The organism is Paenarthrobacter sp. NPDC056912 (genome assembly GCF_042786555.1).
Taxonomy (GTDB): Bacteria; Actinomycetota; Actinomycetes; order Actinomycetales; family Micrococcaceae; genus Arthrobacter.
Genome location: NZ_JBHUCD010000009.1, coordinates 115,344 through 173,014 on the forward strand (window position 1 = coordinate 115,344; position 57,671 = coordinate 173,014).

General features: G+C 63.9%; 48 protein-coding genes (2 of these 48 cut by a window edge). 30 read left to right on the top strand and 18 right to left on the bottom strand.

All coding sequences use genetic code 11. The features are described 5' to 3' along the window. The 4 genes from ACFRJ9_RS11840 to ACFRJ9_RS11855 form a co-directional block, all read right to left on the bottom strand. Positions 1-364, bottom strand: partial view of a carbohydrate ABC transporter permease gene (locus ACFRJ9_RS11840; RefSeq protein WP_377668064.1) — the beginning only. It extends 476 nt beyond the left edge of the window; the window shows 364 of its 840 coding nt (coding positions 1-364); it begins with the start codon at positions 362-364; the stop codon falls past the left edge of the window. Between the two features lie 23 nt (positions 365-387). Further along, positions 388-1,335, bottom strand: coding sequence for a carbohydrate ABC transporter permease (locus tag ACFRJ9_RS11845; protein ID WP_377667872.1), 948 nt, complete (start codon positions 1,333-1,335; stop codon positions 388-390). 2 nt (positions 1,336-1,337) lie between these two features. Then, complete coding sequence (locus tag ACFRJ9_RS11850; RefSeq protein ID WP_377667874.1) at positions 1,338-2,612, bottom strand: sugar ABC transporter substrate-binding protein; 1,275 nt, start codon at positions 2,610-2,612, stop codon at positions 1,338-1,340. Positions 2,613-2,840: 228 nt separating this feature from the next. Then, positions 2,841-3,932: a LacI family DNA-binding transcriptional regulator gene (locus tag ACFRJ9_RS11855; protein WP_377667876.1), complete on the bottom strand. Its 1,092-nt coding sequence runs from the start codon at positions 3,930-3,932 to the stop codon at positions 2,841-2,843. A gap of 154 nt (positions 3,933-4,086) precedes the next feature. On the opposite strand from ACFRJ9_RS11855, the gene menD reads away from it, so the two are divergent. Then, positions 4,087-5,796, top strand: coding sequence for a 2-succinyl-5-enolpyruvyl-6-hydroxy-3-cyclohexene-1-carboxylic-acid synthase (gene menD, locus ACFRJ9_RS11860; RefSeq protein ID WP_377667878.1), 1,710 nt, complete (start codon positions 4,087-4,089; stop codon positions 5,794-5,796). Between the two features lie 121 nt (positions 5,797-5,917). On the opposite strand, the gene ACFRJ9_RS11865 is transcribed toward menD, so the two are convergent. From ACFRJ9_RS11865 to ACFRJ9_RS11880, 4 genes are all read right to left on the bottom strand, one after another. Beyond that, on the bottom strand, positions 5,918-6,706 hold the full coding sequence (locus tag ACFRJ9_RS11865; protein ID WP_377667880.1) for an amino acid ABC transporter ATP-binding protein: 789 nt from the start codon (positions 6,704-6,706) through the stop codon (positions 5,918-5,920). Positions 6,707-6,717: 11 nt separating this feature from the next. Beyond that, positions 6,718-7,509, bottom strand: a complete 792-nt coding sequence (locus ACFRJ9_RS11870) for an amino acid ABC transporter permease (protein WP_377667882.1) — start codon at positions 7,507-7,509, stop codon at positions 6,718-6,720. A 108-nt stretch (positions 7,510-7,617) separates the two neighbouring features. Continuing rightward, positions 7,618-8,412, bottom strand: coding sequence for an ABC transporter substrate-binding protein (locus ACFRJ9_RS11875; protein ID WP_377667885.1), 795 nt, complete (start codon positions 8,410-8,412; stop codon positions 7,618-7,620). Between the two features lie 158 nt (positions 8,413-8,570). After that, positions 8,571-9,926 carry an isochorismate synthase MenF gene (locus tag ACFRJ9_RS11880; RefSeq protein WP_377667887.1) on the bottom strand — a complete coding sequence of 452 codons (1,356 nt, stop codon included), beginning with the start codon at positions 9,924-9,926 and terminating at the stop codon, positions 8,571-8,573. Between the two features lie 91 nt (positions 9,927-10,017). Between ACFRJ9_RS11880 and ACFRJ9_RS11885 the strand changes: the two genes are divergently transcribed. The 4 genes from ACFRJ9_RS11885 to ACFRJ9_RS11900 all read left to right on the top strand — a co-directional run bounded on the left by ACFRJ9_RS11885 (position 10,018) and on the right by ACFRJ9_RS11900 (position 14,694). Next, entirely contained in the window at positions 10,018-10,779 is a 762-nt protein-coding gene (locus tag ACFRJ9_RS11885) for a demethylmenaquinone methyltransferase (RefSeq protein WP_377667890.1), read from the top strand. Between the two features lie 28 nt (positions 10,780-10,807). Beyond that, positions 10,808-12,151, top strand: a complete 1,344-nt coding sequence (locus ACFRJ9_RS11890; RefSeq protein WP_377667892.1) for a geranylgeranyl reductase family protein — start codon at positions 10,808-10,810, stop codon at positions 12,149-12,151. Positions 12,152-12,160: 9 nt separating this feature from the next. Beyond that, complete coding sequence (locus tag ACFRJ9_RS11895; protein WP_377667895.1) at positions 12,161-13,264, top strand: polyprenyl synthetase family protein; 1,104 nt, start codon at positions 12,161-12,163, stop codon at positions 13,262-13,264. A 560-nt stretch (positions 13,265-13,824) separates the two neighbouring features. Next, a complete protein-coding gene (locus tag ACFRJ9_RS11900; RefSeq protein WP_377667898.1) occupies positions 13,825-14,694 on the top strand; it encodes a type IV toxin-antitoxin system AbiEi family antitoxin domain-containing protein in 870 nt (289 codons plus the stop codon). Between the two features lie 180 nt (positions 14,695-14,874). On the opposite strand, the gene ACFRJ9_RS11905 is transcribed toward ACFRJ9_RS11900, so the two are convergent. After that, positions 14,875-15,297 (bottom strand): hypothetical protein, encoded by a 423-nt coding sequence (locus ACFRJ9_RS11905; protein ID WP_377667901.1) that lies wholly within the window; start codon positions 15,295-15,297, stop codon positions 14,875-14,877. Positions 15,298-15,310: 13 nt separating this feature from the next. Then, entirely contained in the window at positions 15,311-15,982 is a 672-nt protein-coding gene (locus ACFRJ9_RS11910) for a trimeric intracellular cation channel family protein (protein ID WP_377667903.1), read from the bottom strand. On the opposite strand from ACFRJ9_RS11910, the gene ACFRJ9_RS11915 reads away from it, so the two are divergent. The 10 genes from ACFRJ9_RS11915 to ACFRJ9_RS11960 all read left to right on the top strand — a co-directional run bounded on the left by ACFRJ9_RS11915 (position 15,983) and on the right by ACFRJ9_RS11960 (position 27,292). Beyond that, the gene (locus ACFRJ9_RS11915; RefSeq protein ID WP_377668066.1) at positions 15,983-16,750 is read left to right on the top strand and encodes a sirohydrochlorin chelatase; all 768 of its coding nucleotides are present in this window, start codon (positions 15,983-15,985) and stop codon (positions 16,748-16,750) included. A 153-nt stretch (positions 16,751-16,903) separates the two neighbouring features. Then, complete coding sequence (locus ACFRJ9_RS11920; RefSeq protein ID WP_377667906.1) at positions 16,904-18,646, top strand: nitrite/sulfite reductase; 1,743 nt, start codon at positions 16,904-16,906, stop codon at positions 18,644-18,646. Then, positions 18,643-19,395, top strand: a complete 753-nt coding sequence (locus ACFRJ9_RS11925) for a phosphoadenylyl-sulfate reductase (RefSeq protein ID WP_377667908.1) — start codon at positions 18,643-18,645, stop codon at positions 19,393-19,395. The genes ACFRJ9_RS11920 and ACFRJ9_RS11925 overlap by 4 nt, the downstream gene beginning before the upstream one ends. Continuing rightward, a complete protein-coding gene (gene cysD / locus ACFRJ9_RS11930) occupies positions 19,392-20,351 on the top strand; it encodes a sulfate adenylyltransferase subunit CysD (RefSeq protein ID WP_377667911.1) in 960 nt (319 codons plus the stop codon). Before ACFRJ9_RS11925 ends, cysD begins: the two co-directional genes overlap by 4 nt. Continuing rightward, the gene (locus ACFRJ9_RS11935; protein ID WP_377667913.1) at positions 20,352-21,755 is read left to right on the top strand and encodes a sulfate adenylyltransferase subunit 1; all 1,404 of its coding nucleotides are present in this window, start codon (positions 20,352-20,354) and stop codon (positions 21,753-21,755) included. Between the two features lie 98 nt (positions 21,756-21,853). After that, complete coding sequence (gene mmuM, locus ACFRJ9_RS11940; protein ID WP_377667915.1) at positions 21,854-22,807, top strand: homocysteine S-methyltransferase; 954 nt, start codon at positions 21,854-21,856, stop codon at positions 22,805-22,807. A 153-nt stretch (positions 22,808-22,960) separates the two neighbouring features. Next, positions 22,961-24,115 carry an ABC transporter substrate-binding protein gene (locus ACFRJ9_RS11945; protein WP_377667917.1) on the top strand — a complete coding sequence of 385 codons (1,155 nt, stop codon included), beginning with the start codon at positions 22,961-22,963 and terminating at the stop codon, positions 24,113-24,115. A 97-nt stretch (positions 24,116-24,212) separates the two neighbouring features. Next, positions 24,213-24,944, top strand: coding sequence for an ABC transporter ATP-binding protein (locus ACFRJ9_RS11950; protein WP_377667919.1), 732 nt, complete (start codon positions 24,213-24,215; stop codon positions 24,942-24,944). Then, positions 24,934-25,878, top strand: a complete 945-nt coding sequence (locus ACFRJ9_RS11955) for an ABC transporter permease (protein WP_377667922.1) — start codon at positions 24,934-24,936, stop codon at positions 25,876-25,878. Before ACFRJ9_RS11950 ends, ACFRJ9_RS11955 begins: the two co-directional genes overlap by 11 nt. A gap of 349 nt (positions 25,879-26,227) precedes the next feature. After that, complete coding sequence (locus ACFRJ9_RS11960) at positions 26,228-27,292, top strand: LLM class flavin-dependent oxidoreductase (protein WP_377667924.1); 1,065 nt, start codon at positions 26,228-26,230, stop codon at positions 27,290-27,292. Positions 27,293-27,341: 49 nt separating this feature from the next. On the opposite strand, the gene ACFRJ9_RS11965 is transcribed toward ACFRJ9_RS11960, so the two are convergent. Next, positions 27,342-27,716, bottom strand: coding sequence for a hypothetical protein (locus ACFRJ9_RS11965; RefSeq protein WP_377667926.1), 375 nt, complete (start codon positions 27,714-27,716; stop codon positions 27,342-27,344). A gap of 210 nt (positions 27,717-27,926) precedes the next feature. Between ACFRJ9_RS11965 and ACFRJ9_RS11970 the strand changes: the two genes are divergently transcribed. From ACFRJ9_RS11970 to ACFRJ9_RS11990, 5 genes are all read left to right on the top strand, one after another. After that, positions 27,927-28,838: a glutaminase gene (locus ACFRJ9_RS11970; RefSeq protein ID WP_377667928.1), complete on the top strand. Its 912-nt coding sequence runs from the start codon at positions 27,927-27,929 to the stop codon at positions 28,836-28,838. Positions 28,839-28,853: 15 nt separating this feature from the next. Then, entirely contained in the window at positions 28,854-29,645 is a 792-nt protein-coding gene (locus ACFRJ9_RS11975; RefSeq protein WP_377667930.1) for a DNA alkylation repair protein, read from the top strand. Between the two features lie 123 nt (positions 29,646-29,768). Further along, positions 29,769-31,031 (top strand): uroporphyrinogen-III C-methyltransferase, encoded by a 1,263-nt coding sequence (cobA, locus tag ACFRJ9_RS11980; RefSeq protein ID WP_377667933.1) that lies wholly within the window; start codon positions 29,769-29,771, stop codon positions 31,029-31,031. A gap of 20 nt (positions 31,032-31,051) precedes the next feature. Beyond that, positions 31,052-32,518: an FAD-dependent oxidoreductase gene (locus tag ACFRJ9_RS11985; RefSeq protein WP_377667935.1), complete on the top strand. Its 1,467-nt coding sequence runs from the start codon at positions 31,052-31,054 to the stop codon at positions 32,516-32,518. Positions 32,519-32,604: 86 nt separating this feature from the next. Further along, positions 32,605-33,966 (top strand): rhodanese-like domain-containing protein, encoded by a 1,362-nt coding sequence (locus ACFRJ9_RS11990; RefSeq protein ID WP_377667937.1) that lies wholly within the window; start codon positions 32,605-32,607, stop codon positions 33,964-33,966. A gap of 61 nt (positions 33,967-34,027) precedes the next feature. Here the strand turns inward: ACFRJ9_RS11990 and ACFRJ9_RS11995 are convergent, their stop codons facing one another. The 3 genes from ACFRJ9_RS11995 to ACFRJ9_RS12005 form a co-directional block, all read right to left on the bottom strand. Further along, positions 34,028-34,708 (bottom strand): FadR/GntR family transcriptional regulator, encoded by a 681-nt coding sequence (locus tag ACFRJ9_RS11995; protein WP_377667940.1) that lies wholly within the window; start codon positions 34,706-34,708, stop codon positions 34,028-34,030. Continuing rightward, positions 34,705-35,979 carry an MFS transporter gene (locus ACFRJ9_RS12000; RefSeq protein WP_377667943.1) on the bottom strand — a complete coding sequence of 425 codons (1,275 nt, stop codon included), beginning with the start codon at positions 35,977-35,979 and terminating at the stop codon, positions 34,705-34,707. The genes ACFRJ9_RS11995 and ACFRJ9_RS12000 overlap by 4 nt, the downstream gene beginning before the upstream one ends. A gap of 65 nt (positions 35,980-36,044) precedes the next feature. Beyond that, positions 36,045-37,487, bottom strand: coding sequence for a PucR family transcriptional regulator (locus ACFRJ9_RS12005; RefSeq protein ID WP_377667946.1), 1,443 nt, complete (start codon positions 37,485-37,487; stop codon positions 36,045-36,047). Positions 37,488-37,631: 144 nt separating this feature from the next. On the opposite strand from ACFRJ9_RS12005, the gene ACFRJ9_RS12010 reads away from it, so the two are divergent. Both ACFRJ9_RS12010 and gabT read left to right on the top strand, forming a co-directional pair. Continuing rightward, positions 37,632-39,062: a gamma-aminobutyraldehyde dehydrogenase gene (locus tag ACFRJ9_RS12010; protein WP_377667948.1), complete on the top strand. Its 1,431-nt coding sequence runs from the start codon at positions 37,632-37,634 to the stop codon at positions 39,060-39,062. Positions 39,063-39,121: 59 nt separating this feature from the next. After that, on the top strand, positions 39,122-40,477 hold the full coding sequence (gene gabT / locus ACFRJ9_RS12015; RefSeq protein WP_377667950.1) for a 4-aminobutyrate--2-oxoglutarate transaminase: 1,356 nt from the start codon (positions 39,122-39,124) through the stop codon (positions 40,475-40,477). 167 nt (positions 40,478-40,644) lie between these two features. Here the strand turns inward: gabT and ACFRJ9_RS12020 are convergent, their stop codons facing one another. The 3 genes from ACFRJ9_RS12020 to ACFRJ9_RS12030 form a co-directional block, all read right to left on the bottom strand. Next, entirely contained in the window at positions 40,645-43,065 is a 2,421-nt protein-coding gene (locus ACFRJ9_RS12020; protein WP_377667953.1) for a polysaccharide lyase 8 family protein, read from the bottom strand. Between the two features lie 180 nt (positions 43,066-43,245). Then, positions 43,246-44,340 (bottom strand): LacI family DNA-binding transcriptional regulator, encoded by a 1,095-nt coding sequence (locus tag ACFRJ9_RS12025; protein WP_377667956.1) that lies wholly within the window; start codon positions 44,338-44,340, stop codon positions 43,246-43,248. Then, positions 44,340-45,386 carry a hydroxyacid dehydrogenase gene (locus ACFRJ9_RS12030; protein WP_377667958.1) on the bottom strand — a complete coding sequence of 349 codons (1,047 nt, stop codon included), beginning with the start codon at positions 45,384-45,386 and terminating at the stop codon, positions 44,340-44,342. The genes ACFRJ9_RS12025 and ACFRJ9_RS12030 overlap by 1 nt, the downstream gene beginning before the upstream one ends. A gap of 234 nt (positions 45,387-45,620) precedes the next feature. Here ACFRJ9_RS12030 and ACFRJ9_RS12035 point away from each other — a divergent pair, with 234 nt between their 5' ends. From ACFRJ9_RS12035 to ACFRJ9_RS12055, 5 genes are read left to right on the top strand one after another with little or no spacing between them, the layout of a single operon-like run. Continuing rightward, positions 45,621-46,664 (top strand): ABC transporter permease, encoded by a 1,044-nt coding sequence (locus tag ACFRJ9_RS12035; RefSeq protein WP_377667961.1) that lies wholly within the window; start codon positions 45,621-45,623, stop codon positions 46,662-46,664. After that, positions 46,648-47,592, top strand: a complete 945-nt coding sequence (locus tag ACFRJ9_RS12040; protein WP_377667964.1) for a carbohydrate ABC transporter permease — start codon at positions 46,648-46,650, stop codon at positions 47,590-47,592. Before ACFRJ9_RS12035 ends, ACFRJ9_RS12040 begins: the two co-directional genes overlap by 17 nt. A gap of 31 nt (positions 47,593-47,623) precedes the next feature. After that, positions 47,624-49,273 carry an extracellular solute-binding protein gene (locus ACFRJ9_RS12045; RefSeq protein WP_377667967.1) on the top strand — a complete coding sequence of 550 codons (1,650 nt, stop codon included), beginning with the start codon at positions 47,624-47,626 and terminating at the stop codon, positions 49,271-49,273. A gap of 47 nt (positions 49,274-49,320) precedes the next feature. Continuing rightward, positions 49,321-51,270, top strand: a complete 1,950-nt coding sequence (locus tag ACFRJ9_RS12050; RefSeq protein ID WP_377667969.1) for a DUF2264 domain-containing protein — start codon at positions 49,321-49,323, stop codon at positions 51,268-51,270. Next, on the top strand, positions 51,267-52,631 hold the full coding sequence (locus ACFRJ9_RS12055) for an alpha-L-fucosidase (RefSeq protein ID WP_377667971.1): 1,365 nt from the start codon (positions 51,267-51,269) through the stop codon (positions 52,629-52,631). Before ACFRJ9_RS12050 ends, ACFRJ9_RS12055 begins: the two co-directional genes overlap by 4 nt. Before the next feature lie 98 nt (positions 52,632-52,729). Here ACFRJ9_RS12055 and rarD read toward each other — a convergent pair whose 3' ends face one another. Continuing rightward, positions 52,730-53,818: an EamA family transporter RarD gene (gene rarD / locus ACFRJ9_RS12060; RefSeq protein ID WP_377667974.1), complete on the bottom strand. Its 1,089-nt coding sequence runs from the start codon at positions 53,816-53,818 to the stop codon at positions 52,730-52,732. Between the two features lie 128 nt (positions 53,819-53,946). On the opposite strand from rarD, the gene ACFRJ9_RS12065 reads away from it, so the two are divergent. The 3 genes from ACFRJ9_RS12065 to ACFRJ9_RS12075 form a co-directional block, all read left to right on the top strand. After that, positions 53,947-55,383 carry an FAD-dependent oxidoreductase gene (locus tag ACFRJ9_RS12065; protein ID WP_377667977.1) on the top strand — a complete coding sequence of 479 codons (1,437 nt, stop codon included), beginning with the start codon at positions 53,947-53,949 and terminating at the stop codon, positions 55,381-55,383. Positions 55,384-55,456: 73 nt separating this feature from the next. Further along, entirely contained in the window at positions 55,457-56,806 is a 1,350-nt protein-coding gene (locus tag ACFRJ9_RS12070; protein WP_377667980.1) for a GAF domain-containing protein, read from the top strand. A 110-nt stretch (positions 56,807-56,916) separates the two neighbouring features. Beyond that, on the top strand, positions 56,917-57,671 hold the 5' end (the start) of the coding sequence (locus tag ACFRJ9_RS12075) for an aldehyde dehydrogenase family protein (protein WP_377667982.1). 769 nt of this gene lie beyond the right edge of the window; 755 of the gene's 1,524 nt are visible here — the first part of the coding sequence; its start codon is at positions 56,917-56,919; its stop codon lies beyond the right edge, outside the window.

Consider the following 57,671-nt stretch of genomic DNA (forward strand, 5'->3'; position numbering starts at 1 on the left):
GGACCATCAGCATGACCATGACCAGCAGGAACAGGAATCGCTTGCCAGGAAAGTCCATCTTGGCCAGGGCATATCCCACCATGGAGCAGAACAGCAGATTGCCCAGAACGGTGAATACGGCAACCACAACACTGTTGAGGAAGAACGTGCCGATATGGAGTTCGTTGAACCAGACCAGGAAGTTCTCCATGGTGGGTTGCTCCGGCCACCATGTGATGGGCCGCCGGAGGAGCTCACCTTGGGTCTTGAAAGCGCCCAGGAACATCCATGCAAACGGCAGGAGAGTGGCGGCAACTGCAACAATCAGGATGGCGTAGGTCCAGAGGCGGGCCGAAGGCGTTCGCTGCTTGCGTTTCCGGGTCATTTCTTGGATTGTCACTGGTTGCCTCAGTCCTTGGATCGCAGGGCTCGAAATTGGATCAGGCTGAGCAGCGCAATGGCCACAAATAGCACGTAGCTGGCCGCCGAAGCGAGCCCATATTTGCCGAACCCGAACTGGTTGAAGGTGAAGTAGCTGACCGACAACGTGGAGTCCAAAGGCCCTCCCTTGGTCATCACAAAGGGCTCTTCGAAGAACTGGAGGAAGCCCACGGAAAGCAGGACCGTGCCCAGGAGCAGAGTGGGGCGCAGCATCGGCAGAGTGATCCGCATGAAGCGCTGCCAGGCATTGGCGCCGTCCACTGCCGCTGCCTCAAGGATGTCGGCCGGAACATTCTGGAGGCCGGCCAGGAAGATGATCATCAGGGTTCCAAGGTTCCGCCACACTGCGAGCATGATCAGGGCAGGCATGGACCACGCGGTGCTGTTGAGCCAGTCAGGACCGGCGATGCCCGCCCAGCCGAGAATGACGTTGAGCAGGCCGTCGGGCTGCAGGATGAACCGCCAGACGACCGCGACTGCCACGATGCTGGTGACCACCGGGGTGTAGAAGCCAACGCGGAAGGCGGTGCGGAATCGGGTGATGCCGTTGTTGAGAGCCACCGCCAATGCCAAAGCAAGAACGATTGTCAGAGGTATCCCGGCAACCACGAAATAGGTGGTGTTGAGGACGGAATGCAGGAACTGGGGATTCCTGAAGAGGGCAGCGTACTGATCCAATCCGACGAATCCCACGGCAAACGGGTTATCGATGTCGCGGCTGGTGAAGTCCGTGAAGGACATCAGGAACGAGGAGACCAGTGGTCCCAGCATGAAGACCGAGAAAACAAGGACGAACGGCAACGCGAAGAGCCACGCTACCAAGGCGTTCCGGCGTCGACGTGCGCGTCCTCCACGGACCGGAGGCCTGCCAGCGACCCTGATGCTGGCAGGCCTGACGCTTGTGGTGGTTGCCACTGTTACTTCCCGGTTCCAATCGAATCGGCGGTTTGCTGAAGGGACTTCAGCGCCTCTTCGGGGTCTTTGCCCGCCTTCACTATCTGCTCAATCTCTGTGTCGGCAGCTGCGGCGACCTGAGTCCACGTGGTGACGGACGGCGGGTTGTTGGTGGTTTTCAGCTGTTCCCCGAACACGGAAAGCTTGCTGTCTGCAGCCAGGGAGGGGTCCTTCCATGCGCTCTCCTGGGAAGGGAGGTCACCCGTTGCCTTGTACCACTTGAGCTGGACCTCGGGCTTGGACAGCCACTGAAGAAGCTTCCAAGACGCGTCCCGGTTCTTGGACTTCTTGAACACCACCATGTTGGAGCCTCCGGCGAAGGACGTGGAGCTCTTGGCCTTGGGCATAGGGGCAACCTTGTACTTGTCTGCGAAACCTTCCCCTCCTGCCTTGTTGAGGAGTCCAACGTGCCAGGGACCGCTGATCATCATCGGCGCGGAGCCGTCAACGAATGAAGCCTCGGCCGTGGTTCCGGTGGAGGCCGCCTTTGAGGCAATACCGTCCTTGAAGAAGCCTGAGTAAAACTTCAGCGCCTCGGCGGCTTCAGGGGTATCGAGGGTCCACTTGGTGCCGTCGTCGTTCATGAGCTTGGCTCCGTTGGACCACTGGAACGGGAGGGTGTCCTGGTAGGAGCCGGCCGCACCGACGGGCAGTTGGATGCCGAATTTGGCTCCGGCCTTTTCCTGGAGCCCCTTGGCAAGGGCCTTGAAGTCGTCCCAGGTTTCCGGGGCTTTGGTTATCCCGGCCTTCTCTGCGAGGTCGCTGCGGTAATAGACCACCCGGGTATCGACGTACCACGGCACACCGTAGCTGGTGCCTTCAACTTCCGTTGACTTCACGGAGCTGGGGAAGAACGTGCTGGGGTCGATGTCCTTGGGGGTGGCGTCAAAGGCATCGCTGAAATCGCCCATCCACGTGGTACCCATTTGGGCAACATCAGGAGTTGTCCCGCCCGCGATGGCGGTCTGGTACTTGCTGAGCGCCGCGTCCCACGGAATGGCCGTGACGTTGACCTTTACGCCGGGATTCTCCGCCTCGAATTCCTTCAACAGAGCGGGCAAGGCTTCGCCCTCGCTGCCCTGGGCCCACAGGGTGATGGTGCCAGTAGCCGGTCCCGAAGTGATGGGCGCGGCTGCTGCTTCACCGGCTGGAGCTGCTGAATCCCTGCCGCATGCAGTCAGTAGCAGGGCGGCAGCGAGGCCTACCGCGGCGGCTTTCGTGGCGTTCGGATGGATCATCATCGTTCCTTTCGTGGGTCCCGCACTTCCCTGCCAACACGGCCAGGGCGCGGACGGACGGGGCGGGATTGTCCGTCCCGATTCAACTATCTAAGCGCTTTGATTTGGCAACGGAGTCAATCTAAGCGCATTGAATGTGACTTTGGCAACAGCTACGCAAGGAATGTGGAAAACAGAAAGTCCGGCAGGGTGGTGCCTGCCGGACTTCAAGGAAAGGGGACCGCAGGCCTAGCCCGGCTGGCAGCCACAACTTTCCCGCACGACGAGGCGGACGGGAAGACGCACGGCGGAAGGCGCCTTTTCGGGATGATCCAGCCGGTCAAGGAGCAGTTGCACCATGGTGCGGCCCATCTGTTCCATGGGTTGGCGCACCGTGCTAAGGGATGGTCGGACCACGCGGCCCGCGGCGATGCCATCGAACCCGGTGACGGAGACGTCCTTGGGCACGCTGACTCCGGCGGCCGCGAGAGTATCCAAGACCACCAAGGCGTCCTGGTCTGTGGCGCAAACAATGGCATCCGGCAAGCCGCCATCCTTGCAAACATTGCGGATGACTTCCGCGACGGACTCGTCGCTGCCACATGGATAGTTGGGCTCGCGGGCCGGTTCCAGGCCTGCCTCATGCAGCGTTCCGAGGAATGACTGGAGGCGTTCTTCATTGTCGGAGGAGGGCATGCCGCCGAGAAACATTAACCGGGTGTAGCCGTGCTCCGTGAGGAGATGCTTTGTCATCGCCCGAATGCCGGAAGTATTGTCTACAGTGACGTGGTCCAGCTCCTGGTTCAAGTCGCTTTCCGAGACCTCCACTACGGGGATGCGCCGGGCTATTCGCGCCAGGGCTTCGCTGGGCACTGAGCGGGGAAACACCGCCAGTCCGTCCACGCGGCCGGCAATATCGGACAACACTGCCTCGTTGTTTTCCGGATTGCCGCCACCGACCAAGAGGGCCTGTCCACGGCGCCAACATTCCAACTCGACGCCGCGCTGAACCTCGTCCACATACAGAGGGAACAGGCGAAGATCCTCGTTGCCGAGACCCTCTGCCGAAGCAGGGTTGGAGGCAGAAATGCCTTCTTCTCGACGCCCATTGGCCGGGTCCAGGAGGTAATCGTACGCAAACAGGCCCAAGGCACCTGTCCTGCCCCGCGCCAGGCCCCGGGCGCTGGCGCTGGGTACATAGCCCAGAGCTTCGGCCGCCGCGAGGACCAATTCACGGGTGGATGCCTTGACTTTCTCGGGCTGCCGGAAGGTGAAGGAAACGGTTGCAATCGAGACGCCTGCCCGTTCAGCAACGTGATAAACCGTGGGACCTTTTGCCATGTCATTCTCCTTCCCGGTCGAGTCTATGCGCATAAGGCGGCGTTGGGTGAGAGAGCGTTGGCCGGTGGCGGTTGGGATGGGAGAGAGGGACGGGTGTTTGGGGGGTGGGATGGGAGAGAGCGTTGGGGACTGCGGGCGCCAATAGACTGGAACGGTGACTTCCCAGGACTCTCTGACATCCATCGCCGCCGCCCGGATCGCCGTGACAACACTGCTCGACGGCGGTGTGCGGCACGCGGTGGTGGCGCCAGGTTCGCGGTCGGCGCCCCTGGCCTACGCCTTCGCGGAAGCAGAGGTCGCGGGCCGGGTTCGCCTCCATGTCAGGATCGACGAACGCGATGCCGGCTTCACCGCGCTGGGCTTGGCACTCTCCACCGAGGCACCGGTTGCTGTGGTCACCACATCTGGCACGGCCGTTGGCAATCTCCTGCCGGCAGTCATGGAAGCCAACCATTCCGCCGTCCCGGTGGTGGTTATCTCGGCTGACCGGCCCGAAGAACTTCATGGAACCGGGGCGAACCAAACCACTGTCCAACTGGACCTTTTCGGCGATCACGTGCGCTTCGCCGTCGACGTCGCCGCGGGGGAGAACCCGCAGCGGTCCGTTGCCACAGCCCTATACGCAGCCACCGGCGCCCTGGAAGATACGCCTCCGGGCCCGGTCCAAGTGAACTTGGCGTTCCGCGATCCGCTGGTGCCAGAGGCCGGCGACGCCCTGCCGGACGCCCAAGGACATGGCGTGTTCCACTACGACGCCGGTCCGCAGGCTTTGGACCTTCCGGCAGCATCCAACGAACTGGCTGAGCGACGCACAGTTGTCCTCGCAGGACACGACGCCGGACCCGTGGCTGAGGCCTTTGCACGCGCCCACGGACTGCCGTTGCTCGCCGAACCGTCGTCGAACGCGCGGTACGGTCCCAACGCGGTGGGACCGTACCGGTTGCTGCTGGAGCACTTCGGCCCGGAATCGACAGCCCCGATCGAACGCGTGGTCCTGTTCGGCCGTGCCACGCTTTCCCGTCCGGTTGCCTCGCTCCTGGCACTCGAGTCCGTCGAAACAGCGATCTACCAGCCGGTCCCGGTTGCCTGGTACGAGCCAGGCCGGCGCCGCGAAACACCCATCGAAACCCTTCCCGAGTTGGCGGAGTTCGCCGGCCGGGGAACCGCTGAATGGCTGGACTCCTGGCTCCTCGCGGGAGCTGCCGCCCAACACGGCCTGGACGGAGTGCTGGACACAGAGAGCGTCGCCAACGGCCCGGCAGTAGGGGCCACCGTCTGGGAGCACTCGCGGGGGCAATTGGTCCTGGGGTCCTCCAATGGCATCCGGGACGTTGACCTTGCCGGGCAACCCCACTCCGAGCCCATCGCCACCGTCTATGCCAACCGCGGCCTGGCTGGAATCGACGGAACCATCGCCACGGCCACCGGAATCGCACTGGGCAGCGGACGTGAAACCACGGTCCTTCTGGGCGACGTCACGTTCCTGCACGACGCCGGTGGACTGCTGCTGGGCCATGGTGAACCCGTGCCAGATCTCCGCATCGTGGTCCTCAACGATTCCGGCGGCGCCATTTTCGCGCTTTTGGAACACGGTGCCGTGGAAGACTCAGGCGCCTACGGCACCGCCGTCGAACGCCTCTTTGGTACCCCGCACTCAGTGGACATCGCGGCACTCGCGGCGGCCTACGGCGTCGGGCACCAAGCGGTAAGCACGACGGCGGAACTCGCCGATGCACTCAAGTCGCCGCTGAAGGGGCGCACCATTGTGGAGGTGCGGGTGGACCGGGCGGGCTTACGGGGATTGCATGCCCGGATCAAGGACGCTGTTTCCGGTGCCGTGGGCAAGGTCCTGACGGCGGGCTAGTAGCAGCCCGGCGCCGCACCTGTTTCCGCCATCCGCGCCCGTAATCTCGGGTGCGGATGGCGGAAAAGGGTGCGCTGCCAAGGAACGTCTGGTGCGCGCGGCACCAGTGGGCCAGGTGGCGTCAGGCTTCCTCGACGCCAATGTGCGTCGGATCCAGGACCCGGCGCAGGAATTCCTTGGTGCGTGGCTGTGTGGGGGCACCGATGACGTGCTCCGCAGAACCCTCTTCGACCACTACGCCGGCGTCCATGAAGACCACGCGGTCGGCCACTTCGCGGGCAAAGCCCATTTCGTGCGTGACAACGAGCATGGTCATGCCTTCCTGGGCCAGCTTGCGCATGACGGCCAGGACATCGCCCACGGTCTCGGGGTCCAACGCGGAGGTGGGCTCATCGAACAGCATGAGTTGCGGATCCATGGACAGCGCACGGGCGATGGCCACGCGCTGCTGCTGGCCGCCGGAGAGCTGGTCCGGGAAGCGGTCGGCAAGGTGTCCCAAGCCAACGCGTTCCAGGTTGTGGCGCGCCACCTGGCCTGCCTCTGACTTGGAGCGCTTGAGGACCTTCATCTGCGAGATGGTGCAGTTGTCCAGCACGCTCAGGTGCGGGAACAGGTTGAAGTGCTGGAACACCATTCCAACGCTCTGGCGCATCCGGTTGAGGTCAACGTCGGGGTCTGTTGCCTCGAACTTGCCTACGTTGATGGTCCCGGCGTTCGGCTGCTCGAGCAGGTTCACGCAGCGCAGGAGGGTGGACTTGCCAGAACCCGAGGGCCCGATCAGGCAGACTACCTGGCCTGGTTCCACGGTCAGCGAGATGCCCTTGAGGACCTCGTTGCTGCCGTAGGACTTCCGCAGGTCCTTGATGTTCACGCCCGCGGCGCGGACGGTGCTGTTTACGACGTCGTTCATGACTGTCCTGCCTATCGCTTCGTCCGCGCGGAGCGGCTTTCGAACTTCCGTGCCAGGAGGCTCAAGGGGATGGTGATGACCAGGTAGAACGCGCCGGCCACGAGCAGCGGGGTCAGTCCGGCGCCGAGGCTGGAGATGCCGTCGCGGCCAAACTTGGTGAGCTCGTACTGCGAGGCGGTGAGGCCCAGCACGTAGATCAGCGAGGAGTCCTTGGTGAGCAGGATGATTTCGTTGGTCAGCGGCGGCAGGACGATCTTGAAAGCCTGGGGGATCACGATCGACACCATGGCCCGCCAGTGCGGCATGCCCAGTGAACGGGCGGCTTCCATCTGGCCCTTGGGCACAGCCTGGAGGCCGGCGCGAAGGGTTTCGGCAATGTACGCCGAAGCCACCATTCCGAGGGAAACCATGACCACGATGTTGACGTCCCACTGGACGCCGAAGGCCAGCGGAACGCCGTAGCCGAAAGCGATGAAGACCAAGAGCGCAGGGACGCCGCGGAAGAACTCGATGTAGCCCGTGGCGAGCCAGCGGTACAGCGGGAAGGAGGAGAGCTTCATCAAGGCAAGCAGCAGACCGCCGGACAGGCCCACCACGAAGGCCAGCGCCGTGTAGATGAGGGTGTTCTTGAGGCCCACCAGGAAGATATCCGGGAACATCGGGCCGATCTTGGCGAAGTTGAAGACGCTGTTTCCAACGGTCTTCCAGTCCACGGCAAGGATCACTGCGGCCACGGCCACAACGAAGATTCCGGCCTGGACGTACAGACTGACTTTGGCTCGTTGACGTGCAGTCATTGCCATGGTGTTCTCACATTCATGTTGCGCGGGTGGGGCCCCGTACGAACTGTCCAACTGAACATATCGTTACGGGGCCCCTCCTGCGTGGATCTCGGGAGCCGGGTGCTCGGACTACTTGGCGGCTTCGCCGAACCAGGTGGTCTCGAACTTCTTCAGGGTGCCGTCGTCAGTGATGCGCTTGAGCGTGGCGTTGACAGCATCCGCCATGGCGGTGTTGCCCTTCTTGATGGAGATTCCGAGCTTCTCGCCCGTTGCGTAGTCTTCAACGCGCTTGATGTTGGACTCGTCCTTGATGGCGTAGGCCAGGACGGACTGGTTGCCGATGGCGGCGTCGATGGTGCCGGCCTTCAGGGCCTGGACCAGGAGGCCGGAGTCCTCGAACTGCTGTGCGTCGATGCCCTTGTCCTTGGCGTACTGGGCGCCGGTGGTGGCCTGCTGGACGCCCACCTTCTTGCCCTTGGCGCCGTCAATGTTGCTGATGCCGGACGACGAGGAAGCCACGAGGGTCAGGTCGTCGTCCATGTAGGGGCTGGAGAAGTCCATGACGCTCTTGCGGACGTCCGTGATGGAGATGGAGGAGATGGAGACGTCGCAACCGGTCAGCGCGGTGCCGGTTTCGATGGCTTCGAACGAGCTGTCCACTACGTTGAGCTCGGCCTTGGCGTCCTTGGCCACTTCAGCGGCAATATCCATGTCGAAGCCGACGTTCTTGCCGTCCTTCTGGAATTCGAAGGGCTCGTAGGGAATGTCCGAGCACACCGTGAGCTTGCCGGCGTTGATGAGCTTGAGGCCCGAATCAGACGCTGCCGGGGTGGAGGAGCCACCGCAAGCGGTCAGGGCCAGCGCGCCTGCTGCGAGCACGGCGGCAATCTTGGTGCCGGACATAACCGAACGGGAGATCTGCATGTTTTTTACCTTTTGTTGCAGTGGATGCTGAACTGAGTCGGTTTTAGTGTAGCGCCGAACGTGAGATGTGCATCACAGAAAACTAAGTTTCACTATTGGATAACTAGTTTACTCGTTTTGCAAGGGCGCTTTCCGAGGCACAGTCTGTAATCCCAGATTCAGCGTCGGATGCCCAGGGCCTCAAGCATAGGGCGGAACTTGGCCCAGGTTTCAGCCAGTTCGGCCTCGGGCTGCGAACCCTCAACGATGCCGCAACCCGCATACAACCGCACCGTATTGGCGTCCTCGATCACTGCGCCACGGAGGGCAATGCCCCATTCGCCGTTGCCGGCGGCGTCCAGCCAGCCCACCGGGCCGGCGTACGGTCCGCGATCCAGATGCTCGAGTTTACGAATCAACGCACCGGCCACCAGGGTAGGCGTCCCGCAGACCGCAGCAGTCGGATGAAGCGCATTGATCAAGGCCAGGCAGGTGGGCACGTGGCCTTCGATATCCGCCAACTCAGCCTTCACGTCCGAGGCCAGGTGCCATACATTCGGGAGCTCCAGGATGAACGGCTCGCTGTGGGCGTTCATGGCTTCCGAGAACGGGGCAAGCTGCCGGGTCAGGGAATCGATGGCGATCTCGTGCTCATGGCGTTGCTTCTCGGAACCAGCCAACACGCGTTCTGCGTAGGCCATGGGGGAGCCGTCCACGCCCTCGGCATCCCGGCGGTCCAACGTTCCAGCCAACACACGCGCCTGCGCCGTGCGGCCCTCCACCTGGATCAACATCTCCGGAGTGGCACCTACCAGTCCATCGACGCCGTACGTCCAGCATTCGCGGTACCGTGCGGCGAGCTGGCGAAGTACCTCCGCAGCGTTGACCCCTTCCGGGAGGGTAGCGACGACGTCGCGCGCCAGCACCAGCTTCTCCAGCTTGCCCGCGCGGATCTCCTCAACGCCATCGGCAACGGCCTGCATCCAGTTGGCTTCGTTGAGGGAACCATGGCTGAGGTGACCGGAGGAACCGTCGAGCGACGCATCAGCAGGCGAGAGTCCGACGTCGGACCCTCCTGACGCTGAATCCTCACCGTTCGGCTCGCCACCGGTCAGCCAGCGGTCCACGGTGGCGAGGACGCCCGCCTGGGTGAGGGGGTGGTCGTCGAACGTCAACTGGGTTGCCCAGGCACGGCCGTCACGGATGCCGACCACCAGTTCAGGGAGGATCAGGCGCGAAACGTGCGTGGACGTCTTGGAGAAGGCGAAGGAGCCAAAAGCCACGGGGCCGGTGCCCGGAAGCTCAACGTGGTCCGTGATCTCTGCCTCAAGAATGAGGTGCCGCCACCAAATGTCGGCTTCCAGGAAGCGCTCGGGTCCGGTGGCGTTGAAACGGGTCAGTTCCCCGTAGCCCACCAAGCCGGCTTCGCGTCGGGACCAGCAAAGGACGTCGTCCCGCACCAGAAACGACGGCAGCCCCCCTGCGGATGATCCAACATCGAGGGGGACTGTCAAGGTACGGAGCGTGCTCGTCATGATGGAACTACAGTACTCCCGGGTGCGGGCAGAACCTGACCCTTCTTCTACAGCGCAGCAAAGTCCGCTGAATGTCTGAGACAATTACAGGGTGAACCGAGCATCCTTGGAAAAGCGTCCGGACGAAGTTGCGACGATGTTTGACGATGTCGCCCCCAAATACGACGTCGTGAACGATGTCCTGTCCATGGGGCAGACCCGCCGTTGGCGCCGCATCGTGGTGGACGCCATGGATGTCAAGGTAGGCCAGAAGGTCCTGGACCTCGCCGCCGGAACCGGTACCTCCAGCGAACCGTACGCCGACGCCGGCGTGGACGTTGTTGCCTGCGACTTCTCCTTGGGCATGCTCAAGGTGGGTAAGCGCCGCCGCCCGGACATCGACTTCATCGCCGGGGATGCCACCAACCTGCCCTTCGCTGACAACAGCTTCGACGCCTCCACCATTTCCTTCGGCCTGCGCAATGTCGTGGAGCCGCGCAAGGCCCTTGAGGAAATGCTGCGCGTCACCAAGCCCGGCGGCCGTTTGGTCATCGCCGAGTTCTCCCACCCCGTGGTTCCGCTGTGGCGCAATCTTTACACCGAGTACCTGATGCGCGCGCTTCCCGCTATCGCCACCAAGGTTTCCTCCAACCCGGATGCCTACGTGTACCTCGCTGAATCCATCCGCGCCTGGCCGGACCAGGACCACCTTGCCCAGTGGCTCAGCGACGCCGGTTGGACGGACATCACCTACCGCAACCTCAGCGGCGGAATCGTTGCCGTGCACCGTGCGCAGAAGCCTGCCGAGCACCGCGAAAGCGTTCCAGTGGCCAAACTGCGCCGCCAGATCAAGCCTCGCCACCAGCCCAGCTAACGTGTATTGCCTGCTGATTTAGGACGACGTGAAAGTACTGATTGTTGGCGCGGGCCCCGCCGGGTCCACCGCCGCGTATTACCTCGCCCAGGCCGGCATTGATGTCACGGTCCTGGAAAAGACCTCATTTCCCCGTGAGAAGGTGTGCGGCGACGGCCTCACTCCGCGTGCGGTCCGCGAAATCCAGAAGCTAGGCCTCCCGCACGCCGAGTCTGAGGGCTGGCGGCGGAACAAGGGGCTCCGCTTGATCGCAGGCGGCCGCACTATCGAGCTGCCATGGCCCGAGGTTGCGGATTTTCCCACGTACGGACTGATCCGGACCCGACTCGGTTTCGACGAGGACCTGGCCCGTCACGCACAGTCCGTTGGCGCCGTCGTGCTTGAACGCCACAGTGTCACCACCGCGCTGACGTCCGACGACGGCCGGGTCATCGGCGCCCGGGCCGCCCTCCTGGACGAGTCCGGACGCAAGACGGGCGAAACGCGCGACTTCCATGCCGACGTCGTTCTCGCGGCGGACGGCAATTCCACTCGCACGGCCGTGTCGCTGGGGATGCACAAGCGCGACGACCGTCCGCTGGGCGTCGCCGTGCGCACCTACTTCACCTCGCCGCGCCACGAGGACGACTGGATGGAAGGTTGGCTGGAACTTCCCGGCAAGTCCGGCAAGCCACTGCCCGGCTATGGCTGGGTGTTCGGCGTGGGCGACGGCACATCCAACGTTGGCCTCGGCATCCTGAACTCGTCCAAGGAATTCGGAAAGCTCGACTACAAGCAGGTCCTGCGCGAATGGACCGCAGGCATGCCCTCGGAATGGGGCTTCACGCCCGAAAACCAGGTGGGGGAGATCCGCGGCGCCGCGCTGCCCATGGGCTTCAATCGCACGCCGCACTACTCGCCCGGGTTGCTCCTGCTGGGCGATGCCGGCGGCATGGTGTCCCCGTTCAACGGCGAAGGCATCTCCTACGCGATGGAGTCGGCACGGTTCGCGGCCGAGTTCATTGTTGATTGCTCGGCGCGCTCCGCTTCGGCAGGTTGGACCGCCGACGACGCCGATGCGCACCTTTCGCGGTACGCGGACTATGTGCGGGACCAGTGGGGTTCCCACTTCACCCTGGGTCGCGCTTTTGCCGCGTTGATCGGCAAGCCTGCCGTGATGAAGCTGGCCCTGCGCACCGGCATGCCCGTCCCGGTGCTGATGCGCTTCGTGGTCCGCATGCTCGCCAACCTCACGGACCCCTCCGCGAAGGGCTTCGAAGACCGCGTGATCCGCGTCCTTGAGATGCTGGTTCCGGCCACGTCCAACAGTTCCTCTGCCCGTGCTGTTCAGGTGGCCGGCTCCGACACCGCGGTTTCCGCAACAACTAGTTAGGGTTAACCCGTGACGAACTCTGCCGAACACAGCTGGACGCATGCCGGACACGGCCTGCCGGACTCTGTTGAGCCTGCCCCCAACACCACCGCGATCGCCACGGGGCTTCAGCTGCCCGCCGGTTTCGCTGCGATTGCCGGTGACGCCGAGCTCGGCCCCGCCATCACCACCAACCTGGCACGCGTGGAAAAGAAGCTCCGCGAGGCCATCTCCAACTCGGACCCCCTTGCTGACGCGACGTCGCGCCACCTGGTGGAAGCCGGTGGCAAGCGCATCCGTCCGCTGCTCACCCTGTTGTGTGCGCACCTTGGTGATGCTTCGCGGCCCGAGGTTGTCCAGGCCGCTGTAGTTGTTGAGCTGACGCACCTTGCAACGCTCTACCACGATGACGTGATGGACTCCGCTCCCTACCGCCGCGGCGCACCGACGGCCCACGAGGTCTGGGGCAACTCGGTTGCCATTCTCACCGGCGACCTGATCTTCGCCCGTGCCTCCATCCTGGTGTCCGAACTCGGCTCACGGGCCCTGGGGATCCAGGCCCGGACCTTCGAACGCCTGTGCCTCGGCCAGCTCCACGAAACTGTAGGACCCCGCGAAGACGAAGACCATGTGGAGCACTACCTCTCCGTGATCGCGGACAAGACCGGCTCCCTGGTGGCCGCTTCCGGCCAGCTCGGTGCGATCTTCGCCGGTGCCGATGAGGCTTTCGAGGACCTCCTGGTGGAGTACGGCGAAAAGGTGGGCGTTGCCTTCCAGCTTGCCGACGACGTCATCGATGTCACCGGTGTAAAGGTCAAGTCGGGCAAGTCCCCGGGCACGGACCTCCGTGAGGGCGTTCCCACCCTGCCCGTCCTGTTGTTGCGGCGCGATGCCGCAGCAGGGGATGCCTCGGCGATTGAGCTGCTGGAATTGGTGGACGGTGACCTGTCCTCTGACGAAGCATTGGCTGAGGCCGTTGCCGGACTCCGCGAGCACCCCGTGACCACCGAATCCTGGAAGATCGCCCGTCAGTGGTCCGCCGAGGCCGTGGCAGCCTTGGCCCCGTTGCCGGAGGGCGTGGTGAAGGCATCGCTGACCAACTTTGCGCACGCCGTGGTGGACCGCAGCAGCTAAATTTCCTCTGCTTTGGCAGGCGTCCGGACCTTCATGGGCCGGGCGCCTGTTTTTTGTGCTGAGGGTATTTTGGAACCCGGGCCTTCACCACCCACATTGAGCTGCGGTGTCCTTAGACACGCCTGTCAAAGGTGTGTCGCAGAGGGGGAGTGGAATCAATGCTGGTGGTGGCCGCACGCGCCTCCACGTCCTTGGCCGAAAAAACGGAATGGCCCCGGCTCGCTGCAACGTTACGAGTCATACGCTGCACCGAACCGGGACCACAATCTCCGTTCGCATCAGACCCACCGGAGGCATTTAGTGGATCCGTGAAAAGCTTATGACAATCCTGTCACATTGGCAACTCTTGGGGTCAACGGATTTTCGATTGTGGTGCTGTGAATTACAGACCGTGGCTGTGTCGTCGCCACCCACTTTGATTCCACGAAGCCTTGTACGCGCGGAATCGAGGTGTGTTGGATTCAAAATCCCCCCAAAGTGGGTGGTGTCGGTACTGGGGGTTTTCCACATAGACCTATCCCCGTCAGCTACGTGAACCGTCCAAGCCTGACTATTTCCATATGGACATTGTTGACTTCCTCCGTAGCCGTCATGGGGCTGCGACCACCAAAATGCTCTATGCGGCTGGATTTACCCGGAGGGCTCTGGCGAGGGCAGTCAAAGAAGGTGTCATGAGTCGGCTGCATCGTGGCGTCTACGTCACACGGGATGCCGATCCTGACATTGTGACCGCGTTCAGGGCCAACGGAAAGCTGACCTGTGTCTCGGCTGCCCGGTTTTATCGTCTGTGGACGCTCCACGAAGGTGAGCAGCTCCACCTGAGTTGCGGGACAGGCCTGGCGCGGCGACGCGTACTTCACCACGGCCAGTGCCCACACCCGGACCACCCCTATCTGCCGGTTGCGGGAGTGGCCGATGTTCTACTGCACGCCATGAGGTGCTTGCCTGAGCTGGAGTCGCTGGTCATGGTGCAAAGTGCCGTGAGCCAGGCCTTGCTGACCACCAAGTTCCTGGAAAGCAAGATGCCGGGCAACAGGAACGGCAAACTTCGCGCCATATTGGATCTGGTCCTGCCAAGGGCCGACTCGCTCTTGGAAGTGCTCGCGCACACCCACTTCCGCCGGGCCGGCCTGCGGGTTCAGATGCACGCGGAGGTGCCCGGAGTAGGTGAAGTGGACTGCTTGATCAACGAGTGCCTGATAGTTGAACTCGACGGCGGCACGCACCTTGAAGGCAAACAGGTCAAGAAGGACCACTACCGGAACAATGCCGGTCTCCGCGGCGGACTCGTGAGCCTGCACTACTACTATGCAGACGTCGTGTACCACCCACAGCGAATGGTTGCAGAAGTGATGGCAGTCCTTTGGAACCGGGAAGCCGGCCGCTATGCACCCGCAAGGTACGCACCCGGGTGGGTTCCGCCGTCGTAAATTCCTGTCAGTGCCGTAGCGCCACCACCCACTTTGGCGACCAACTTCCTGCGACACGCACCTTCAGCGGCGTGTCAGGGCAGTTTCATCATCAAAGTGGGTCTCGGCAGCCCCGTGCTCCCAGCAAAACAGCCCCCTTCGCAACCCGGTGAGGGTGCGCGGGGGCTGCTGTGAAGAAAACTAGTCTTCGTCGTTGAACGCCCACTCGAACATGTCGAACACGAACTCGGAGAACGTGCCTTCCTCGCTCTTCCACTGGCCGCGGGCGTTGTTGCGGCGCCAGACGATGGGGTCAGGGATGCCAAGGTCCGCCGTGCGGAAGCCCCAGGTGAATTGTTCGTCCTCGTCTTCGAGGAACATGAGGAAGCCTTCGTCATCGACCTCGAGTTCCTCGGGGTCCCAGAAGTAGTGGTAGGCCTCCATGAGGTCCTCGCAACCGCCGATCGCCAAGTAGAACTCGCGCAGGACCAGCGGGATGGTGAAGGTGTGGTCAGCGAGGGCGTCGTCCAGCTCGCCCGGCGTGAGGCCGTCTTCTTCCTGCCATTCATCCTCGAGATACTTTGGGACCAGCGCGCGGAACTTCTCGAGGAACATGTCAGTCATGCTCTTATCCTAGCTAATCCCGGGCACCTGAAATTGCGCCTGTTCCACTGCCGGGCCGGTGCCAACCACGGACCGCGAGCGGCACGTGCCAGCTGCGTCGCCACGCGGTGACACGGAAGGCGAACACCACCCCGGCAATAACGCACGCTGTCAGCCCGGTGAAAGTACCGAGGTGCCACAAAAGGGTGGTGAGTCCCGCGCCAACAAAGGCAGGCAGGGCATAGAGGTCGCGGGCATTGAAGAGCGTGGGGATTTCGTTTGCCGTAATGTCGCGCAGCAGTCCGCCACCCACGGCCGTGGTCACACCCAGCAAAATGGCGGCCACCGGATTGACCCCGGCGGTGAGCGCTTTCAAAGTCCCCGTGATGCAGAACAAAGCCAAGCCGCCGGCGTCGAACAGCGTCAGAAGGGAGGTGAAGCGCTGGACCGACGAGAACAGGAAGTAGACCAGCATCGCCGCCAGCAGCGGAGGGGCAAGATACGCAGGATTCGTGAACGCGATGGGGGGACCGGCGTTGATGATGATGTCGCGGATCACACCGCCGCCCAAGGCAACGATGGAGGCGAGAAGCACCGAACCTACAATGTCGAACTGTTTGCGGGCTGCCAGCAAAGATCCTGAGACGGCAAAGAAGAACACGCCCACCAGGTCAAGCCACAGAAGGACGATGTCAATGGAAATCAACTGGAAGGGTTCTTTCTGCGTGCGGCTCTCAACTGGTGCTGGCTCAACGTTACGCTAGCTCCCATGAACAGCCCCGTTTTGATCGCGTGTGCCCACGGAACCCGTAACGCCGAAGGCCAAGCTGCCATCCGCCAGGTCATGGCCGACATCGAGGCCCTCCGGCCCGGGCTTCGGGTTCTGGAAGCGTACGTTGACGTCCAGGAGCCCGAGCTGTCCGGTGTGGTGGAGGGCCTGCCCGCGGGGACAGCCGCCGTAGTCGTACCGCTTTTGCTGTCAACCGGCTTCCACATCAAGGTGGACGTACCCAAGGCGATCAAGGGCAGGCCCGAGGTCATAGCCGCGCGACCGCTGGGTCCAGACGCGCGCCTGGCTGAGCTGCTCGCCACGCACTTGCGGGCCGCCGGCCTGAACGAGGACGACGGCGTGCTGCTGGCTGCCGCGGGATCGTCCCTTCCGGACGGTTCAGTAGATTCCGAGGAGCAGTCACGCTTGCTTGCTGAGCTGCTCCCGAACAAGGTCCGCGTCGCCTATGGCGCCAGTGCGCAGCCAACAGTGCCCGACGGCGTCGCCTCCTTGCGTGCGGAACTCACCGCAAGCGGAGGTACCGGGAGGGTCTTCGTCTCTTCCTACCTGCTGGCCACCGGCTACTTCCACGACCAACTGGCGAAGGCCGGAGCCGACATTGTGTCGGCGCCGCTGCTGCCGTCCAAGGTGCTCGCGGAGATCGCACTGGAACGGTACGACGCAGTGTTGGAAAGGCTGTCCTAACCTTTATCCGCGCGGAAAAGTGACCGAAGGGGACCTGCATAAGAGCCGCTCCGGAACAAGGCAGAGAAACCCTTCGTGACGAAATGTTTCCCTAGGTGACTTAGCGTTTCCGGACCTTTGCTGGCGAAAACTGGCCAGACCTACAGTCGAAGCATGACAGATACAGCTGTAGCCGGTGCGTCCGCGGACACCGCAGTCCCTTCGCGCCCAGCACGCACCCGCCCTGCCGCCAAGCCCCACGGCCAGTGGAAGGTTGACGGCACCACGCCCCTCAATGCCAATGAGACCTGGAAGCAGGACGATAACGGGCTGAACGTCCGGGAACGCATTGAGTCTGTCTACTCCAAAGAGGGCTTTGACTCGATCGACGGCACGGACCTGCACGGCCGTTTCCGCTGGTGGGGCCTGTACACGCAGCGCAAGCCCGGGATCGACGGCGGCAAGACCGCAACACTTGAACCGCACGAGCTCGAAGACAAGTACTTCATGCTCCGCGTCCGCATCGACGGCGGTGCGTTGACCACCGAGCAGCTGCGCGTCATCGGCCAGATTTCCGTGGACTTCGCGCGCGGCTCGGCCGACCTCACGGACCGCCAGAACATCCAGCTGCACTGGATCCGGGTTGAAGACGTGCCGGAGATCTGGCGCCGACTCGAATCCATCGGGCTGTCCACCACCGAAGCGTGCGGCGACGTTCCCCGCGTTATCCTCGGCTCCCCGGTTGCGGGCATCGCCAAGGACGAGATCATCGACCCCACGCCGCTCATCCACGAACTCGCCGAGCGGTTCATCGGCGACCCCGAGCTGGCCAACCTGCCGCGCAAATACAAGACCGCCATCACCGGCCACCCGTCCCAGGACGTGGTGCACGAAATCAACGACTTCGCCCTGGTTGGCGTGGTCCACCCCGAGCTCGGTGCCGGCTATGACCTCTGGGTTGGCGGCGGCCTGTCCACCAACCCGCGCCTGGCCGAACGCCTGGGTGTGTTCGTCTCCGCTGACGTGGCTGCCGAAGTGTGGCTGGGCGTCACCAGCATCTTCCGCGACTACGGCTACCGGCGCATGCGCACCAAAGCACGCCTGAAGTTCCTGATGAACGACTGGGGCCCGGCCAAGTTCCGCCAGATCCTCGAAGACGAATACCTTGGCTTCAAGCTTCCGGACGGCCCGCCCGCTCCGAAGCCCACCTCGCCAGGGGACCACATCGGTGTGCACGAGCAGAAGGACGGCAAGTTCTTCATCGGCGTGACCCCCACTGTGGGACGCACGTCCGGCGAGGCACTGGTTACGCTGGCTGACACTCTGGAGAAGCACGGCAGCTACCGCCTGCGCACTACTCCCCACCAGAAGCTCGTCATCCTGGACGTGGCCAAGGAGCAGGTGGAGCCGCTGATCGCCGAACTGGACACCCTGGGCCTTTCCGCCCGGCCGTCCCTGTTCCGCCGCGGCACCATCGCCTGCACGGGCATCGAGTACTGCAAGCTGGCCATCGTGGAAACGAAGGTTACGGCGGCGACGGCCATCGCCGAGCTGGAAGAGCGGCTGGCCGACCTCGTGGAAACCAAGCAGCTGCCGCAGGCACTGTCCCTCCACATCAACGGTTGCCCGAACTCCTGCGCCCGCATCCAGACCGCGGACATCGGACTGAAGGGCATGATGCTGCCAACGCCCGACGGCGACCCCACCCCGGGTTTCCAGGTCCACCTCGGTGGCGGGCTGGCTAACAACGAGCGTGCGGAAGCCGGTTTGGGACGTACCGTCCGCGGCCTCAAGGTCACGGTGGAAGACCTGCCCGATTACGTGGAGCGCGTGGTCCGTAAGTTCGTCGCCGTTGGCGCCGAGGGCCAGACTTTCGCTGAGTGGGCACACTCCGCAGATGAAGGAGATCTCCAATGACAGATCCCGTCACCATCACCGACCTCGCCAGTGCAGCCGCACGGCCCGCCCTTCGCTCACACGAAGAGCTCAAGGCCCTGGCCGAAGCCGGTGCCGCTGAGCTTGGCTGGAACGCCCCGGCCCGGGACGTCATCGCCTGGGTGGCCCGCAACTTCGAGCTGCCCACGGTGACGGTGGCCTGCTCCATGGCCGACGCCGTCCTGCCGGCCTTGGTGGCGGACCAGCTGCCCGGCGTCGACGTTTTATTCCTGGAGACCGGTTACCACTTCAAGGAAACGTACGAGACCCGCGACGAAGTTGCGGCGAACCTGCGGGTCAACGTGGTGGATGTCCTTCCGGAGAACACCGTGGAACAGCAGGACCGCCTGCTGGGCAAGGACCTGTTCGCCCGCGACCCCGCCCAGTGCTGCGCCCTCCGCAAAGTCCAGCCCCTGCGTCGCTCGCTGGCCGGCTACGAAGTGTGGTTCACCGGTGTCCGCCGCGACGAAGGACCCACCCGCACCAATACGCCCGTGATCACCTGGGATGAAGGCTTCGGCCTGGTCAAGGTGAACCCGATGGTGGACTGGACCTTCGATCAGCTGATCGAGTACTCCGAGGACAACATCCTTCCCGTCAACCCCCTCCTGAGCCAGGGCTACCCGTCCATCGGCTGCCAGCCATGCACCCGCAAGGTGGCCCCGGGCGAAGACCCCCGCGCCGGCCGCTGGGCTGGATCCGACAAGACAGAATGCGGACTACACACATGAGCACGTACACAACAGAGGAGTCCACGGTGGAAGTTGCAGCGGCAGTCGACGCCCCTTCAGCGGAGCGTCTCTCCAGCCTGGACACCCTCGAGTCCGAAGCGATTCATATCATCCGCGAGGTTGTCGCCGAGTTCGAGAAGCCTGCGCTGCTGTTCTCCGGTGGCAAGGACTCCGTGGTCATGCTGCATCTGGCCACCAAGGCCTTCTGGCCGGGCAAGGTTCCGTTCCCGGTCCTGCACGTGGACACCGGTCACAACTTCCCGGAGGTCATCGACTTCCGCGACCGCACCGTTGAGCGCCTTGGACTGAAGCTGGTTGTTGGTTCGGTGCAGGAATTCATCGACCGCGGCGAACTGGCTGAGCGTGCCGACGGCACCCGCAACCCGCTGCAGACCGTTCCGCTGCTGGATGCCATCCAGCGCAACAAGTTCGACGCCGTGTTCGGCGGCGGTCGTCGTGACGAGGACAAGGCCCGCGCCAAGGAACGCATCCTGAGCCTCCGCGACGAATTCGGCCAGTGGGATCCGCGCAACCAGCGCCCCGAGCTGTGGAACCTGTACAACGGCCGCCACACCGTGGGCCAGCACGTCCGTGCTTTCCCCATCAGCAACTGGACCGAGCTGGACATCTGGCGCTACATCGAGCGCGAGAACATCGAGCTCCCCGGCCTGTACTACGCCCACGACCGCGAAGTCTTCGCTCGGGACGGCATGTGGCGTGCGGTGGGCGAGGTTTCCCAGCCGCTGCCGCACGAGGAAGTCATCACCAAGCTGGTGCGCTACCGCACGGTGGGCGACATGTCCTGCACCGGTGCAGTCGAGTCCGACGCACGCACTGTGGCCGACGTCGTAGTTGAAGTCGCCGCCTCCACCCTGACCGAACGTGGCGCCACCCGAGCAGATGACCGCATCTCCGAGGCCGCCATGGAAGACCGCAAGAAGGACGGCTACTTCTAAATGAGCACCGAAACACTGGCCGCCGGGCTGGAGACAGCCCTGCCCACCACCCTGTTCCGTTTCGCCACTGCGGGATCGGTCGACGACGGCAAGTCCACTTTGGTGGGCCGCCTCCTGCACGATTCCAAGGCGATTCTTGCTGACACGCTCGACGCCGTTGCCCGCACCTCTGCGGACCGCGGCTTCGGCGGCGAAAAGGGCGGGATCGACCTCGCCCTCCTGACCGACGGACTCCGCGCCGAGCGCGAGCAGGGCATCACCATCGATGTCGCCTACCGCTACTTCGCAACGGACCGCCGCAGCTTCATCCTGGCGGACTGCCCCGGCCACGTTCAGTACACCAAGAACACGGTGACCGGCGCGTCCACTGCGGATGCCGTCGTCGTGCTCATCGACGCCCGCAAGGGTGTGCTGGAGCAGACCCGCCGGCATCTCTCCGTGCTGCAGTTGCTCCGCGTTGCCCATGTGATCGTGGCCGTCAACAAGATCGACCTCGTTGACTTCAGCGAGCGGGTGTTCCGCGACATTGAGGCGGACGTGCAGAAGGTTGCCCGCGAGCTCGGACTTGGTTCCGATGGTGTTGCTGACCTGCTGGTTGTCCCGGTTTCCGCCCTTGATGGCGACAACGTGGTGGACCGCTCCGAGCGCACCCCCTGGTACACCGGTCCGGCACTGCTTGAGGTCCTCGAAACCCTCCCGGCTGCTGACGAGCTCGAAGCCGAACTGGAGAGTTTCCGTTTCCCGGTCCAGCTGGTCATCCGGCCGCAGGGCGCCCTGGCTCCTGATGCTGTTGCCGGCGGGCTCGATGTGGAGGCGTACCGCGATTACCGCGCCTACGCTGGCCAGATCACGGAGGGCTCCGTGAAGGTGGGGGACGAAGTTTCCGTCATCAGCCCCGGTCACGAGCCGCGCATCACCACGGTGGTGGGCATCGACTTCGCCGGCCAGTCGCTGGACGAGGCGGCTGCACCGCAGTCCGTGGCCGTCCGATTGGCTGACGAGATCGACATTGCCCGTGGTGACACCATTGCCGCTGCAGGCACGGTCCGCGAAAGCACGGCCGATCTGTACGCGTCGCTGGCATGGCTTTCGCCCAAGCCTTTGCGTGAAGGCCAGAAGGTCCTGGTGAAGCACGGTACGCGCACGGTCCAGGCACTGGTCCGCAATGTCACCGGAAAGCTGGACCTGGCCACGTTCAACGTGGAGCCGGCGTCCAACCTGGAGCTCAACGACATCGGACATGCGCTGCTGCGACTTGCCGCTGCGCTGCCGTTGGAGAACTACCTGCACCACCGCCGAACCGGCGCATTCCTGGTGATCGACCCGACTGACGGCAACACCCTTGCTGCCGGCCTCGTGAAGGACCACCCGGGCGACCACGAAGACGAACGTTACGTCATCTAGGTTCACACGTAGTCACAAAACCGCAGCTTGTTCGCGACTCCTCACGCTGTACGGCGGGAATTTCGAACAAGCTGTGGTTTTCTTTTTTGGAAGGCCGCATGCCACAGAACACCACCCTCAGCACGCTCCTGGCCGCCGGCAAGAACCTGGTCCTGGACGGTGCGTTGGCTACGGAACTCGAGGCCCACGGATGCGATCTTGAGGATCCGCTGTGGTCGGCCAAGGTCCTGCTGGAGCAGCCGCACCTGATCAAGCAGGTCCATCGAGACTATTTCGACGCCGGTGCTTCCGTGGCCATCACGGCCAGCAATCAGGCGACTCCGGAGGGGTTTGCACGGCGTGGGCTTGGCTCTGAGGGGGCTCTTGAGCTGGTGGCCTTGAGCGTCCGATTGGCCGATGAAGCCCGCCGGGAGTCCTTGGCTGATGGTTCGGCGAGCGGGCCTTTGCTGGTGGCCGGATCCGTGGGGCCGTACGGCGCCTACCTTGCCGACGGCTCTGAATACCGCGGCGATTACACGCTGTCTCCCGCGGAATTCCGCGACTTCCACCAACCCCGCATCGCCGCGCTGGTGGAGGCTGGTGCGGATTTCCTGGCGTGCGAGACGCTGCCGTCGTATGCCGAAGCGGAGGCGCTGTTGGCGCTCGTGGCGGAGTTCGACGTCGAATCCTGGTTTACGTTCACGCTGCGGGACAGCGGCCGCATCAGTGACGGAACACCGCTCGCGGACGTAGCTGCCCTGCTGCGGGCGGAACCGCGCGTGGCCGCCGTCGGGGTCAATTGTGTGCCGCTGGAATTGGTGACGTCGGCCCTTGGCACGCTGCAGGACGTCACTGATGCGCCCCTTGTGGCATACCCGAATTCGGGCGAAGCTTACGACGCCGTGACCAAGACCTGGAGTCCGGCTGCGGGTGTCCAGCGGAGCGGAACCTTGGCCGGCAACGCTGCTTTATGGAAGGACAGGGGAGCCATGCTCATCGGTGGCTGCTGCCGCACAACTCCGCGCGACATAGAAGGCCTGGCAGCGAATATGACGCCACGTGACCCCGCGTGAACCTTGGTTTCTACGGGATTGAAGCGGAAATATGACAGTCCCTACTCTGAACACATGACCTCTCCGGAATGGTCCTTCCTTGCCCATAACGGGCGATGTTACGGGGCCTGATCTTCGCCCCACTCGCATCCCACATTCGTAAGGACTTCCCCAATGGCAAACACACCCGAGTCGCAGAAACCCGATTCCGGTACCACTCGCATCGTCGCCGGTGAGACCGCACCCAAGCCCAAGCGCCGCCGTACCCTTGAGATCGCTTTGGCGGTGGGCATCGTCTTGCTGATCGGTGCCGGCGCTGCAGTGGCTTCGGCTGTGTCGCAGAACAATAACCAGGCCGCTCCGGTTCCGGCGACGACGCCGGCTGCTGAGTTGAAGCTTGGCTATTTCAGCAACGTCACCCACGGCCCGGCGTTGGTTGGCACCAGCAAGGGCTTCATCGCCAAGGAACTGGGCCAGACCAAGCTCAGCACGCAGATCTTCAATGCCGGTCCGGCCGCGATCGAGGCCCTGAACGCCGGCGCGATCGATGCCACGTACATCGGCCCGAACCCGGCCATCAACTCGTTCGTCAAGAGCAACGGCGAGTCCATCAGCATCATTGCCGGTGCGGCCTCGGGCGGGGCGCAGTTGGTGGTCAAGCCGGAGATCAACTCCGCGGCGGACCTCAAGGGCAAGGTGCTGGCCACGCCGCAGCTTGGCGGTACCCAGGACGTGGCCCTGCGCGCCTGGCTGGGGGACCAGGGGTTCAAGACCAACACCGATGGCAGTGGTGACGTCAACATCAACCCGACCGAGAACGCGCAGTCCTTGAAGTTGTTCCAGGACGGCAAGCTCGACGGCGCGTGGTTGCCTGAGCCGTGGGCCTCGCGGTTGGTCCTCGAGGCCGGGGCCAAGGTCCTGGTGGACGAGAAGGACCTCTGGGAGAAGGGTGAGTTCACCACCACCATCTTGATCGTGAACAAGAAGTTCGCTGCCGAACACCCCGAAACGGTGAAGGCGCTCCTGAAGGGCCACGTGGAATCGGTGAACTGGCTGAACACGGCCTCGGCCGAGGAGAAGGCGAGCACCATCAACGCTGTCTTGAAGGACACCGCGGGCAAGCCCCTGCCGGCGAACGTGATCGACCGGGCGTTGAAGAACATCACCTTCACCACGGATCCGCTCGCCGGAACGTACAAGAAGCTGCTGCAGGACGGTGTTGACGCCGGCACCACCAAAACCGCCGACATCAACGGCATCTTCGACCTCCGCGCCCTGAACGAGGTAGAAGGCAAAAAGACCTCCGCCGCAGGACTCGGACAAGACTAAGCAGTAACGGCTGGCCCGCTTCCCCTTCGATTGTGTCGGGGGAGCGGACCGGCCTTTAGCCACATCAGCTCCACCAATCAACATGAAGGACGGGAACATGCCAGTCGTACTCGAGAACCTGGGCAAGCGCTTCGGCGATGGCGCCCCGGTGCTGGACGACGTCAACGCCACTATCGCGCAGGGCGAGTTCGTTGCCCTCCTTGGCGCGTCCGGCTGCGGCAAGTCCACCCTGCTGAACATTATGGCGGGACTGGAACAGCCGACGTCGGGCGCCCTTGAAGTACCCAGCGACGGCGCCGCCTTCATGTTCCAGGACGCGTCCCTGTTTCCTTGGCTGACAGCGCGCGGCAACATCGAGTTGGCGCTGCAACTGGCGGACAAGTCCAGCACCAAGGCCAGTCGCCGTCAGCGGGCTGCCGAGCTGTTGGATCTGGTCCATCTTGGTGGCGCCGGCGACAAGCGCCCGCACGAGCTGTCCGGCGGTATGCGGCAGCGCGTAGCCCTGGCCCGTTCGCTCGCCCAGGACCGGCAACTGTTGCTGATGGACGAGCCGTTCGCTGCTCTCGACGCCATCACCCGCGACCTCCTCCACGACGAGCTAGAGCGGATCTGGAAGGAGACCGGGCGAACCATCGTGTTTGTGACGCACAACGTCCGCGAAGCTGTGCGGCTCGGCCAGCGCGTGCTGCTGCTGTCTTCTCGTCCGGGCCGAGTGGTGGCCGAATGGGAAGTCAGCGAAGAGCATCGGACTGATCCGGGTCGTGCCGGTGAGCTCACCGGGACCATCACCCGCCGCCTTCGCGAGGAGATCCGCCGCCATGCCAAGTAACCCCATCACCACCGACGAGCGGACACTTCCCGTGACTGAATCCAAAGAGCACATCACGTCGCCGTCGTTGAAGGGCAATGCCTCCGAACTCCGCGACCTGGAAGCGGGCCTGGACAACCTGCAATCGGACACCGGCCGCAAGAACGGCATCGAATGGAAGCGCGTTCTGCTTCCAGTCGCTGCCCTGGTGGTCCTCGTATTGGTCTGGCAGTTCTACGTTTCCCTCGGGCTCAAGCGGCGCGACCAGGTTCCAGGTCCTTTGGATGTCCTCAACCAGCTGGTCACCCTTTGGGGCGAAGGCAAGGTCCAGGAATCGGTGTGGACCTCACTGCAGCGCGGCCTGGTCGGCTTCCTGATTTCCGTTGTCATCGCAACACCGGTTGGCCTGCTGCTGGCTCAGGTTGCTCCCTTGCGCCGTGCGTTTGGTCCGCTCATTTCCGGCCTGCAGGTCCTGCCCTCCGTGGCCTGGGTTCCGGCCGCCATCATTTGGTTCGGCCTGACGGATGCCACCGTGTACTTCGTTGTCTTCATGGGAGCCATCCCGTCCATCATCAACGGCCTGATCTCCGGCGTGGACCAGATCCCGCCGCAATACCGCAGTGTTGGCACGGTCCTCGGTGCGAACCGGCTCCAGATGGCGCTGCAGATCGTCCTGCCCGCGGCCCTGCCCGGCTACATCGGCGGCCTGAAACAGGGCTGGGCCTTCTCCTGGCGCTCACTGATGGCTGCGGAAATCATCGCCGTGGGCGGAACCATCGGCTTCGGCCTGGGCTCGTTGCTCGACCAAGGACGCGCACTGTCCGACATGGCTGTGGTGATGTCCGCGATCCTGCTGATCCTGGCCGTGGGCATCCTGATCGAACTCCTGGTCTTCGGGCCGATCGAGAAGCGTTTGCTGCAGCGTCGGGGCTTGCTGGCGGGTAGCAGCCGGTAGTTGCTTCCCGAGCGGGTGCACCACTCCTTCGCCGGGTCCGCACCTGTTCGCGCCGTTGGCACCTGTTCGCGCCGGGTCCGCACCCTTTCGCGCCGAGTGCGCCGGTGGTTACGGGTGCGTACGGCGGTAAGGGGTGCGAGCTCTGCCAACGAAACGTACACGCCCGACGGCGACCTCCCGCCGTCGGGCTCTTGCGTCGCCTCGCACCCTTTCGCGCCGTTGGCACCGGTTCGCGCCGGGTCCGCACCCTTTCGCGCTGAGTGCGCCGGTGGTTACGGGTGCGTTTGGCGGTAACCACCGCGAGCGGACACTGCGGAATTACCCGGCCCCCAGTGCTGTTGTCCCCAACATGCATAAGAAACGGATCGGCTTCCTCTCGTTCGGCCATTGGGCCCGGGTTCCAGGTTCGCTGGTGCCCACAGCCGGCGAGGCCCTCAAACAGGGAATCGACCTTGCCGTGGCTGCCGAGGAACTGGGCATCGACGGCGCATTCTTCCGTGTGCACCACTTCGCCCGGCAGCAGGCCTCGCCTTTCCCGCTCCTCAGCGCCATAGCCGCAAGGACCAGCCGTATCGAGATGGGTACCGGCGTGATCGACATGCGCTACGAAAACCCGCTCTACATGGCCGAGGAAGCCGCCGCCACGGACCTCATCAGCGATGGCAGGCTCCAGCTCGGCGTGAGCCGTGGTTCACCCGAACCCGCGCGGAACGGTGCCGCAAACTTCGGCTACGTCCCGGCCGACGGCGAGGATCCAGGAGACATGGCCCGCCGCCACACAGCATTGTTCCGGAAAGCCATCGCCGGGCACGGTGTCGCCGAGGCAGACCCGCACTACGCCGGTGGGGCGACCGGCCTGCTGCCCATCCAGCCGCAATCAGCTGGCCTTCCACAGCGAATTTGGTGGGGCGCCGGCACCCGGAAGACGGCGGTGTGGGCAGCAGAGCAGGGCATGAACCTCATGAGCTCAACCCTCCTCACCGAGGACACGGGCGTGCCCTTTGATGAGCTCCAGGCCGAGCAGATCAGTCTCTTCCGCGAGGCCTGGGCCGCTGCCGGGCATGACTTCGTACCAAGGATTTCGGTCAGCCGCAGCGTGATCCCCATCGTCGACGACGTGGACAGCCACTACTTCGGCCTCCGCGCCCAGGCAGACAGCCAGGACCAGGTAGGAATCCTGGACGGCGCGTTGTCCCGTTTCGGGAAGAGCTACATCGGGGAGCCTGACGCTTTGGCAGACGAGCTGGCCAAGGACGCAGCCGTCCAGGCTGCCGACACAGTCCTGCTCACTGTGCCCAATCAGTTGGGTGTGGACTACAACGCCAAGCTCCTGGGTAACGTCGCCAAGCACATCGCCCCCGCCTTCGGGTGGACGCCAAACTGGGAAGACCCGGTGCAAGGTGAGGCGATCTAGCAGCCAATGGTGACGGCACGAGGCTGCCATTCGGGGTTTCTCGCAGCGGTCAGTCCTGTTCGTCAGGCGAAAGAACTTCAATGCTGCGGTCGTTGCCCCCATGTATTTTCACGACGACGCCACTTGACCAGTCCGCCATTCCGGCCTCGATTTCGGACTTCAGCGCGCTGAGACGCTCATTGTCGGGCGCGTACTCTTCGGCCGTTGTGAAGTCGATCCGGCACCATGGCATCATCCCGCCATCGCCCCACGCGCTGTCTAAGGATGGCGCGGACCCGATGGACTTCTCGATGACCGGAGAAAGCTCGTTCGCAAGATCTTCGCAGTCGCCGGATGCCGAGTAGTCGCCCAGACAGCCAGCTAGCAGCGGGGTCAGCATGAGAAGCAAGAGAAGGAGGGCACCTGACGCGAACGCGCGTTTCATGCTCCGACCATAACGGTCGTGGTCCCTACCAACCAAGATCCAGGCCGCGCGGACAAGGACCCTCACGGTCGCCAACCGCTGGGCGTGGACGCACCACGTGAAGCCCAAAACGGTAATGTTGCTGGCTGTGCGCAATTGCGCCAACAACGCAGGAGCACACGTCTGTCCCTTCAATGACGAGGGGACGATGCAGAAAGCAAAGGTTGCCCCATGGACATTCAGAACCTCCTTGAAGACATCGTCGGAGCAGTTCAACCGCACGTCGGCCAAGGAAAAGTGGCCGACTACATCCCTCAACTCGGGGCTGTGGACCCGCACCAGTTCGGTATCTCGGTAGTCACCCGGGAGGGCCAGGTGTTCTCAGCCGGGGACGCCCATGTGGAGTATTCCATTCAAAGCATCTCCAAGGTCTTCGCCCTCGCCTTGGTGTTGGCTTCGGACGGCGATCGAATCTGGAAGCGCGTCTTCCGCGAACCTTCGGGTAACCCGTTCAACTCGTTGGTTCAGTTGGAGAGCGAGGAAGGCATACCCCGGAACCCGTTCATCAACGCCGGTGCGATCGTCGTGACGGACCGGCTCCTCAGCCTGACGGGCAACGCCGCCCATGCGGTCCGGGCCCTGATGCGCCAAGAGACAGGCAACGCAGGGGTCGACACGGATCAGACTGTGGCGTTGTCCGAGCTGGGTAAGGGACACCGCAATGCGTCGTTGGCGCACTTCCTGGCAAGCTGTGGCAACTTGGAGAACCCGGTGGATGATGTCCTGGACTCTTATGCCAGGCAATGTGCCCTGGCCATGACCTGTGAGGAACTTGCGCTCGCAACCCGGTTCCTTGCGTCCAACGGCTTGGGGGCACACGGGACACTGTTGCTCTCTCCAGCGCAGACCAAGAGGATCAACGCCGTCATGCTCACCTGCGGTACCTACGATGCCGCGGGCGAATTCGCGTACAGAGTCGGGCTCCCGGGCAAGAGCGGCGTCGGCGGTGGCATCGTGGCCGTGGTCCCCAACAAGTGCTCCATCAGCGTGTGGAGCCCTGGCCTGGGAAGGTCGGGCAACTCGGTGGCCGGCGTGGCCGCGCTGGACGAATTCACCACGCGTACTGGCTGGTCCGTTTTTTAGGCGCATTATTGAGGGATGACCCCCAAGGCCGGAAAGACACCAAAGGCAGCCAAGCCTGCCGCGCTGGCGCCGGGAACCCAGCCCACCGCCGTCGGGTTCCTGGAACGCCTGAAAACCCGCCAGTCGGACGTGGAGCAAGCCAAGTACCAGCGCTACTTCAAGACCGGCGAGGGGGACTATGGCGAGGGCGATTTCTTCATGGGCGTCCGCATGGGTGAGGTGTTCACGCTCGGCAAGGAGTTCGCGGCCATGCATCCGGAGGAGATCGAGAAACTCCTGGAGCAGGACATTCACGAGGCCCGCGCGGGCGCCGTGAAAATCATGGCGCTGCAGGCACAGAAGAAGAAAACCACCGATGAACGCCGCGGTGACCTCTACGAGCTGTATCTGAGAAGGCATGACCGCATCAACAACTGGGACCTGGTGGATCTCGGTGCCGGGAACGTGGTGGGCGGCTGGCTCCTGGATAAACCGCGGGATCCGCTGTATGAGCTGGCCCGTTCGCAGAACATGTGGGAGCGCCGTACGGCCATTGTTGCAACGTCGGCCTTCCTCCGGGAGGGGCAGTTGGACGACACGTTCGCGATCGCCGAGATCCTGCTCCACGACAAAGAGGACCTCATCCGGAAGGCCACCGGCGGCTGGGTCCGTGACGCCGGGCGAAGCAGCCGCGAACGCCTCTTGGCGTTTCTCGACGAACACGCGGCCACCATGCCCCGGACAACGCTTCGTTACGCCATCGAGCATCTGGGCAAGGAACAGCGCGCGTATTACCTGACGCTCAAAGACAGGGTCGCCCCCAGCTAATCCGCGCAAAAACAGGCCAAACCCCGGCAAGGGCGGCAACGGTTTGTGACGCTGGATTACCCAGCGTTACCGGGTGTTTCCGAGCCTTTGATGCATGTTACGAGCCCGCCCTACAGTTTTTTTATGGCAATACAGGACATTTACCCCACCGCACTCCGGCTGCTCGGCCGCCCCGTGCTGGTTGTGGGCGGCGGACCGGTGGCGCAGCGCCGCGCCAAGGGACTGCTCGACGCCGGTGCGAAAGTCACCGTCGTGGCTCCCGTTGCGTCCGAAACACTTCGCGGACTCGCCGACGCCGGACTCCTCACCTGGGAGCCGCGCGAGTACCGCACATCAGACCTCGACGGCGTCTGGTTCGTTCAGACCGCCACGGGCACTTCCGCCGTGGACACCCAGGTTGCCGCCGACGCCGAAGCGCAGCGCATCTGGTGCGTCAATGCCTCCGATCACGAAGCATCAGCCGCGTGGACGCCCGCCGTGGCCGTAGTGGACGATGTGAAGATCGCCATCAACGCCGGGGGAGACCCTCGCCGTGCCATGGCGCTCCGTAACGCCGTAGCCACTGCCCTCGAAACCGGGGACTTGCCGCTGCGCCGTCACCGTAAGCCGGGAGCCGGCGGTTCCGTCGCGCTGGTCGGAGGCGGTCCTGGCGACTCGGGACTCATCACCGTCCGCGGCAGGCGCCTGCTGGGCCAGGCCGACGTCGTGGTTGCTGACCGTCTTGGCCCGCGCGAGCTGCTGAAGGAACTTGCCCCCGATGTCCGCGTCATCGAGGTGGGCAAGACACCCGGCCACCACCCGGTTCCGCAGCTGGAGATCAACCGGATCCTCGTGGACGAAGCCCTGCAGGGTAACCGCGTGGTCCGCCTCAAAGGCGGCGACCCCTATGTCTTGGGGCGCGGTGGCGAGGAAGCAGAATTCTGCCGGCAGAACGGCGTCGAGGTTGAAGTGGTGTCCGGCGTGACGTCGGCAATTTCGGTTCCGGCCGCTGCAGGCATCCCTGTCACCCACCGCGGGCTGGCCAAGGGTTTCAGCGTTGTCACAGGACACGAAGAGCTTTCCGAGGTCCCTGCCCGGCCCGATCACACTGTGGTGTTGCTCATGGGAGTGGCGCAATTGCGCGAGTCCGCGGCCGCCTTGGCGGGCTCGGGTCTGCCTTTGGGCACTCCAGTAGGTATCGTTGAGAACGGGTATTTGCCGGAACAGCGCGTCACGATCGGCACGTTGGGGACCATCGCGGACCAGGCGGAAGCCGTCGGCGTGGCCAATCCAGCGGTCATTGTCATCGGCGATGTGGTCCGTGTCAGCCCCTTCGCGCCGCAGCATTTCAAGACCGCTGACTACAGCACCATCACCCCCAATCGTCCCCGCGTCCGCAGTAACTGAGAAGAAGAAGGAACACAGCCGTGTCAATTAGCACCCCCGTAGGTTCTGCGGACCGTCCGCTTCGCGTCGCCGTCATCGGCTCCGGCCCGGCCGGCGTGTACGCAGCGGACATCCTGACCAAGAGCGAGGCCGTCAAGAGCGGCGAACTCACAGTCAGCATCGACCTCTTTGACCGCTACCCGGCACCGTACGGCCTCATCCGTTACGGCGTAGCCCCGGACCACCCCCGCATCAAGGGCATCGTCAACGCCCTGCACAAGGTCCTGGACCGCGGCGACATCCGCTTCTTCGGCAACGTGGACTACGGCACGGACATCTCCATCGAAGACCTCCGCAAGCACTACGACGCCATCATTTTCGCAACCGGTGCCATCAAGGACGCCGACCTGAACATCCCGGGCATCGAACTCGAAGGTTCCTTCGGCGGCGCCGACTTCGTCTCCTGGTTCGACGGTCACCCGGACGTTTCCCGTGAATGGCCGCTGGAAGCCACCGAAATCGCTGTCCTCGGCAACGGCAACGTTGCCCTGGACGTTGCCCGCGTCCTGTCCAAGCACGCCGATGACCTGCTTGTCACCGAAATCCCGGACAACGTGTACGCCGGCCTGAAGAGCTCCCCGGTCACGGACGTCCACGTCTTCGGTCGCCGCGGCCCGGCACAGGTGAAGTTCACCCCGCTGGAACTCCGCGAACTCTCGCACTCCAAGGACGTGGACATCATCCTCTACGCCGAGGACTTCGAATTCGACGAAGAGTCCGACCGCCAGGTGCAGACGAACAACCAGATCAAGACCATGGTTGGCACGCTCACCAACTGGATCGCCGAGCAGCCCGAGGACCTTTCCGAGCTCAAGGCGTCCCGCCGCCTGCACCTGCACTTCCTGCACAGCCCGGTGGAGATTGTTGACTCCGCCGAAACTCCCGGCAAGGTTGCGGGCATCAAGTTCGAGCGCACTGAACTGGACGGCACGGGCAACGCCCGCGGCACCGGCGAATTCATCGACTACCCGATCCAGGCCGTGTACCGCGCCATCGGCTACTTCGGTTCGGCCCTGCCGGACGTCGAGTTCGACCACAAGAAGGGCGTCGTGACCAACGACGGCGGTCGCGTCCTGGACGCCGACGGCCAGCACGTGCCGGGCCTCTACGCAACGGGCTGGATCAAGCGTGGTCCCGTTGGCCTCATCGGCCACACCAAGGGCGATGCCCTGGAAACCGTCACGTACCTCCTGGAAGACCGCGAGAACCTGCCGGTTGCCGAGGTTCCCGCGGCTGAGGCCGTGGTGGATCTCCTGGACTCCCGCGGCGTGAAGTTCACCAGCTGGGAAGGGTGGCTGGCACTGGACGCCCACGAGCTCGCCCTCGGCGCAGCAGCCACCGAGGCCGGCACCACCCACGGTGTTGAGGTCAAGCGTGAGCGCGTCAAGGTCGTTCCGCGCGAGGACATGGTCAACATCTCCCGTGATGGTGTAGCCGCACAGGTCTAGTTTTCTGTTCCGGCAAGCGGGGTCACTCATTTCGAGTGGCCCCGCTGCTGCTTTAACGGGGTTAACCCTCAGCGGTACCCTGAAGCATGGACGTCGTCGTCATCGAAACGCCCCAGCTGGGGGACCGGAGCTACTTGGTGCACGACGGCAGCGTTGCGTTGGTGATCGACCCGCAACGGGACATTGACCGGGTTGTAGCTGCCGCCCGCGACGCCGGCGTCCGTATCACGCACGTCGCTGAAACCCACCTCCACAACGATTACGTCACCGGTGGGCCGGTCCTGGCAGAGGCGCAAGGGGCCCAGTACTTGGTGAACGGTGCGGATGAGGTTTCGTTTGCCCGGGTCCCTGTCACTGATGGCCAGGTTCTCCACGTTGGCCGCCTGTTGGTAAGGGTGGTTGCCACTCCCGGCCATACGCACACGCACCTTTCGTACGTGGTCCGGGACACGCACGACGCCGGCCCTGCGGCCGTGTTTTCCGGCGGCAGCTTGCTCTACGGCTCAGTGGGGCGGACGGACCTGGTCTCACCCCATGACACCGCGGCGTTGGCCCATGATCAGTATTCTTCGGTCCGCCGCCTGGTGGAGTCGGCGCATCCCGAATCGGCGCTCTACCCGACCCACGGCTTCGGATCGTTTTGCTCGATCGGCCCCGCGAGCCACCAGGAATCGTCAACCATCCGCGAGCAAGCCGAGTCCAACCACGCCCTGACGGACCCCGACGAGGACCACTTCGTCTCAGAGCTGCTGGCGAACATCACGGCCTATCCTGCCTACTACGCCCACATGAGCCCGCTGAACGCGTCGGGGGTTGGCCCGGCGAACCTGACGGTGCCGGACTCCGTTGAAGCGGCGGAACTGGGCCGTAGGTTGAGGGCAGGGGAGTGGGTGGTGGACCTCCGGCACAGGGTGGCTTTTGCGGACGGCCACCTCAGCGGCAGCGTGAGCTTTGAGTACGGGAAAGGCGACAATTTCACCAGTTACCTTGGCTGGGTGATCCCGTGGAACCAACCGCTGACGTTGCTGGGGCCTCGGGATGAGGTGGAGAAGGCGATCCGTGACCTGGCGAGGATCGGCATCGAAAGTCCGGATGCCGCCGTCGGGCCTTATCCGGGAGCTCTGGCACCGGAGACGCCGCAGCGTTCGTACCCGCACAAGGACTGGGCCGGGCTTCTGAGTGCGAGGACACCGGATGACGTGGTCCTGGACGTTCGCCGCCCGGAAGAATTCGAAGCCTCCCACGTTGTGGGTGCCCTGAACGTGCCCGTCTACGAACTGCTGGGAAGGGTCACGGAGCTGCCGGAAGCCAGGATCTGGGTGCACTGTGCCACGGGCTACCGGGCGAGCGTTGCGGCCAGCCTGCTGGACCGGGCCGGGCGTGACGTGGTGCTGATCAACGCCAGATTCAGGGACGCGGCCGGGGCAGGGATCGAGACGATGCCATAAGACGTTGCCGCCCCGCTAAACCGTGGTTGGGCAACAACGAGACAGCGGGCCAACAACGGGTTTACCGCAGGCTTTGGTCCGCGCAGTAGTCCAAATTCCGGTAGACGCTGCGAACGGCAGCCTCGGGGTCGTGGGCTTCCACGGCGTCCACCAGTTCGTCATGGCCTTCGCGGGGGATGCCGTTGAAGCCGCCCTTGCGCTGCTGGCGGAGGAGGTCATCGTGGAAGACGCCGCCAAAAGAAACGTAGAGCTGGCGGAGCAGCGGGTTCCCGGAAGCCTGGGCGACGCGTTCGTGGAAGTCCCAATCGGCGCGCGCCCACGCCGGGTAGTCCTCGGCCAGCCAGTGATCGTGGCGTAGTGCCAGGAGTCGCCGCATCTCGGCGATGTCCTCGGTGGTGGCATGCTTGCTGGCCAGGCGGGCAGCCTGGGTGTCGAGGCCAAGTCTGACTTCCACGATGTGCTCTTGGGTGTGCTCCAAATACATGCGCTGGGCTGCGCCGGACATCTCGCTGTTGGCCCGGACGTACGTGCCGTCTCCGCGGCGGACTTCGAGCATCCCGGAGTGCGCCAGCGCTTTGATGGCTTCGCGGAGGGTGCCGCGCGAAACGCCGAGGCTCGCCATGAGTTCTGGTTCTGCGGGGATGCGTTCCTGCAGGGGCCATTCACCGGATTTGATCATGTCCCGCAACTTTGCGGTGATCTCCTCGGCGAGGGCCGGGCGATGCGAAGGGGTAAGGGTCATGCTGTCCTCGGTCCGGTCTTGGTGGCAGTGCGCTTGCTCGTGAGCATGTGGCAGGTAACCATGAGCGCCACGGCCACGATGGACAGCAGGCTCAGGGGCAACACCCAGCCACCCGTAGCGCTGTGGAGCAGCCCCATGCCGAAGGGGCCAATTGCCGCAATCAAGTATCCCAGTGATTGGGCGATGGTGGAGAGTGCGGTGGTTTCCGCCGTCGAACGTCCGCTCCGGCTGATGATCACCAAAACCAGCGGGAAGATACCCAATCCGAACCCGAACAGAACGGCCGGAATAACGGCCAGGGAGGTCGGCAGCCAGATCATGGCGGCAATTGCCAGGAGTGTGGAGCTGCTGGCGAGATAAAGGGCGGGCCGCAGCATGCCGGGCCTGGAGCCGACTGCCAGGAGGATCATTCCGGCGGCAACCGACACCAACTGCATGACACCGAACTGCAGTCCGCTCTCGGAAGCGCTCAGGCCCTGTGAGGTGAGGATGTAGGCGAACCAGCTCATCACTGCGTAGGCAAGGAACGCCTGGAATGTGAAGATCGCGGTGATCAAAAGGCCAAGCCGGGTGCGCAGCAGGGGCCACATGGACACACGCGCCCGCTCGGTCTTGGTGGCATTCCGGTGGGAGTGGAGGACCACCGGCAGGAAACCCAGCAGGGCCGCGACGCCCAGAAATCCCCAGGCGGCCAGGCCCATGGACGGCGAGCCGAGCTGTTGGGCCAAAGGAACGCTGACGACTGCGGCGAAGGTGGCTCCGCCGGACATGGTGAAGGTGTAGAGGCCGGTCATCATGGACGTGCGCTCGGAGTAGTGCTCACGGATGAAGGACGGCATGGCAACGTTGCACACGGCCAGGCCGGACATGGCCAGGACCGTACCGCCAAGCAGGGCGCCCGTCACCGGAACACCGCGCAACAGCAAACCGCCGGCAAGCAGGGCCAGAGCTATGGCGATGGCCTTCTCAACGCCGACGCGGCGGGTGAGCCACGACGTTCCCATGCCCGCAACCGCGAAGCACAGCAGCGGGATGGACGGCAGGATCGAGGCGACCAAGGCGCCGTAGCCGAGGACCTGCTGCAGTTCGTGGAAAAGAGCCGCGGCGCTGGTGATGCCGGCGCGGAGGTTCAGTCCGATGAGCACCACGGCAATAATGCCGACGACGGCGACGACGCGCGTCTTGGGGACCGCCTGGGCAGATGCTGCCTGGGCGGTGGCAATCGTAGGGATGTTTCCTGTCGTGGGGGTAAGAGGGGTCGTCGCAGCCATATCTAAAGGTTAGACGTTTGACGTCTAATGTCTAGACTTCTGTGGCGAACCTCTCTGTGCGGTGCCTAGCGCGGGTTTCTGGAACCCAGCCGCTGCACGGCCAGGGCGAGCCAGAGCTGTACCCGGTCCTGCGTCTGGGACGGGTCGTAGCCAGTGAGCTCCGTGATCTGCGCCAAGCGGTACCGCACCGTGTTGCGGTGCAGCGTGAGGGCTTCGGCAACCGCCGCCACGGAGCCGTTATGGTTCAGGTAGCTTTCCAGGGTGGCCACCAGTTCGGCGCCGTGGGCGGAGTCGAACTTCCGCAGCGGGGTGAGCGACTCGCTGGCCATGTCCGCGAGGGGAACGTCCTCGCTCGCCAGCAGGAGGGACGTCAGGCTCAGCCGTTCCGGCTCGTTGACCGGCAAGCCGTGCGCCACGGCGTCGCGCGCTTCAAAGTAGCTCCAACGCAAGCCGTTCGGCTTGGTGTAGGCGCCGCCGATCCCGATCAACGCATGGATTCCGGCCTCCTGCAGATGGTCGCTGAGGCTCTTGGCCAGGTCCGTGGCCGAGCTGCCGTCGTCGCTGATGACAGTGACCAGGTCCTTACCGACGACGGCGCTGACGCCGGCTTCGAGCGCTTGGGGCAACGAAATGCTGATCAGTTGTTTGTGGTGTGCCGCGGACTCGGCCACGAGCACCACGTTCTTGCGCGTGCTGTTGATGCCCACGCCAGCCAGGCGACGCGCGGCCTCGATGGTCTCCAGGGTGCCGTGAATGACGTCGTCCAGCACTTGGCCGGCCATGGCGCGCTGCGACTGGCGCTGCTTGACCATATTGTTGAGCTCCACGCTGATGAGGTTCTGCGCGTAGCTCACAATCCCGGAATCGACGAACGGTTGCCGCAGCCACAGAGTGCAGGCATCCCTGCGGCCGGTGGGAATCGGATACGAAGCCCAGCCATCCGCCGTCGGGGCCGGCTTTCCCACCACGCTGTTGTAAAGCTGCGCGCTGAACTGTGTGAGCACCACATCAGTGCGGAGCATGCTGCCGAGTTGCTTGAGGAGTTCGTTCAGGCCACCGCCAGTGAGGAGTGAGCGTGCCAGGATCTGGTGCCCGGCCAGGAGCCGCTCCAGGTTGGAGTAGTGGTCCGCGGAGTGCGACTCGGCCACGAGTTTGCCGATCGCGATGAAGGGAATCTCATAAGGCACCTCCACCAACGGCAAGCCCCACCGGTTGGCTTCGGCGATGAGCGCATCCGGAACGGACTCGTGGGTGAGGCCGATGCCGAAGCCGATTCCCACTGCACCCGCACGCTGGACCTGACGGACGAACCGCCTCTGATCCGCGGCGCTCTTGAGTCGCAATCCCGTAGTGAGCACCAATTCGCCGCCGCTGAGGAATCGCTGGGGATCTTCCAGCTCCGTCACCGCTACCCAACTGATGTCCTGGTTCAGCGTGGTGTCCGAAAGGCCGGATTGCCGGAGTTTCAGGGAGGGGACAGCGACGAGCGAAGCGAGGGACATTGCCATGCTTAAAAGCTTAACCCGGCGCTGGTCAAGCGCACTAAGCGGCGGCTTCTTCTGTGTGCAGCTGACTATTCCTTGGATACCCTCCCTGGCATAGGCTCTGATCAGTTAAACCCAAGCCCAGACACCGAAAGAGGGTTGCACACCGTGGTTCAAACCTTGCAAAACTTCATCAATGGCGAATTCGTCACACCGGCAGGTACGGGTCTTCTGGACATCGTGAACCCGGCCACCGGGGACGTTGTCGCAAAATCGCCCATTTCGGTGCAGGCTGACGTCGACGCCGCAATGACCGCCGCCAACGAGGCCTTCAAGTCGTGGAAGAAGGCAACCCCTGGCCAGCGCCAGCTGATGTTGCTCAAGCTTGCCGACGCCGTGGAGGCCAACAGCGACGAACTCGTCGAAGCCCAGCACCGCAACACCGGCCAGGTCCGTTCGCTGATCGCCTCCGAGGAAGTTGCCGCCGGCGCAGACCAGCTCCGCTTCTTCGCCGGTGCTGCACGCATCATTGAAGGCAAGTCCGCAGGCGAGTACTTCGAGGGCCACACCTCCTACGTGCGCCGCGAACCGATCGGCGTCGTCGCTCAGGTTGCTCCGTGGAACTACCCGTTCCTCATGGCCATCTGGAAGATCGGCCCCGCCTTGGCTGCCGGCAACACGGTTGTCCTGAAGCCGTCCGACACCACCCCGGAATCCACGCTGGTGCTGGCCCGCCTCGCCGGCGAGATCTTCCCGGCCGGCGTTCTCAACGTTGTCCTCGGCACCGGCGAAACCGGCGCCATGATGGTTGACCACAAGGTCCCCGGCTTGGTTTCCATCACCGGTTCCGTCCGCGCAGGCATCGCAGTTGCCAGCGGCGCAGCCAAGGGCCTCAAGCGTGCCCACCTGGAACTTGGCGGCAAGGCTCCGGCCATCGTCTTCAAGGATGCCGACATCAAGAAGAGCGCAGCGGCCATCGCCGAGTTCGCCTTCTTCAACGCCGGCCAGGACTGCACGGCCATCACCCGCGTGCTGATCGAGGATTCGGTCCACGACGACGTCGTGGCAGCCATGGTGGAGCACACCAAGACCCTGCAGACCGGTTCGCAGAACGACGAAGACAACTACTTCGGCCCGCTCAACAACGTGAACCACTTCAACGCCGTCACCTCCGTGGTGGAGCACCTTCCGGCGAACTGCAAGATCGAGACCGGTGGCCACCGTGCAGGCGAGAAGGGCTTCTTCTTCGAGCCCACCATCATCACCGGCGCCAAGCAGACCGACGACATCGTGCAGAAGGAAACCTTCGGCCCGGTCATTACGGTGCAGAAGTTCAGCACCGAAGAAGAAGCGCTCGAACTGGCCAACGACGTCGAATACGCCTTGGCTTCCAGCGTGTGGACCACGGACCACGGCACGGCCATGCGCATGAGCCGCGACCTGGACTTCGGTGCGGTCTGGATCAACACTCACATCCTCCTGACGGCAGAGATGCCGCACGGCGGCTTCAAGCAGTCCGGCTACGGCAAGGACCTCTCCATGTACGGCGTCGAGGACTACACGCGCATCAAGCACGTGATGAGTGCATTGGATGCATAACGCAGTCGCGTAACGCGTTCGCGTAACCCGTACGAATTTCCCAGAAAGGCAACCACCCCATGACCACCACCGCGAACGAACTCTCGTACCGCATCGAGCAGAAGCGCAACATCAACGGCGCCTTCCCCGGGCCCAAGTCGCAGGCACTGGCCGAGCGTCGCTCCGCAGTCGTTGCTGCCGGCGTCGCCTCGGGCGTCCCCGTCTACGTTGAAGACGCCGACGGCGGCATCATCCGCGACGTCGACGGCAACTCCTTCATCGACCTCGGCTCCGGCATCGCCGTGACCAGCGTCGGCGCGTCCGACCCCGCCGTCGTCGCCGCCGTCCAGGAAGCTGCTGCACACTTCACGCACACCTGCTTCATGGTCACCCCGTACGAGGGCTACGTTGCAGTTGCCGAGCAGCTCAACCGCCTCACCCCGGGCGACCACGCCAAGCGCACCGTGCTGTTCAACTCCGGCGCTGAAGCCGTGGAGAACGCCGTCAAGGTTGCACGCCTGGCCACCGGCCGCGACGCCGTGGTTGCTTTCGACCACGCCTACCACGGCCGCACCAACCTGACCATGGCTCTGACCGCCAAGGCCATGCCGTACAAGACCAACTTCGGCCCGTTCGCGCCCGAGGTCTACCGCATGCCCATGAGCTACCCGTTCCGTGAAGAGAACCCGGAAATCACCGGTGCCGAGGCAGCCAAGCGCGCCATCACCATGATCGAGAAGCAGATCGGTGGCGACCAGGTTGCCGCGATCATCATCGAACCCATCCAGGGCGAAGGCGGCTTCATCGTTCCGGCCGAAGGCTTCCTGCCGGCACTGTCCGCATGGGCCAAGGAAAAGGGCATCGTCTTCATCGCCGACGAGGTCCAGTCCGGCTTCTGCCGCACGGGCGAATGGTTCGCCGTTGACCACGAAGGTGTTGTCCCGGACATCATCACCATGGCCAAGGGCATCGCCGGCGGCCTCCCGCTGTCCGCGATCACCGGCCGCGCCGACCTGCTCGACGCCGTTCACCCGGGCGGCCTCGGCGGCACCTACGGTGGCAACCCGGTTGCTTGCGCAGCAGCACTGGCTGCCATCGACACCATGGAACAGCACGACCTCAACGGCCGCGCCCGCCACATCGAAGAGCTCGCCCTGGGCAAGCTCCGCGAACTGGCTGCTGATGTTTCCGTGGTTGGCGACATCCGTGGCCGCGGCGCCATGCTGGCCATCGAATTGGTCGTCCCCGGCTCGAAGGAACCCAACGCCGAGCTCACCAAGGCCGTTGCCGCTGCTTGCCTCAAGGAAGGTGTCATCATCCTGACCTGTGGCACCTACGGCAACGTGATCCGCCTCCTCCCGCCGCTGGTCATCAACGACGAGCTGCTCCTCGACGGCCTCGAGGTCCTCGCCGCAGCCATCAAGGCCAACGCGTAACCCTTACCGCCAACACAGGAGGAGGGCCGGGATTTTTCCCGGCCCTCCTCTTTTGTCCCGCCCAGGCATCCCGAGTTCGCGGGAACCTGCCCAGTTCGTGGGAGCTTTGCCTGCGATCTCGCACTCTTCCCGCGAACTCGGCGCGTGTGCTCGACGGCGGCCCTGGGCTAGGTGCCGAGTGTCAGGTTCTTCTGGTGGCCATGTCCGTCGAGCTGGACTTCGATGACGAGCGGACTGGTGCTGACCAAGGCCACGCCGTCATCGGCCTGCTCCAGCGTGCGCCACTGAGAGCCAGGCAGCGTGACCCTGACCGAGGCTTGCGTGCGCGAGGGATCTGCCACGGACAGAGTGAGCTGGTCTCCAACCTGGCGGGCAGCGATGGTGCAGGGCCCGGAGGCCGTGTAGCCGCCGCCAACGCCTGCGGCGAAGAAATTGGCCAGGACCAGTTTTTCCTTCGGCACTTCCACCATCTGTAGCTCTGCCGAGTTGGCCAGGACCTTCACGTCCGGGTTGGCCGACTGGGAGAACGTGGTGGAGTGGGCTGCGGCAGGCAGCACCATGTACGCGTAGCCGGAACCTGCCGGATCCACGCCATGCCGGTGCGTGACGGTGACGTAGTCCCGGGTGACAGGATCGGTTGATCCGCCGGTGTCTGCTCCGGAGTTCACGTCGAACCAGCTACCCGTTCGGCGGACCACGGCCACGTCCGGTGCGCCCGAAACCCCCGGCGCGTCCAGGAACACATAGCCGCCGTGGCCTTCAATGTGCACAGACCGCTTGAGCTTCACGGCCGCGTCCCCTGGTGCCATGCGGCGATTCCGGGAATCGGTCCGCAACGCAGGCACGGTTCCTGTCGCGAAGGCCCTGTTCTCCACCGTGGTCTGGACTCCAGCGCCACCTGTGCCGGTGATGCCGGCGCCCAGGCAGACCACGGCATCATCCAGGAAGAACCAGGACTTCCTGCCGGACAGGGTCTTGTTGTGGTTGAGGTGGTCCATGCCGATGACGCCCCACCGTTGGTCCACTGTGAGGCCGCCGGCGAAGGCTTGGAAAGCCCGCGGGATACCTGTGCCTGCCCCGCCCGCTCCGCTTGCCCGGACCTGATCGTTGACGGTGGTTCCGGGCAGGGCGTAGGGATCAGCGGTGGGCCAGAAGTCTGCGCTGAACTGGGACGGATCCTGCCGCGTATAGAGGAAGGTCATGCCGTCGCCCTGGTACCAGCCGAGGTTGTTCTCGCTGTTGCCCCACTCGTACCTGCCGATGCGCTTGGAAGACAGGTTCACCGTGCAGCCCCACTGTGGACGGTGGTGCACCAGCCGGTCCTGATCGGCAAACATCCGGCTGTAGACCGGAGCCGGCGCCGAGACAACGGAGGCGTCGGAGAGGACTCCCAGGGACAGCAAGGACTTCGCCAGGCTTTGGCTTGGATGCCCCACCAGTTTCTGGTCTGCGCAGCGTTCCAGCCAGCCCTTGGCCAGCGCCAGGAAACGGGAACGGTACGGCTCCTCGCAGCCCGGTGCCAACAGCAGCACAGCGGAGATCAGGCCGAAGCCGCTGACGTAGTCGGGTTCCCGTTGGCGGGAGACGGCGCGGCCTCTAACGGTGTCCATGATCCGGCCATCCCACACGAACGGGGCATAGGTGTCTTCCACTGCGTCAAGGAGTACGGATTGTTTCGGGTCATTGACCGCCCATGTGCTCCCACCGAGCATCGCTATGATCTCGGCAATTCCCGCCAGGGCCACCACGCCATAGGTCCCGGCGTACGGAAGATAGCTGTGCTGCACGAAGGAGCCATCGGTATAGAAACCGTCGCCGCTGGTCACATAGGTGAACACACTGTTGACTCCGCCGCGGACGGTGTCACTCAAGGCGTCCCTGCCCAAGGCGATCTCGTCTGCGTTGTTGTCCAGGATGCCGCGCATGCAGCACGCCAGGGACTTGTCCACGCGGTTGGCACCCGTCTCCGCGAAGGATGTAGCACGACCACGCCAATTCGGGTTGGGCGCGAACCAGCGGACTGCTGCCAGCAAGGACGTGCGCAGGGTTTCGGGGACCTCGGTATAAAGCAGGGTCAAGATATCCACGGCTTTTCGGGGGACGCCGATTTCCCAGAACCACCAGTTGCCCGCGGCCTTCGTGGAAGGTTTGTACGCCGTGTCGTTCAGGAATTGCAGGCCAGCCACAATGTCGGCGGCCAGGTCCGGGTTTCCGGCGAAGGGGTTGCCCGGCACTGCGTAGCCCAAGGCCATGTCATAGAGGCGGTTGAAGTGCAGGCCCATGTTGCCGGTGGCAGCTGTGGACTGTCCGATGCCCGTCAGCGGAATGTCGCTCCACAAAGACGTCCGTGCCGGGGCTTTGTCCATGGAAGTCCACCATTTTTCAGTGGTCTTGCCCATTCCTTCGAGCTGCGCCGCGAGTTCCGGGACGTCAGCCGCGCTCTGGCCGCCAGTGAGTACCAGGCGCCGGCGGTTGATGAGTTCCTGTAGCCCGCCGGCGGGGGAGGCAAACGAAGGTCCGGCCTGCGCGAGCAGTGCACCGGCAAGTGCGGTCGCACCCACGGTGCGGAAGAGGGTCCTGCGGCTCATGGTGGGTCCTGTGAAGTTCAAAACTGCTCCGTTCATGCCACCCGACTGGCTGGCAGTAGTGGTTGTTCCCAGCGTTGGGAACAACCACTACTGCGAGTTACTTGGGTGGCTGGGGGTGATGGGATTTCCGCAACTTTATGTCCGGTTCCCGGGCCCCTCAACAGAAATGAACAGAAGTGCTCAGGACCTGTTGGGAGGGGACACCGAATCCCGGATGACGATGTGCGTACCAACGGTGAGGGTGTTGTCAGAGGAGGCTCCGGCGTCGTGCGGTGTCTGGGCCAGCGCAAGGCGGACTGCCTCGCGGCCCAGTTCTTCGAGCGGAACGCGCACCGTGGTGAGCCGTGGGCGCAGCTCGCTGGCCACGGGAACGTCGTCGTAGCCAACCACCGAAATATCCTGCGGGACCCGGATGCCGCGTTCCTCCAGCGCCTCCAGGATGCCGGCGGCTACGAGGTCATTGGCGCCGAAGACGGCCGTGAAACCCAGGTCCTGGTCCAGAAGTTCGCGCATGCGGCTGTAGCCGAAGCCGCGGCCAAAGGCGCCTTCGTGGACCAAGGCGGGGTCCCGTTCGATCCCTCGCGCGTCCAGGGCGCGGTAGAAACCGGCCAACCGGGACGCCGTCGTCGAAAAATCACGCGGGCCACCGACGTAAAGGATCCTGCGGTGCCCCTGCGAGATGAGGTAGTCGGTGATGGCGAAGGCGCCTCCTTCGTTGTCGTAGGTGACCATCTTGGTGGGGACGCCCGGGCCCAGTGATGGGCGTCCGCACAGAACCAGCGACGAGCCGGCCGCTGCGAGTGCGCGGGCGCGGTCCGCCATTTGTTTGCGATACCGGGGGTCGTCGGAGGCGCCGCCCACCACAATGACCGCATCGGTCCGCTGCTCCCGCATGAGGTCAACCAGCGCAAGCTCGCGTTCCTTGTCCCCATGGGTGGCGGTGATGAGGCAAAGCCGCCCCTCAGCGCTCGCTTGGCGTTCCACGCCACGGGCAATGTAGGCGAAGAAGGGATCGGCGACGTCGTTGATGATGATGCCAACGGTGCGCGTGGTGGCACCCGCCAAGGCCCGGGCATGGGCGTTGGCCACATAGCCCAAATCCGTCACTGAACGGAGGATGCGCTCACGCGTGGCCTTTGCCACGGGGTAGTTTCCGCTCAGTGCCCGTGAAACCGTGGCCACTGACACGCCTGCGGCCTGCGCGACGTCGGCGATGGTGGCGCCGCTGCCGCCGCGGGCATGGTTTGAAGCTGTGGGGGAGTTGTTGTCAGTCACTAGGCGATTCTCGCAAGATCCGCGGCCAATACCGGATAGGCCAAGGGCAAGCCCTCGCTCAATCGGCGGACTTCCATCACGGCGTGGCTGCCCAAACGGTGGATCTCGTTGCCCATTGCCCCGGCAATGTGGGGAGTAAGCACCACATTGGGGAGCGTGTGCAGCACTGAGTCTGCCGGCAAGGGCTCGGGGACTGTGACGTCAAGATACGCGTCGAGGCGGCCGGAAACGAGTTCTGCCGTCAGGGCTGCGGCATCGATCAAGGCACCACGGGCTGTGTTGATGACCAGCGTTCCGTCCTTCATGAGGCGCAACTGCCGGGCACCGATGATGCCGCGCGTCTCGGTGATGTCAGGCGCGTGGACGCTGACGACGTCGGACAGTGCGCACAGTTGGTCCAGCGCGACTGATTCCACTCCAAGGTTTGAGGCCTCGACGGCGTCAAGATAGGGATCGTAGACCAGCACCCTGGCGTCGAGGTTCTTGAGCAATCCGATCACCTGGCGTCCGACGCGGGAGGCTCCCACCAAGCCGATGGTGACGCCGTTGGTTCCGATGGGCGGGAAGCCGGCAGCATTGCGGGAGGCTCCGGTGGCGCGCAGCTGTTCGCTGAACCGGCGCGCCCGTTTGAGGCCCATGACTATTGCGGCGAACGTGAACTCCGCCACCGGAACGGCGTTGGCTGCCGCCGACGACGACACCTGGATCCCGCGTGCATAGACCTCGGGCGACAAGAACGTCTTGACCGTTCCTGCCGCATGGACGATGCAACGCAGGCGTGGCAGGTGGTCCAGCACGAAGGAATCAATGGTGGGTGCGCCCCATCCGGTGATGAGGAGTTCCGCGTCGGCAAGGAGCTCGAAGGCGCCCGGGACAGTGAAATCGGCTACTGGCTCCGCATCCGGCAGGGTGACGATTCCACGCAGCCGGGCGAGGTCCTCAGGGCTGAACAGGGTGGGCAGGTTGTTGCGGCCCATCACGAACGCAGCCTTGATAGTGCCGGCCTGCTGGTGGTTGGTGGTCACTGCGGGTTCCATCCAGTTCATAGGTAGAAAACTATAGAAAGCGTTTGCTATCGAAAATCAGAGTAGAGGCGTGGTTGAAGGGCTGTCAATCCTGAATTCTCAGCAAATGCGGGCTGAATGGCGTGTTATTGACATCACACAATTCTCATGGGTACCTTGTTCTCCATAGTAAACGCTTACTATTTCAAGCCGTAGAGCGCGGAGAGCGCCGGGCCACTCCACATCCGCCACCAACGGCGCACACAGAGGAAATACATGAGCAGCAACAGCCAGACCCTTACACCCAAGGCGTCGCACGACGTCGGCGGGCCGGCCCCGGTGGCGGACGGCCGCCGTCGTGGTCGATCGCCCGCGGCACAAGACCCGGCGCGGGACAGAACGAAAAGCCTCATGGCCCGGATCCGACGCGACAAGGTCATGTTGCTGTTGATCGCGCCGGGCTTCCTGTACTTCGTGGTGTTCCACTACGTCCCGCTGGCCGGCAACATCATCGCGTTCCTGGACTACAAGCCCTACCTCGGTTTCGTGGACAGCGTCTGGGTGGGCCTGGACAACTTCGCGGCCATGTTCCAGGACGGCGCCTTCTGGGAAGCCCTGCGGAACACTTTGGTGATCACCGGACTGCAGTTGGCGTTGTTCTTCCCTGTACCCATTTGCTTGGCCTTGCTGCTGAACAGCATCGTTTCCAACAAGATCCGGAAGTTCGTGCAGGGCGTGGTCTACCTGCCGCACTTCATCGGCTGGGTGATCATTGTGGCCGTCTTCTCGGAGGTCCTAGGGGCCACGGGAGCGGTTCCCCACCTGCTGGAGAACCTGGGCCTTCCGCGCTTCGACGCCATGACCACACCCGAGTTCTTCCCCTTTCTGGTCACCATCCAGTCCATCTGGAAGGACGCCGGCTGGGGCACCATCATCTTCCTGGCAGCCCTCATGAACGTGGATCAGGAGCTCTACGAGGCCGCGGCCGTGGATGGAGCGAACGCACGACACCGGCTGTGGCACATCACCCTCCCGGGGATCATGCCCGTCATCGTCCTGCTGCTCATCCTCAACCTGGGCAGCATCCTGTCCGTCGGTTTCGAACAGATCGTTCTACAGCGGGACAACGTGGGACCCGGCGCCGGAGAAGTGCTGGATACGTATGTGTACTTCCACGGCATCCAGGACGGCCAATGGGGTCCCGCGGCGGCCGTAGGACTGGTGAAGGGCATTGTCGGCCTGATCCTGGTGCTCGGCGCCAACAAGCTGGCCCATCTCTTTGGACAGGAAGGTGTCTATTCCAATGGCAAATCCAAGTAGCACGATGGTGACCGGCCTGGGCCGCCGCCCAAAGAACCGCCCGAAGAACAAGGACACCCGTCCGGTCTGGATGGAGAAACCCAAGACGGCCGTCCAGGTTTCCAAGGTCATTGCCTTGGTGGTCATCTGCTTCCTGGCCCTGTACCCGCTGTTGGCCGTCCTGGCCACCAGCCTTTCCAGCCAAAGCGAGATCGCCAACAACAACGGACTGGTCCTCTTCCCGAAAGAGCCCACGTTCGCTGCCTACCAAACCATCTTTGCCGGCGGCGTTGTGACTGATGCGTTGATCCGCTCACTGCTTATCACCACGATCGGCACGGCTCTTTCACTGATCGTCACGGTGGCCATGGCCTATGGCCTCAGCCGGCGTGACCTAGTGGGCGGGCGCTTCTTCCTCATGACGGCACTGTTCACCATGCTCTTCAGCCCGGGCATCATCCCCAGCTTCCTCATGGTCAAGGAGCTTGGCCTCCTGGACAGCTACGCGGCGCTGGTGCTGCCCACTTTGATGAGCGCGTTCAACCTGGTGGTGGTCCGGTCCTTCTTCATGAACCTCCCGCAGGAACTGTTCGAGGCCGCGAAGATCGACGGCGCGGGGGACTTCCGGATCCTGGTCCAGATGGTGCTGCCACTCTCGCGAGGCGTGCTGGCCGTCGTCGGACTCTTCTACGCGGTGGGCTACTGGAACGCGTTCTTCAACGCGATGCTCTACCTGAACGACGACAAGTGGCCGCTGTCCATGATTCTTCGTCAATACGTCCTTCTCGGACAGCCCATGGGCGACTCCGCAGTAGCCGAGATCGCGGTGCCGTCGCAGGCGATCCAGATGGCCGTCGTCGTGATTTCACTGATCCCCATCGTGATCGTGTTCCCGTTCCTCCAGCGGTACTTCACCAAGGGCGTCCTCACCGGCGCCATCAAAGGCTAGTCAAACTCTCCATTCTTGAAAGGGAAGCCCCATGAACGCAGTACCCTCTGCCGGCCCCAGCCGCCGGAACTTCCTCTCCGTAGCAGGCATCGGTGCGCTCGCTCTCTTCAGCGGCGGTGCCTTGGCCGGTTGCGGACAGCGCACCACCAGCGTCGCTTCCAACGCGAGCGAAGCATTGTTGCCCACGCACATGCCCCTCCAGGCGGCCGCCGCCGACATCCCCGGCACGGCCCAAGGCGTGCCGTCGGCGTTCTACAAGTACCCCGCGCCGTTCCGCAGTGTGCAGGCAGCACCGCTGAAGGGCGGCAAGATCACGGCCATCACCAACCTGTTCGGCACGGCCCCCAATGCACGGGCGGACAACCCGGCGTGGCAGGCCATCGAAGCCCGGCTCGGCGGGCAGGTGGACATCACCTCGGTCTCCTCGGATGATTACGCCACCAAGTTCAACACCATCATCGCCGGCGGCGAGCTGCCGGACCTCATGCTCAACGACGGCGCCGCAGTGCCCAACATCGTGGAGTTCCTGCAGGCCAAATGCGCGGACCTGACTCCGTTGCTGGGCGGCGACAAGATCAAGGACTATCCCAACCTGGCCGCCATCCCCGAGGTGTTCTGGAAGCAGACCGTCCAGGCCGGCAAACTCTATTCGCTGCCCATTCCGCGCAACCTGACTGGTGGCTCCGGCTTCGTGAACCAGACGCTGCTGGAGAACGTTGGCGTCAAATCCACCGAAGACATCAAGGACAAGGACGACTTCTACCGGGTGGCCAAGGAGCTCACCAACCCGTCCAAGAACCAGTGGGCGTTGGGGAGCACCAAGTTTGGGCTCACCATGCTGCACCACATGTTCCGCACGCCGAACGTCTGGAAGAACGACGGCGGCAAACTCACCAGGGCGTTCGAGACGGACGAATACATGGCCGCGATCGAGTTCGCAGCCAAGCTCTACAGGGACGGTTTGTACGTCCCGGGTTCCGAGGGCTGGACGAAGTCGCAGATGGTGAACTCCTTCATCTCCGGCAAGGTGGCCATGATTTACGACGGACTCCCGGCCTACATCGGACCCACCGGCTATGGCCGCAGCATTCCCGCGGCGAACAAGGCCAACAAAGCGGTGCCGTTCATTCCCGTGGGCCACGACGGCGGCAAGGCCCAGACCTGGCTGGACAACATCACGTTCGGCACGGTGATGCTGAAGAAGGCGGACGAAGCCAAGCTCAAGGAAGTCCTGGCAGTGGCCAACTTCCTGGCGGCACCATTCGGCAGCGAAGAGTACCTGCTGCTCAACTACGGGGCCGAGGGCGCGGACTACACCTTGGATGCCAACGGCAACCCCGTGGTCACCGAGCGCGCCCTGCTGGACAACGCGGTGCCGTGGAAGTACCTGGCAGCGCCGCAGCAAGTGGTGTACGACCCCAGCAACAAGGACATTGTGGACGTCATGCACAACGCCTACTCAAAGCTCATCCCGCTGGGAGTCGAAGATCCCTGTGGCACGCTGTTCAGCCCCACGAATGCCAGCAAGGGTGCCAAGCTGGGCCAGCCTGTCTCCGACGCTGCCACGGCAGTCATCGCCGGCCGTGGCACCATGGACGCACTCAAGAGCGCCGTGGCGGACTGGAAGAAGAATGGTGGCGACACCATCCGCGGCGAATACGAATCAGCGCTGGCCAAGTAGCCGGTCCGAATAAATCCCAGTCTGCACAAGCCCAAGGAACCAACACCGTGACACAGCCCCTGCCAGCAAGCCAGCCGTGGCTCCCCAATCCAGACCCCACCTTGTCTCGATTCACCGGCTGGACGCGAAGCCACTGGGAAGCCACCGCCGACCATTGGCTCGAACACATCCGGAACTACTCCAGCCCGCTCAAGGCCACCCCGCGCCTGCCGGGCCGGGTCACCCGTGACGGCGAGCGCCGGGAGGGCATGGAGACCATCGGCCGGAGCCTGCTGATGGCGGCGCCGCGGATCGCCGGGGCCCGTGGCCAGGATCGCTTGGGGCTGGCGGACTGGTACCGGGAGGCGCTGCTGGCAGGTACGGATCCTGAAGGGGCGGAGCGTTGGCCGTTGGGTGTGACGTGCAAGTCTCCGTTGCTGGGGGTGACCAACTCGATCGTGGAGGCCGCGAACATTGCGTTCTCGCTCCATATTGGGCGGGAATGGCTGTGGGAGCCTTTGGATGCGGGGGAGAAGAAGCAGGTTGCTGCCTGGTTGCGGCACCATGCCCGGCTTGAGGTGTGGGGCAACAACTGGCAGCTCTTCCCGGCGATGGCGGAGGGTTTCCTGCGTTCGGTGGGCGAGGACGTTTCGGGCTGCACGGGTGCGCGGAATGTGGCCCGGGTGGAGTCCTGGTACCGGGGCGACGGCTGGTACACGGACGGGCCGGAGCACGCCATCGACTACTACAACGCGTGGGCCATTCACCCCTATTTGTGGGCTTGGTACACGATGACCGGCCGGCAGGATACCCCTGAGGGCCGCCGTCATCTGGAGCGCTTGCGTGAGTTTGTGGGTACGCAGAGCCTGATGTTCGCCAGTGATGGGGCAGTGCTGCATGTCGGGCGATCCCTGGCGTATCGCACTGCGGTCCTGGCTGCGCTCTGGTGTGCGGAGATCTCGGGGGTGAACCCGTTGACGCCGGGTGCCACCCGGCGCCTTGCGTCGGGAGTGTTGGCGAACTTCACCGCGAAAGGTGTTGGCGTTGACGGGCCGCCGAACCTGGGTTGGTATGGCGAACATTTTGGGTCCTGCCAGGCGTACAGCGGGTTCGGGTCGCCGTATCTGGCAGGCATCGGTTTCCTTGGTTTGGCGCTGCCGGCGGAGCACAGGGTGTGGCAGGACGTGGAAGAGCCGCAGCCCAGCGATGGTCCCGCTGCCGTTCGGGCCTTGCCTGATGTGGGCTGGACTTTGACCAGCGACGGCGGCCTGGTCCGCCTCACCAACCACGGCAGCGATCACTGCGGCCTGCCCGTGGGCGGCGGCAGGGATCCTGACGATCCGCACTACGCCAAGTTCTCCTATTCCAGCCATACAGCGCCGGGTACGGGAGTTGCGTGGGAGGACAACATCGACGGTCACCTTGCCCTGTTGGGGTCCGACGGCGTGGCGAGCCGGCGTTGTGCCCTCCGCGCCACCCGCACGGACGGACTCGTCAGCAGTTCCGTCCACATCCCGCAGCTGTATGGGAAGACCTTGCCCGGCACGGCCGTTACTACCGTTTCGGTGGTGGAAGGCATCCATGAGCTTCGCTGCCATCTGGTCAGTGGCCCGGTGGAATACGCCGTCCGGGAAGGTGGCCATGCCGTGGCCGACGCTTCGCCGCTGGAGGCGGGAGAGGCGGGAGCGATGGCCTGGGTCAGCAATGGCGATGTCTTCGCTGCCGTCACCGGCCTGCACGGCTGGGAGGAGCCGCGGACCACGCGGTATACGGAGGCCAACGCCATGGGCGAGCACTCGGCAGTCCCGAGCCTCAACGCAAAGCGCACTAGTGAGGAAACGGTTCACGTTGCCCTCCACACGCTGACCCGGGGCGAGGCACCGGCGCCGGAATCGCTCAAGGCGGCTGCCGCCGTCGTGGTTTCCGGTACGGAAATTTCCGTGTCGTGGGCGAGCGGCGCGCAACAACTTTTTGACCTGCGGACGTTTGTGCCGTGGGACGGGCAGGTGGGGAAATGATCGAGCTGAAATATGGAGCCGCCCGGCAGGAACCACGGCAGGACGCAGCGATGAAGAAGTTCCGCGGTCACCGCGTGGGGCAGTTCATTCACTGGGGGCTCTATGCCTTGCCCGCCGGCCGCTGGGAAGGGAAAGACGTGGAGTTCGCGGCTGAGTTCCTTCCGCGGGTGGCGAAGATCCCACAGCAACGTTGGGAGGCGCTCGCAAACGATTTCACGCTGGCGGATTTCGACGCCGAGCAGTGGGCTGACACCGCGGCGGCGTTGGGCGCAAAGTACATGACGGTTACCACCAAGCACCACGACGGCTTCTGCCTGTGGCCGAGCGCCCACACTGACTTCCACATGGGCAACACGCCGTCCGGGCGCGATGTCCTGGGCGAACTGGTAGCGGCGTACGAAGCCCGCGGGATCGACGTCAACTTCTACTATTCGGTGCTGGACTGGCGGCACCCGGACTGGCGCTTCACGCTGGAGAACGACGCCGACAACCTGGCTTTCGCCCGGTACCTCGACTTCGCGATGAAGCAGTTGGAGGAACTGGCCGAACGCTATCCGAGCGTCAAGGGCTTCTGGTTCGACGGCACGTGGGACGAATCCGTGAAGGCCAACGGGTGGTGGACCTGGGAGGTCGAACGAATGCTGAAGGAACGGATCCCCGGCGTGGTGGTCAACAGCCGTTTGCGCGCGGACGACCTTGGAGCCCGGCATGTGGATTCCAATGGCTTGCTGATGGGCGATTACGAAAGCGGCTACGAGCGAAGGCTGCCGGAGCCGTGGGACCGCAGCGTGGCAGCCCGCGACTGGGAAGCATGCATGACCATCCCGCAGGCAAGTTGGGGATACCACCAAGGGCCGTGGGCGCAGTCGACGCTCAAGCACCCTTGGGATCTGGTGGACATGATTGCCCACTGCACGTCCTTGGGCGGCAACTTCCTGCTGAACTTCGGCCCACGCGGCGACGGGTCCATGGCACCGGCCGAGGTGGAGATCGCCCTCAACGTGGGGGAGTGGCTCGCAGTCAACGGTGAGGCGATCTACGGGTGCGGCTTCGCCGAGGGCTGGAGCTATCCGGGGTGGGGATACTTCACCCGGGACAGCAGCACGGGGCAGGTGTACGCAGTGGTGACCCGTGGGCCGGTGTCGGGGAGGATCCGTTTGGAGCTACCGGCAGGCCTGGAACTCGTGGGCCTGCGGTTGCTGGGCTCCGGTGGGCAGCCGTTCAAAAGGCTGGCCGACTCCGTGTTCGAGGTGGAATTGGGGGCTGCCTCGAATGCCGGGCCGCTGGTCTTCGCCGTGGAAACCGGTGTCCTCGCCGGCAGGGCCTCGGAAAAGGAGCCCAATCCGGACGTGTTGGACTAGCGCTTCGCATTGAGTTCGCCGGAAGGCTGCCAATCCGTCCGGAGAATTTCGGCGATCTGGCAGCCTTCCCGCGAATTCGGCGAGTGGGTCGTCCGGGGCTAAGCGTCGGCAGCTGCCAGGCGTGCCCTCTTCTTCAGGACCGAGTTCTTCCGCGCTGTCCGGAGCATGTCGATGGTCAGCAGGACCAGGGCCAGCCAGACCACGCAGAAGCCGATCCAGCGTGCCGTGGTCATGGTCTCGTTGAACACGGTGAGCGCAACAACGAACTGGAGGATCGGCGCAAAGTACTGCAGCAGGCCGATGGTAGTCATTGGCAGCCGGCGTGCTGACGCGCCGAAGAAGAGCAGCGGCACGGCAGTGATGACGCCGGATGCCACGAGCAACCAGAAGTGTCCGGGGCCAAGGGCGGTGAGTGTTGCCACGCCGCTGGTGCCAAGGACCACCATGGTGATTGCTGCAAAGGGGGTCAGCACCACGGTTTCGACCGAGAGGCTGGTCAGGGCGTCCACCTTGGGTCCAACGCGCTTCTTGACGAAGCCGTACAGGCCGAAGCTGAAGGCAAGGATCAAAGCGATCCACGGAAGTTGTCCGTAGGAAAAGGTCAGGACGCCAACGGCCACGAAGCCAATGCCGACAGCCGCCCACTGGAGCGGCCGTAGCTTCTCCTTGAGGACGAACACGCCAAGCAGTACCGAAACCAAGGGGTTGATGAAGTATCCCAAGGACGTTTCAACCGCATGTCCCGTAGTGACACCGAAGGTGTAGGTAAGCCAGTTGATGGCAATGAGTCCGGCCGCCAAAGCCAATGGCCCGAAGACGGAGCGGTCCTTCAGTGCGGCACCGAACACTTTCCAAGCACGGGTGATGGTGATCAGCAGAGCACAGAAAATCAACGACCACACGATCCGGTTCGCGACGATCTCGATCGCACCCGCCGGCTGCAGGACGAAGAAGTACAGGGGAAGCAGCCCCCACAAACCGTAGGCGCCGATGCCGAACAGGATTCCCGCCGTCGACTCGCTCCTCACCGGCTTACCGGACCGGGACTTACCAGCGACGTCGGTCCCTCCGACGCCGTCCCCGGGGGTCGTCGTCGTTGGCTGGTTTGAAGAAGATGAGGTTGCGATGATTTGCTCCGGTGTCGACACAATGTCGCCAACACCATTCGATGGCGCAATATTCCGCAATATAGCTTGCGGAGTTGGGAATCTTTGTGACTCCTGCCATATAAGCGGCTCCATCTGGGGTCGACATTTAGAATTGGATTCTGCGCGCCCCAACAATGGCGTGGCTCACTGCTTCGGAAGGGCTCACGGTGTCCAACTCAGCCGCAACCACCCCCAAACGTCCGCTTCGCGTTGCCATCGTCGGCGCAGGTCCGGCCGGTGTCTATGCCGCCGACATCCTGACCAAGTCCAACGAGGTCAAGGACGGGGATGTTGAGGTCAGCATCGATCTCTTTGAGGCCTACCCGGCACCCTATGGCCTGATCCGCTACGGCGTGGCCCCCGACCACCCCCGCATCAAGGGCATCGTCAACGCCCTGCATAAAGTCCTGGACCGTGGCGACATCCGCTTCCTGGGGAACGTGACCTATGGCCGTGACCTGACGCTCCACGATTTCCGTGCGTTCTACGACGCCGTGATCTTTTCCACGGGCGCCATCAAGGACGCTGCGCTGAACATCCCCGGCATCGAGTTGGACGGTTCCTTCGGTGGCGCCGACTTCGTGTCCTGGTACGACGGCCACCCAGACGTCCCCCGGGATTGGCCCCTCGATGCCAAGGAAATCGCAGTGATCGGCAACGGTAACGTGGCATTGGACGTCGCGCGCATGCTGGTCAAACACCCCGAAGAATTGCTTGTCACGGAGATCCCGGACAACGTCTACGCCGGGCTTAAGAAATCGCCGGTGACCGATGTCCATGTCTTCGGCCGCCGCGGGCCCGCGCAGGTGAAGTTCACGCCCTTGGAGCTGCGCGAACTGTCCCACTGTAAGGACGTGGACATCGTGTTGTACCCGGAGGACTTCGAGTTCGACGACGCCTCGGATGAAGCGATCAAAACCAACAACCAGATCAAGACCATGGTCAACACCATGACCAACTGGTTGGTGGAGGAGCACGCCACGTCCGAGCAGCCCTCCTCACGCCGCCTGCACCTGCACTTCCTGCACAGCCCGGTGGAAATCCAGGACTCGCCCGAAACGCCGGGCAAGGTTTCCGGTATCAAGTTCGAGCGCATGCAGCTGGACGGCACGGGCAACGTCAAGGGCACCGGGGAGTTCGTGGAGTACCCCGTCCAGTCCGTGTACCGGGCCATCGGATACCACGGCTCGCCGCTGGAGGAACTTGAGTTCGACGCCCGCCGCGGCGTCATCCCGAACGACGGCGGCCGCGTCCTGGATGCGGACGGCAAGCACGTGCCAGGCATCTATGCGACGGGCTGGATCAAGCGTGGACCCGTTGGGCTGATCGGCCACACCAAGGGCGATGCGCTGGAGACCATCGGTTTCCTCCTCGAAGACCGCCTCACCCTGCCGCCAGCTGAGAATCCCGATCCGCAGGCCATCATCGACCTCCTTGAGGAACGCGGAATTGAATACACCACGTGGGATGGTTGGAACCGGCTCGATGCCCATGAGGCTGCCTTGGGGGCCGCTTGGTCCGAAAACGGCAAGGGCAACGGCGTGGTCCGCGAACGCATCAAGGTGGTTCCTCGCGAGGACATGATCCAGATCTCCCGCGGCTGACAATCTCCTCCACGCGAACTAGACTTGCCGATACTGTGCCGCCCACCACATGCGCAGGACGCCAGGGAGTTCGATGAGGAATCCAATCCATCCCCCGGTTCCAGGCAGCGATGCCGCGGAACTGCTGCAGAAGCGTGCCCTGGCAAGCCATGAACGCCTGGACTCCCTGCGGTTCGGAGTTCCCGAGGGCGAAGAGATCTCCGGCCTCCGCCGCCTGGTCCGCGAATCCTGGCAGCGCTCGGCCAGCCTGCAGGCCAACCCCGACGTCGCCGAGGCGCCCCTCGCCATGGACCGGGACGAACTCGAGGAATACCGCAGGCAGCACCCCTTGGCCGCGATCATGCCCGTGATCAAGAAGCTGCTGGTCCAGCCCAGCCACGACAGCGGCCTGCTCGTAGCAGTTGGTGACGACGTCGGCCGGCTCTTGTGGGTGGACGGCGATCCCGTGATGCAGCGACGTGCCGAAGGGATGATGTTCGTCGCCGGCTCGGACTGGTCCGAAGCTTCGGTTGGAACCAGCGCACCCGGCACGGCCCTTGCCCTGGATCGCAGCATCCAGATCTCCGGTGCCGAGCACTTCAAGCGCTCTGTCCATCCGTGGAGCTGCACGGCTGTTCCCTTCCACGATCCCGATTCGGGCGCCGTGCTGGGGGTGGTGGACATTACCGGCACCGAAACTGCCGTGGCACCACACACCCTTTCCTTGGTGGAAGCCACGGTCGCGGCAGCCCAGGCCCAGCTACGCATCGAGCGACTGCAGCTTGCCGCTGCGGTGCGGGAAAAACCCCGACGCCGGAGCGCCGCTTCGGTGTCCGGCCATGCCCTGTACCGGAACAGCCTGCAGCTGTTGGGCCGGGACCAGGCGCTGCTCAGTATCGACGGCCGGACGGTTTCACTCTCGGCCCGGCACAGCGAGATCCTTGCCATCCTCGGCCATCACCCGGACGGCCTCAGCGCCGAGGACCTCTGCACCCAGCTGTACCCGGGCGACGGCTCCGCAGTGACGCTCCGCGCAGAGATGGTGCGGCTCCGCAAAGTAGTCAATGAGCTCAGCCCGGGCGCCGTTCCCGGTTCGCGTCCCTACCGGCTGCCGGTTGAACTTCTGCCCGACTCCGGCCAAGTGCTCAGCTGCCTGCAGCGCGGCGCGCACCGCATTGCCCTGGAAATCTACAAAGGTGCCGTCCTGCCGAGGTCGGAGGCACCCGGCGTCGTCCAGTTGCGTGAACGGGTCTCGCACCTGCTGCGCGAAGCACTGCTCAGCGACGGCAGCGTCGATACCCTTCTCAAGTATGCGGAGCTCCCCGAAGCGAAGTACGACGTCGACCTCCGCCTCGCCGTCCTCAAGCTGCTGCCGCCGCGCTCACCCAAGCGCGCCGCCGTCGTGGCTGACCTGGAGCGGCTGGAGACGGAACTGACCGCCTGAACTCACGCGAGTGAGCTGAATCACAAGGTTGCAACGTAGCTGCAACCCCCACGCTCCTAGGCTCGAATCAATGGCGAAAGCCACCGTGATTCGCAGCAAAGGAGCTAGCAATGACTGTTTATGCACAGCCGGGTGCAGAAGGTTCGAAGATTACTTTCAAGGACCGCTACGAGAACTGGATCGGCGGCGAATGGGTCGCCCCCGTCAAGGGCGGCTACTTTGAGAACATCACTCCCGTCACGGGTAAGGCCTTCTGCGAAGTCGCCCGTGGTACCTCCGAGGACATCGAGCTGGCCCTCGACGCTGCGCACAAGGTAGCGCCCTCCTGGGGCAAGACCTCTGCCACCGAGCGGGCCGCGATCCTGAACAAGATCGCCGACCGGATCGACGAGAACGTCGAGTTGCTCGCGGTTGCGGAAACCTGGGACAACGGCAAGCCCGTCCGGGAGACCCTGAACGCCGACATTCCGCTGGCTGCCGATCATTTCCGCTACTTCGCTTCCGCCGTGCGGGCACAGGAAGGCCACCTCTCGCAGCTCGATGAGGACACCACCGCCTACCACTTCAAGGAGCCCCTGGGCGTGGTCGGACAGATCATTCCGTGGAACTTCCCCATCCTCATGGCCGTCTGGAAGCTGGCACCGGCGCTCGCGGCCGGCAATGCCGTGGTCCTGAAGCCGGCTGAGCAGACGCCCACTTCCATCCTGGTCCTCATGGAACTGATCAGCGATATCCTGCCGGCTGGTGTGGTGAACGTCGTCAACGGTTTCGGTGTCGAAGCCGGCAAGCCGCTGGCCTCCAGTTCCCGCATCCGCAAGATCGCCTTCACGGGTGAGACCACCACGGGCCGGCTCATCAGCCAGTA

What these genes read in the sequence shown, in the direction of transcription:
- ACFRJ9_RS11850 (WP_377667874.1), bottom strand. Translation starts at nt 2,612, where the DNA reads ATGATCCATCCGAACGCCACGAAAGCCGCCGCGGTAGGCCTCGCTGCC.
- ACFRJ9_RS11855 (WP_377667876.1), bottom strand. Translation starts at nt 3,932, where the DNA reads ATGGCAAAAGGTCCCACGGTTTATCACGTTGCTGAACGGGCAGGCGTC.
- ACFRJ9_RS11865 (WP_377667880.1), bottom strand. Translation starts at nt 6,706, where the DNA reads ATGAACGACGTCGTAAACAGCACCGTCCGCGCCGCGGGCGTGAACATC.
- ACFRJ9_RS11870 (WP_377667882.1), bottom strand. Translation starts at nt 7,509, where the DNA reads ATGGCAATGACTGCACGTCAACGAGCCAAAGTCAGTCTGTACGTCCAG.
- ACFRJ9_RS11875 (WP_377667885.1), bottom strand. Translation starts at nt 8,412, where the DNA reads ATGCAGATCTCCCGTTCGGTTATGTCCGGCACCAAGATTGCCGCCGTG.
- ACFRJ9_RS11880 (WP_377667887.1), bottom strand. Translation starts at nt 9,926, where the DNA reads ATGACGAGCACGCTCCGTACCTTGACAGTCCCCCTCGATGTTGGATCA.
- ACFRJ9_RS11900 (WP_377667898.1), top strand. Translation starts at nt 13,825, where the DNA reads ATGGACATTGTTGACTTCCTCCGTAGCCGTCATGGGGCTGCGACCACC.
- ACFRJ9_RS11905 (WP_377667901.1), bottom strand. Translation starts at nt 15,297, where the DNA reads ATGACTGACATGTTCCTCGAGAAGTTCCGCGCGCTGGTCCCAAAGTAT.
- ACFRJ9_RS11920 (WP_377667906.1), top strand. Translation starts at nt 16,904, where the DNA reads ATGACAGATACAGCTGTAGCCGGTGCGTCCGCGGACACCGCAGTCCCT.
- ACFRJ9_RS11925 (WP_377667908.1), top strand. Translation starts at nt 18,643, where the DNA reads ATGACAGATCCCGTCACCATCACCGACCTCGCCAGTGCAGCCGCACGG.
- cysD (WP_377667911.1), top strand. Translation starts at nt 19,392, where the DNA reads ATGAGCACGTACACAACAGAGGAGTCCACGGTGGAAGTTGCAGCGGCA.
- ACFRJ9_RS11935 (WP_377667913.1), top strand. Translation starts at nt 20,352, where the DNA reads ATGAGCACCGAAACACTGGCCGCCGGGCTGGAGACAGCCCTGCCCACC.
- mmuM (WP_377667915.1), top strand. Translation starts at nt 21,854, where the DNA reads ATGCCACAGAACACCACCCTCAGCACGCTCCTGGCCGCCGGCAAGAAC.
- ACFRJ9_RS11945 (WP_377667917.1), top strand. Translation starts at nt 22,961, where the DNA reads ATGGCAAACACACCCGAGTCGCAGAAACCCGATTCCGGTACCACTCGC.
- ACFRJ9_RS11950 (WP_377667919.1), top strand. Translation starts at nt 24,213, where the DNA reads ATGCCAGTCGTACTCGAGAACCTGGGCAAGCGCTTCGGCGATGGCGCC.
- ACFRJ9_RS11955 (WP_377667922.1), top strand. Translation starts at nt 24,934, where the DNA reads ATGCCAAGTAACCCCATCACCACCGACGAGCGGACACTTCCCGTGACT.
- ACFRJ9_RS11960 (WP_377667924.1), top strand. Translation starts at nt 26,228, where the DNA reads ATGCATAAGAAACGGATCGGCTTCCTCTCGTTCGGCCATTGGGCCCGG.
- ACFRJ9_RS11965 (WP_377667926.1), bottom strand. Translation starts at nt 27,716, where the DNA reads ATGAAACGCGCGTTCGCGTCAGGTGCCCTCCTTCTCTTGCTTCTCATG.
- ACFRJ9_RS11970 (WP_377667928.1), top strand. Translation starts at nt 27,927, where the DNA reads ATGGACATTCAGAACCTCCTTGAAGACATCGTCGGAGCAGTTCAACCG.
- ACFRJ9_RS11975 (WP_377667930.1), top strand. Translation starts at nt 28,854, where the DNA reads ATGACCCCCAAGGCCGGAAAGACACCAAAGGCAGCCAAGCCTGCCGCG.
- cobA (WP_377667933.1), top strand. Translation starts at nt 29,769, where the DNA reads ATGGCAATACAGGACATTTACCCCACCGCACTCCGGCTGCTCGGCCGC.
- ACFRJ9_RS11990 (WP_377667937.1), top strand. Translation starts at nt 32,605, where the DNA reads ATGGACGTCGTCGTCATCGAAACGCCCCAGCTGGGGGACCGGAGCTAC.
- ACFRJ9_RS11995 (WP_377667940.1), bottom strand. Translation starts at nt 34,708, where the DNA reads ATGACCCTTACCCCTTCGCATCGCCCGGCCCTCGCCGAGGAGATCACC.
- ACFRJ9_RS12000 (WP_377667943.1), bottom strand. Translation starts at nt 35,979, where the DNA reads ATGGCTGCGACGACCCCTCTTACCCCCACGACAGGAAACATCCCTACG.
- ACFRJ9_RS12005 (WP_377667946.1), bottom strand. Translation starts at nt 37,487, where the DNA reads ATGGCAATGTCCCTCGCTTCGCTCGTCGCTGTCCCCTCCCTGAAACTC.
- gabT (WP_377667950.1), top strand. Translation starts at nt 39,122, where the DNA reads ATGACCACCACCGCGAACGAACTCTCGTACCGCATCGAGCAGAAGCGC.
- ACFRJ9_RS12020 (WP_377667953.1), bottom strand. Translation starts at nt 43,065, where the DNA reads ATGAGCCGCAGGACCCTCTTCCGCACCGTGGGTGCGACCGCACTTGCC.
- ACFRJ9_RS12030 (WP_377667958.1), bottom strand. Translation starts at nt 45,386, where the DNA reads ATGAACTGGATGGAACCCGCAGTGACCACCAACCACCAGCAGGCCGGC.
- ACFRJ9_RS12035 (WP_377667961.1), top strand. Translation starts at nt 45,621, where the DNA reads ATGAGCAGCAACAGCCAGACCCTTACACCCAAGGCGTCGCACGACGTC.
- ACFRJ9_RS12040 (WP_377667964.1), top strand. Translation starts at nt 46,648, where the DNA reads ATGGCAAATCCAAGTAGCACGATGGTGACCGGCCTGGGCCGCCGCCCA.
- ACFRJ9_RS12045 (WP_377667967.1), top strand. Translation starts at nt 47,624, where the DNA reads ATGAACGCAGTACCCTCTGCCGGCCCCAGCCGCCGGAACTTCCTCTCC.
- ACFRJ9_RS12055 (WP_377667971.1), top strand. Translation starts at nt 51,267, where the DNA reads ATGATCGAGCTGAAATATGGAGCCGCCCGGCAGGAACCACGGCAGGAC.
- ACFRJ9_RS12070 (WP_377667980.1), top strand. Translation starts at nt 55,457, where the DNA reads ATGAGGAATCCAATCCATCCCCCGGTTCCAGGCAGCGATGCCGCGGAA.